Genomic DNA, 57,461 nt, shown 5'->3' with positions numbered 1-57,461 from the left:
CGACGAGCGCGATCAGGTCGAGGCGGTGACGGGAGGCGCTGCTCGTACGCCCCCGGGTCATCGCGTAGGGGCGGACCACCGGTCCCGCCTCCGCGTCGTACCACCGAGAGGCCTGGGGGTCGACGGACGCGTCCGGGGATCCGGGGCCGGTGCCCCGGGGGGAGTCGGCGCTCATGCCCGCCACACTCACCCTCCGGCGGGCAGACCGGTCGTCCGTGGGGCGTTGGCCAGGTGGGCCCCCACGCGCTTGACCATCAGGGTCATCTCGTACGCGACCTGGCCCACGTCGGAGTCGGCCTCCGCCAGCACGGCGAGGCAGCTTCCGTCGCCGGCGGCGGTGACGAAGAGGAACGCCTCGTCCAGTTCGACGACCGTCTGGCGCACCCGGCCCGCGTCGAAGTGGTGGCCCACGCCCTTGGCGAGGCTGTGGAACCCGGAGGCCACGGCGGCGAGATGCTCGCTGTCCTCGCGGGTCAGGTCCCCCGAGGCCCCGGTGGCGAGTCCGTCGCTGGAGAGCACCAGCGCCTTGCGGATGCTGGCGACGCGCTGGACGAGTTCGTCGAGCAGCCAGTTCAGTTCGCCCGAGCCGTGGCGTGCGGGGTTGTGTGCTGCGGCGTTCGGTGCGGTCATCGACCGTCCCCTCCCGGAGTGGTTCCTGGTGCTGTGCCACCGGGGCCGCCGGTGTCCTCGGTGTTGTCCGTGATCCCGGCGTTGTCCGTGATCCCGGTGGTCTCGGTGGGTTCGGTGATCCCGGTGGTCTCGGTGGGTTCGGTGGGTTCGGCGTTCTGCCGACGGCCGCGCTGCCAGCCGCGCTGGAGCGAGGCCATACGGTCGCGTACCTCGTCCGCGTCGCGCTCGGCGTCGTCGAGCATGTCCACGGGCGACGCACGGTGCGCGGTCCGGTCCGCGGACTCCTCCCGGAGCTGGCGGGCGAGGCTGGCCTGCCGGACCCGGCGCGGCAGGCCGCCCACGGTGTCGGGCGCCGGTGGGGCGGCCGGCGCCGGGGTCTCCGGCTCCGTGGCGCGGGGTGGTTCCGTGGCGCGGGCTGCCTCCGTCGTGCGCTGTGCTGCGGCTCGCGTGGTCCAGGGCGCATCAGCGGTGCGGGGCCTGTCGGCCGGGTCGGAGGCCCGGTCGGCGGTGTGCGGGACCGGGCCGGTGGCCCTCGCGGGAGTCACGACCGGGTCGTCGCCCGCGCCGTCGACCCGGCGGCCCCGGTCGGTGACCAGCGTCGGCGGGGTACGGCGCGGCAGCGGCGCGGGGCCGGCGGGGCGCATCGGGCGGACCTCCGCCGTGGGCTCGTCGCCGTGGTCGCGGGCCTGCTGGTGCTGGTCCCGGTCGGTGTCGCGGCGCGGGCCGCCGGGCTCGTCGCGGCGGGGCTCGCGGTCGCCCTCGCGGCGCAGGTCCCGGGCGCGGAAGATGCCGCCGCGCTCGCTCTCGGTGTCCTCCAGGTCGGAGACGCCGTCCAGGACGGGTCCGAGGGCCGGGTCCAGGGCCGGATCCGGCGAACCGTCCAGCGGGTCGGCGGCGAAGTCCAGCGGGCCGACCGGGGCCTCCAGCTCGACCGGCCCGTCCAGGACGCCCGGTCCGGTGAGTCCGGTGGGCACCGGCGACAGGACCGCGGACCTGCCGTTGACGCGGCGCTCCCCGCCCGGGGTCGTCTTCTGCGCGCCCTGCGCCGCGTCGGAGCTCCGCCCGCTGCCGATCGCCCGCTCGGCCCGGCGGTCGAGGCGGAACCCGGTGCCGTGGGTGTCGGGGGCCTCGGTGAGCAGGGCCGCGGGGATGAACACGACCGCGGTGGTGCCTCCGTACGGCGATTTCTGCAGGGAGACCCGGACGTTCTGGCGCTGGGCGAGCCGGCTGACGACGAACAGGCCGAGCCGGTCGGTGTCGGAGAGCTCGAAGTCGGGGGTCTCGGCGAGCCGCAGGTTGGCGTCGAGGAGGGCTTCGGGGGGCATCCCGAGACCGCGGTCGTGGATTTCGAGCGTGAAGCCGTTGGAGACGCGTTCGCCGTGCACCTGGACCGCGGTGTGCGGGGGTGAGAAGACGGTGGCGTTCTCCAGGAGTTCGGCGATCAGGTGGGTGAGGTCGGCGACGGCGGGCCCGCCCACGCCGATCCGGGCGAGGCGCCGGACCTCGATGCGTTCGTAGTCCTCGACCTCGGCGACGGCGGCCCGCACCACGTCCATCAGCTGGATGGGCTTGCGCCACTGGCGGGAGGGCGCGGCGCCGGAGAGGATCACGAGCCCCTCGGCGTGCCGCCGCATGCGGGTGGTGAGGTGGTCGAGGCGGAACAGGTCGGCCAGTTCGTCGCTGTTCTCGGTACGGCGCTCCATCGCGTCCAGCAGCGTGAGCTGGCGGTGCAGGAGGACCTGGTTGCGGCGGGCGAGGTTGACGAAGACCTCGGAGACGCCGCGCCGCATGTCCGCCTGCTTGACGGCGGCCTCGACGGCGGCCCGCTGGAGGGTGTTGAGCGCCTGTCCGACCTGGCCGATCTCGTCGGGCTCGTAACTGAGGTGCGGGGCCTCGGTCTCGACGTCCACCTGCTCGCCCGCGGCCAGTCGGCGCATGACGCTCGGCAGCCGGACGCCGGAGACCTCGTGGGCGTCCTTGCGCAGCCGGGAGAGGTCGCGGACGAGTTCACGGCCGATGCGTACGGAGACGAAGACCGAGACGATCAGGGCCAGGAAGCCGAGGACTCCGGCGATCCCGGCCTGGGCGAGGACCCGGTAGGCGGCCGGTTCGGCGCGGTCCTGGAAACGGTTGCCCATTTCCGTGGAGTCACCCGCCAGCCGGTCGAGGACGGGCACGGCCGCCTCCTCCCAGCGGTCGGCGTCGACGGCGCCGGGGCGCTTCGTCGCTCCGGCGGCGATCAGGGTGTCCTCGGCGCTGCGAAGCGGTTCGGTGTCGGGGCTGCCCCAGAACTGCTCGACACGTCGGCGCTCGGCGGCGGGGAGGTTCTCCAGGCTGACTTCGTAGAGCAGCTCGCGCTGGGCCACGAGGCCGGATATCTGGCGCAGTTCGGAGGTGGTGAAGCGGCCGGCGACGAGGCCGGAGGCGATGAGCGCGTCCTCGCGCGAGAGCATTTCCCGGGCCCGGGCGACCCCGACCAGCGCCCGCATCTGCTTGTCCATCGACACGTTCTCCAGGGTGTGGAGTCCGTTGAGGAAGCGGTAGGAGGGGTCTACGAGGCCGTTGTAGAAGTCGAGCGCCTTCGCCCGGCTGATGGTGCGCTTCTCGACGGAGCCGCGCAGGGCGTCCAGACCGTCGACGGCGCTGAGGATCGCGTCCAGGCGGCTGCTGTCGGCGGCGCTCAGCGCTTCCCGGACGTCCTGCGCCCGGGCGTTCTCCCTGACCTCGCCCACGATGCGGTCGGTGGTGGCGCGCTGGCCCATGAGGACGGGAAGCGCGTCGGAGGCCCGCGGGTCGGCGAGGAAGACCAGGGTCTGCCGTCGCTCGGCCTGTACGGCACGAACGGCGTCGTCCAGTGGGTGGGCGACCTTCTCCACGATGGATCCGGCGCTCATCAGCTCGCCGGCCTCACGGCCGGTGATGTAGGTGGCGAAGACCCAGAGGCCCGTGAGGGAGACGAGCGGCACCAGCAGCAACGCCACGATCTTCCTGCGGATGGACTTCCCGCGAAAGCGCATGGCCTCCCCCAGATCGGCCCCGCACCGCGGGGGTGGTCTTCTCCCGGTCGTCCCTCGGCCCCGCACCTCTACGCACCGTGCGTACACCGGCGCGCATCGGGCGGACGCGGGCGAGGTCCGTCCTGCGTCAATAAACGGCGCGAGCCTACTACTGACACAGAGACAACTCGAAGACACGTCCGGATGATTTTCAGCCGTCCCGGTTGGGCTTGATCATGAGTTGTCCCGGTATCCCCGGAGATGAAATTCGCGAAAGCGACAGAGGGTGCCGGCCCGACCTGTCGCTACCGGCACGTTTCAGTTGGCTGGAATTCTTCGCTCCGTGACCTTCTGCGCCCTGCGGGCGCTTTTCAGGGGAATCTTCGGGACGCGTGGTTCGTCCATATGTACGGGGTAGACGCACGGTGGGGTCGTGCGCGGCAGGACGGACGGGTTCCGCCCGCGTAGAACCGGCGCAAGCCGGGCAGCCACCCTGAAGTCGGACAGTGGTGGGGAGTTGAAGGACCTTGAGCACGCAGGAACGCGGGAGCGCCAGAGTACCGGCGGCCGCGAGTACGCAAGCCGCGGACGGGGCACGGATCCCGCGGCAGTTGTGGGTGGAGGAGCCGGCCTCGAAGCGGCGTATGCCCGATGCGGTGCGGACGGCCGCCGTGCGCGCCGTTCTCATCATGTCGCTGACGATCATCCAGGCGATGGTCGCCTTCCTGAGCACCTTGACCGGGTCCTGGCTGGCCTTCCCGATGGTGCTCAGCAGTGTGGCCAGCACGGTGGTCGCCACCTGGTCGGTGCTCGACGTCTGGGTGACCCGGCAGGTGTGGAACCAGCGCAACGGCGTGGTGTCCCTGCCGAGCAGCTCGGCACGGCAGATACGTCGCGAGCGGCGCCGGTCCCGCCGGGCCGAGCGGGCGGCCGAGCGGGACGACACCGGAGGGGCCATAGCCGGCCGCCGGAACACCGGCGACCTCTCCCGGGCCTGACCCGCCGGCCGGTCCTGCTGAAGGGCCGGCCTACGCCTCGGGCTGCGTGGCCGGAACCACGGTGGCGGTCTGCTGCTCGCTCCGTCTGAACATGCGGGTCGCCGTGATCTCGCCGTGGACCGTCTCTCCGTCCGGGTCCTGCTGCGGCAGGCCGGGGCGCAGATGCTCCTCCACGCTGATGTACTTCAGCCCGGCCCTCAGGTCGGCGTCGTTGCGCAGTCGGATGACGAGGGGGAATTCGGCGAGTGCGGTCGTGTCGAACAGGCCGGTCGTGTAAAGCAGTTGTACGCCCAGCGCGTCCGACACCGCCCGCTGGAGCTCCAGCAGATACGTGGCGTTGGCGCGGCCGATCGGGTTGTCGAGGAACAGGGTGCCCGCGTGCCGGTGGCGGTCGCGGCCCCGGTCGTTGCTGCGCAGGGCCGCCATCGTGCAGTAGAGGGCGATGGCCGCGGTGAGCAGCTGGCCGCCCGAGAAGACATCGCCCATCTGTCCGACCGGGACGCGCTCGGCGCGCAGCACGGCGTCCGGCTTCAGGATCTCCACCGCGATGCCCTTGGGCTCCAGCGCCGCCTCGACGCCCCTCAGCAGCAGGGACATGCCGTCCCGGCGGAGGTCGGAGTTCTTCTTGAGGGCGGCGTGGGTGGCCTCGTCGATGACCTCGCCGAGGCGTTCGGTGAGGGTGGCCTGGTCGGGTTCCTCGAAGCGGATCCGGAGGAATTCCTGACCCGACCACTCCCCCAGGCCCTCGGGAAGCTGGGAGAGCCGCTGGGCGGAGCGCAGGGTGGTGAGCGCGGAGTCGACCAGGCCGCGCAGCCGGTCGACGATGGAGTCGCGGTTGCGCTCCAGCTGGATGAGCTCGTCGGTGAGGACGCGCAGCCGGGGGGCGAAGGCGTCGGCCCACTTCTGGGCGTGCTCGGGCAGGGCGGAGGCGGGCAGCTCGCGGATCTGCTGGCGGGCGGGGGTGCGGACCTGTTCGTACCGGGTGGAGTTGGCGTGCCGGACGAGGATGTCGCTCGCTTCGCGGACGGCGCTCTCGGCCGCCGAGAGGTCGGCGTTGCAGCCGCGCAGGGAGCGGCGGGACTCGGCGGCGGACTGCCGGGCCTCCTCCAGGGTGCCGGGGTACGGGCCGGGGTCCTCGGCTCCGTCCTCCGTGCCGTGGTCGCGCAGGAGGTCCCGGAGCAGGGCAGCGGTCTCGTCGAAGCCGCCGGCGGAGTCCTCGGCGGTGCGGTGGGCGTGCAGCAGCTCGCTGTGGGCGGCGCGGGCGGTGTCCAGGGCCCCGGTGGCGGCGGCCAGCTCGGCGGTGGCCGTACGCAGGAGGGCCTGGGCGCCTTCGGCGTCGGCCGGGACCAGGTCGTCCGGCAGGTCGGTGTGGTGCTGCCGCTCGTCGTCGGGGGCGAGCCGCTCGGCCTCGCCGCGCAGCCGTCCCAGATGCTCGCTGGCGGTGGAGGCGCGGGTCTCCAGGAGCTGGACGTGCGCTTCGGCGCGGGAGGCGGCGGCCTGGCGGGAGGGGCCGTCGGCTCCGTCGGTGCCCTCCAGGAGCTGGGCGGCGCGGGTGCGGACCTTGTTGGTGAGGCGGTCCAGCTCGGCGAGGGCCGCACTCTCGTCGCTCTCGGCTCGCGCCTGCTCGGCGCGCAGGTCGGCGCCGACGCCGACCTTCTCGTACAGCTGGGAGGCGGCCCGGTAGGCCTCGCGCAGGGTGGGCAGGGCGGTGCGGGCCCGGTTCTCGTCGGGCTCGGGGAGGACTTCGGGGACGCCGGCGATCTCGGAGCGCTCGGCCCGCAGCGCGCGGGCGGTGCGCCGGGCGTCGTCCCCGGCGCGCTGGGCGGCCCTGCGGTCCTCGTCGGCGGCGCGGGCGAGGTCGAGGCAGACGGCGGCGCGGGCCTCGGACTCGGCGGCCTCGTCGACCAGTTCTCGCAGCCGGGCCTGCCAGCCGGCCCGCTCCCGCAGCCGGTGGGCGAGGCCGGCCAGCGCGTCGGCGGCGCGGCGGGCCCGCTGGGCGGCTTCCTGGCGCTCGTCGCGGACCCGGGCGGTGTCGGCGGCGGCCTCGTCCGCTTCGGCGCGAGCGGTGCGGGCCTCGGCGAGGACGGCTTCGGCACTCTCGGCGGCCGTACGGGCGGCGGCGGCGGCCTCGGCCAGTTCGGCGAGCATGCCGGGCGGGCAGTCGTCGCGCCAGGAACCGATGCGGGCGGCGAGGGCGCGGTCCCCGGAGAGGCGGGCGGCGAGGGTCCTGATGTCCTCGTCGCGGGCGGCGGCGCGGCTGCGCAGTGCGTGGCGTTCCTCGTCGGCGGCGTGTTCGTCGTGCATGGCCGGGTTCGGCGGGACGAGGAAGACGCCGTTGTTCTGCTCGTCGGAGCCGGTGCCGGGGGCCGGGACGGGGGCGAGGAGGGCGGCGGCGGTGCCGACGGCCACGGTCGAGCGGGGTAGCAGGGCCGCGCCGCCGAGGACCTCGCGGGCGCGGCTGTGGGCGTCGGGGTCGGTGATGACGACGCCGTCGACGAGCTCGGGGCGGGCGGCGAGTACGGCGGCGTGGTCGGCCGGGTCGACGGCCTGGGCGAGGTAGCGCCAGCCGGGCAGGGCGGGGATGCCGTGCTCGCCGAGGTACTCGACGGTGGCGAGGACGTCGGGTCCTGGCGGCAGCAGCCCGCCCTCGCCGAGCGCGCCGAGGATGCGGGCGTCGTCGGCGGCGGCGGTGCGCAGGTCGAAGAGGCGGCGCTCGGCGGCGGCGACGGACTGGTCGAGGAGGTCGCGCAGCTCGTCGGCGCTGCGGTCGAACTCCTCGGCGGTCAAGGGCTGCTGGGTGGCGGCGGGCTGAGCGGCGAGGGCCACGGCGCGGTCGGCGGCCGGTTCGGGGGTGGTGGCCGTGCCGTCGTCGTTGCTTCCCGGGCCGGTGCGCGCGGTGGCGCTCTGCGCGGGCGGCGACACCTCGTCGGCGGCTTCCCGGCGGGGGTGCGGGACGCCGGTGCCGGAGGGCAGGCCCAGCAGGTCACCGAGGCGGGGGTCGGCGGCGATGGAGGCGGCGGCGCGGAGCTCGTCCTCGTGACTCTGCTCGGCCGCCCTGGCCCCGTCGGCGGCGCGGGCGGCGGCCAGGTCTGCGCGGTTCTCGGCGGCGGCGGCCTCGCGGGCGGTGTCGGCGGCACTGCGGGCGGCTTCGCGGGCGGTGTCCCAGGCGGCGACGGCGGACTGTTCGGCGTCGCTGGCGGCGAGGGCGGCGCGGGCGGGGTCGGCGTCGGGCGCGGTGTCGTCGAGCCAGCCGGCCCGGACGGCTTCGGCGGTCTCCTGGCCGACCTCGGCGAGGCGCTGGCGCAGGTGTCCGGCCTCGCTGCGGGCGCGCTGCGCCTCGGTGGCGGCGACCGTCGCATCGCGGTGGGCGCGCTCGCCGGTGGCCTGGAGGGTGTCGGAGCGCTCCTCCTGCTCGTTGGCGACGCGCTCGCCTTCCTCGGCGGCCTTGTGCAGGGCGCGGACGAGGTCGGTGGCGGCGGCGCTGCGGGCGGCGAGGGCCGGGGCGGCGTCGCGTTCGGCCTCACGGATGGCGACGGCGACCCTGGCGGAGCGGTCGGCGGCGGCGCGGTGGCGCAGGACGGCTTCGGCGGCCTGCCAGGCGGCGTGCAGGGTGCGGGCCTCGACCAGCTCCTTGCGTCCGGCGGCGGCGCTCTTCTCGGCGGCGGTCAGGGCCAGCGAGGCGTGCCGGTAGGCGAGTTCGGCGGCGATCAGGGCGCGGCGGCCCCGGGTGGCTTCGGCTTCGGTGACGGTGTGGGCGGCGGCGGTGACCCGCTCGGCCAGCTCGGTGGTGCGGCCGCGTTCCTCGGCGGCGCGGGCGGTCAGGCGGCGGACCAGGGTGCGGGTGCGGCGTTCGGCGCCGGCGTGGATGTCGCGGGCGCGGGCGCGGGTGTCGGTGGCCTCGACGATCCGGCCGAGGAGGTCCACGGATCCCGCGGTGAAGTCGCGTTCGGCGGTGAGCTCGGCGCGGCGGCCCAGCTTGTTGCCGAAGCCGCTGACCAGGTCGGCGAGTCCGTCGGTGTCGCGGGTGTCGGTGACGGCGCGGAGCAGCAGGTCGGTGAAGTCGGAGTCCTTCTTGACCGCGAAGAGTCCGGCGGCCTCGCCCTCGTCGGAGTTCATCTCGCGCTGGTAGCGGAAGAGTTCGGGGTCGAGGCCGAGGTCGCCGAGGTGTTCGTTCCAGCGGTCGTGGATCTCTTCCCAGTGCACGTCGAGGTGCTGGTAGAACTTGCCCGCGTCCATCAGCGCGTCGCGGAAGCCCTTCATGGTGCGCCGCCTGCCGCGTGCCCCGGAGACGCCTTCGGCCGGGCGGCCCACGGCGGAGGACTCGGCGACGGGCAGGCTGTCCAGGCTGAGCCCGGGGCCGGGGCGGAACGAATACCAGGCCTCGGCGAACTTGCGGGGGTCGCCCGAGACCTGGCGGCCGCGCCACTCGCTGACCTTGCCGACGACGACGCATTCACCGGTGAGGGTGTGCTGCCACTCCAGGGCGACGTGCCCGCAGTCGTCGGCGAGGAGGAACTTGCGCAGCACACCGGAGCTGGCGCCGCCGAGGGTGTTGCGGTGACCGGGGAGCATCACCGAGAAGATCAGCTTGAGCAGGACGGACTTGCCGCCGCCGTTCTCCAGGAAGAGGACGCCCGCAGGAGCGGGGCGGCGGGGCGGGCCTACCGGCTCCTCCTCGAAGAACTCCGCCTGGGCGGGGGCGGGGCTGGGAACGGGGGCGCCGACGCCGCGCAGGTCGAGGACGGTGTCGGCGTAGCGCGCACCGGCAGGCCCGATGGAGTAGAGGCGGACCCGGGACAACTCGTACATGGCGGCGGACTCTCGTCGTTCGGTGAGCGGGGGCGGAGCGGCAGGTGCGGGGCGGTCTGTCGGTGACGGCCGGCCGGGTCAGGAGTGGAAGGGCAGACCCGCGTCGGCGGCCAGCTCCATGCTGTCGGGGTCGGGCGGCGGCAGCAGGGTGGCGGAACCGTCGGTGACGGGGACGACGCCGAGCTCCAGCAGTTCGGTCATGGCGGCGCTGCCCGCCATGTCACGGACCTGGAGCTGGTAGCGGGCGGTGGTGCGGTAGGCGCCGCCCGCGTCGTCGCCGGTGCGCTGGAGGAAGCCGGAGTCGGTGAGGAAGGCGACGGCCTTGCCGATGATGCCGGTGGTGGATCCGGCGAGCCGGCGGGCGTCCTTGGTCGCGCCGGTGGCGCTGCGGCGGGCGTAGATCCGCCAGCCGGCTTCGAGTCCGGGGGCGTCGCTGGCCGGGTCGGTGTTGTCGCCCTGTTCCTCGGCGCGCTCCTCCAGCCGCCGGCAGGCCTGGCGTACGAAGGCGTCGACGCCGTTGACCGTGATGCGGCCGATGTACGCGTCGTCGGCGAGATCCTCGGGGCGAGGGAAGGCCAGGGCGGCGACGGCGAGGTGGGCGAGGCCGTGCAGGAAGCGGTCGGCAGCGTCGGAGGAGGCGCGGCGGGCGTAGTCGCCCATGCGGACGGCGAAGACGGAGTCCTCGCCCGCCGTCACGGCCATCCCGGCGCGCGGGGAGACCTCCAGGACGATGAGGCCGAGGCCGGTGGCGACGGCGTCGGCGAGCCGGGCGAAGGCGCTCTCCTCGCGGTAGCGCCGCAGGAGGTCGGCGTATTCGGCGTCGCGGGCGGGCAGCAGCTTGGGCTGGAGTCCGAAGGAGACCAGGCGTGCCGCGTCGGCGGCGTCGGCCGGGGTGACGGGCGCCTGTACGGCGGGCTCGGCGGAGCCCGGGTGCGTGGAGTCGCCCGCGTACGGGGTGGCGGGCCCGGCGTACGCGGAGGGCTCGGTCCACGCGTCGGGGCGCTCGGCGTCGTGGTCGCTCACGGCTGGGACTCCTCGGTACGGAAGACGTGCGGGTGCGGAGGGAGAACGGGGCCGGCCGTGGCAGGAGGCGCGGGACCGTCCATGACGGAGGCGGCGGGGCCTGTCGCGGAGGATGACACGGGGCCGGTCATGAGATCTCCTTGCGGTCGGCGGCCATACCGACGGCGTCCAGCAGGGCGGTACCCACGATCAGGTCGGCGCCGCCGAACTCCGGGTCGTCCAGCTCGGCCCCGTCGTCCACGGCGAACAGCAGGCGTCGCTCGCCCTGGCGGTAGGCGGTGCCGACGGGCGGGCTGGCGGCGTGGACGGCGAGCAGGGCGACCAGGTACGGCAGGTCGGTGTCGCCGGTGCGGCGGGCCTCGGCGAGCAGTCCGGAGAGCCGGCGCGGGGCGTCGTGCTCCAGGTCGAGCAGGGTCATGGCGCGGGCGAGCTGCTCGTCGCTGAACCGGCTGTCGTCCGGAGTGGCGATGAGGTCGGGCTCGGGCATCTCCGCGCCCAGGTGCTCGCGCTCCAGCGGCGGGGTGAGCAGCATGTCGACCAGGTCCCCGACGCGTACGGAGGTGGGGGTGCGCAGTCCGGTGCCGTGGGCGAAGAAGGCGTCGGTGGCCCGGGTGGACTGTTCGACGGGGAGGGGGAGGAGCGGGGCGAGGAGCTGCCCGTACAGATCGAGGCCCGCGTGGGCGGTGGGCGGGGCGAACGCCTGCCGGTCCTGCTCCGCACGGAAGAGGGGGCCCGCCTCCAGGAGCCGGGACTGGAGCTGGGTGTGCCGGCGGATGCAGTCCTTGACGATGTCGACGAGCTCGGCGGCCCGGCGCTTGTGCTCGGGGTCCTCGGCCTCGTCGCGCGCCTTGCGGATGTTGGTGAGGATCGCGTTCTCGTGGCGGTAGCGGTCGGCCACGTGGTCCAGGGCCTCGGCGATCATGTCCGGGACGGTGTGGAGCCAGTCGACGGCGCGGACGTTGCGCCGGGTGGCCTCCAGGGTGCGGCGAAGGGTCTCGGCGTACTGCACGGTGCGGTAGCGGGCCTGTTCGGCGGCGAGTTGGGCGTCCGCGAGGCGGCCCCGGCTGATGAGGACCTCCAGCTTGACCTCGGCGGCGATCTGGGCGCTGGTGACGTCGGTGTCCAGCGCGCCGACCAGGACGTTGACCGCTTCGTCGGTGGCGCGGAGGTAGACCGTGCCGCCGTAGCCCGGGACCTCTTCGATGAGCTTGAAGTCGTAGTCCCGGCGGACGTAGACCCCGTCGGGGTTGAACGTGCCGTAGACCGCGCGGAAGCCGCGGTCGACGCTGCCGACGTTGATCAGGTTCTCCAGGACCCAGCGGGCGACCCGTTCGTGCTCGGCGACGGGGCGGCCGGGCGCCTGGGCGCCGACCCGGGGCAGCAGTCTGGCCACTATCTGGTCGTGGTCGGCCCCGGTGTCGAAGTCCATGTTGAGCGTGACGAGGTCGATCGCGGCGAGGGCGACCTCCGCCATGGCGTACACGGTGTACTCGCCGGCCAGATTCGCCTTGCGGACGTCGAGGTCGTGCAGCGGCGCCGTGCACGCGAGCGCGCGCAGCCGCCGCGAGAGTCCCTCGTCGGCGGCGGGGCCGGGGGCAGGCCGCGGCCCCGCGCTGAGCTGCGGCGAGGCGTTGTCCGGGTAGGCAGGCGAAGTCACGTGGGACAGATTAGGTCCTCGCACTGACAAGGGTCGAAACGGCGCTAATGCGACCGGTCCCGCGCGGCGGTCCGGTGAGCCGCGGGCCCGTATCCTCCGCCGCCCGGCGTGCGCACCACCAGGACGTCACCGGCGGCCAGTTCGGCGGTGTCGCAGCCCTCCAGCGGGACCGTTCCGCCGTCCGCCCGCTCGATGTGCTGCTCGCCGAGTGCCCCCGGCTCCCCGCCCTCCGCTCCGTACGGCGGGACGCGGCGGTGACCGGAGAGCAGTGCGAGGGTGACCGGTTCCAGGAAGCGGATGCGGCGCTCGACGCCGTCACCTCCGTGCCACCGCCCCGCTCCCCCGCTGTCGTCCCGGACCGCGAAACTCTCCAGCCGGACGGGCAGCCGCCACTCCAGGATCTCGGGGTCGGTGAGCCGGGAGTTGGTCATATGGGTCTGTACGGCGTCGGCGCCGTCGAAGCCGTCCCCTGCTCCGGATCCGCTGGCGATCGTCTCGTAGTACTGGACGTTCTCGTTGCCGAAGGTGAGGTTGTTCATGGTGCCGGAGCCCTCGGCCTGGCCGCCGATCGCTCCGTACAGCGCTCCGGTGACCGCCTGGGAGGTCTCCACGTTGCCCGCGACGGTCGCCGCCGGGTGGACGGGGTCGAGCATGGACCCGGGCGGAATGGTCACCTCCAAGGGCTTGAGGCAGCCGCTGTTGAGCGGGATGTCCTCGCCGACGAGGGTGCGGAAGACGTAGAGGACGGCGGCCATGACGACGGACCGGGGGGCGTTGGCGTTGCCGGGCTGCTGGGGTGAGGTTCCGGTGAAGTCGAGGTGGGCGCCGCGGGCGTCCCGGTCCACGGTCAGCCGGACCTGGATCACGGCCCCGCTGTCGGTCTCGTAGCGGCAGTGGCCGTCGTGCAGTCCGGCGACGATGCGGCGTACGGACTCCTCGGCGTTGTCCTGGACGTGGCCCATGTAGGCGTCCACGACGTCGGTCCCGAACTGGTCTGTCATGCGCCGCAGTTCGGCGATGCCCTTCTCGTTGGCGGCGATCTGGGCGCGGAGGTCGGCGAGGTTGGTGTCCGGGTTGCGGGAGGGGTAGGGGGCGGAGGTGAGCAGGTCGCGGGTCTCGTCCTCGCGCAGCCGGCCGTCGCGGACGAGCAGCCAGTTGTCGAAGAGCACGCCCTCCTCGTGGATCGTCCGGCTGAAGGCGGGCATGGAGCCGGGGGTGATGCCGCCGAGCTCGGCGTGGTGGCCGCGCGAGGCGACCAGGAAGCGCAGCCGGCCCTGTTCGTGTCCTTCTCCCTCGTCGAACACGGGGGTCACGACGGTGACATCGGGCAGGTGCGTGCCGCCGTGGTACGGGTCGTTGACGGCGTAGACGTCGCCGGGGCGCAGGTCCCCCTGGTTGCGCCGCAGGACCTCCTTGATCGACTCGCCCATCGAGCCGAGGTGCACCGGGATGTGCGGGGCGTTGGCGATCAGGTTGCCCTCGGCGTCGAACAGGGCGCAGGAGAAGTCGAGGCGCTCCTTGATGTTGACCGAGTGGGCGGTGTTCTCCAGGCGGACGCCCATCTGCTCGGCGATGGACATGAAGAGGTTGTTGAAGACCTCCAGCATCACCGGGTCCACCCGGGTGCCGACGGCGGTGCGTTCGGGCCGGGGGCGGCTGCGGGTGAGGACGAGGTGTCCGGCCGGAACTGCTTCTGCCGTCCAGCCGGGGTCGACGACGGTGGTGGCGTCGTCCTCGGCGACGACGGCGGGCCCGGTGACGGTGTCGGCGGGGTGCAGGTCCGCCCGGCGGTGGAGCGGGGCCCGCTGCCACTGGCCCTCGGCGTACAGGTCAACGGTGTCGGCCGGGCGCGGCGGGGTGTCGTGGGGGCCGTCTGCGGGCGCGGCGGCGTCGGCCCCACCCGTGGCCCCGGTCGCCCCGGTGGCTTCCACCGAGACCGTCTCGACGACCACGGGCTTGTCCATCGTGAAGCCGAACCGGGCCCGGTGGGCGGCGGCGAACGCCTCGGCCATGGCGGTCTCCGTGTCCAGGTCCACCGGCAGCGCCGCGTCCGTCCCGGCGTACCGCAACAGGACGCGGGCCTGTGTGGTGATCGCGGAGTCCGGCGTTCCGTCGGCGCGCAGGGCTTCGCGGGTACGGTCGGCCAACTCCGCGCAGAGCCTCTCCACACGCTCCCGGGCGGCCTCGTCGAGTTCCTCCTCCACCGACTGCTCGCGCATCGCGGTGGCGTCGGCCAGGCCGATGCCGTACGCGGAGAGCACTCCGGCGAACGGGGGGACGAGGACGGTGTCGATGCCGAGGGCGTCGGCGACCGCGCAGACGTGCTGGCCGCCCGCACCGCCGAAGCCGGTGAGGGCGTAGCGGGTGATGTCGTGGCCGCGCTGCACGGAGATCTTCTTGACGGCGTTGGCCATGTTGAGCACGGCGATCTCCAGGAAGCCCGCCGCCACCTCCGCCTCGTCCGGCCGTCGCCCGGTGGCGCGCCCCACCTCGTCGGCGAGCGCCGCGAACCGCTCGCGCACCAGGGCGGCGTCGAGCGGAAGGTCTCCGTCCGGCCCGAAGACCGCCGGGAAGTGGCCGGGCTGGACCCGGCCGAGCATCACGTTGGCGTCGGTGACGGTGAGGGGGCCGCCCCGGCGGTAGCAGGCGGGTCCGGGGTGGGCGCCGGCCGAGTCGGGGCCGACGCGGTAGCGGCTGCCGTCGAAGTGCAGGACGGAGCCGCCGCCTGCCGCGACGGTGTGGATGCTCATCATCGGGGCGCGCATCCGGACCCCGGCGACCTCGGTGCCCAGTTCCCGTTCGAACGCGCCTGCGTAGTGGGAGACGTCGGTGGACGTGCCGCCCATGTCGAAGCCGATGACGCGGTCGTATCCGGCCTGCCGGGATGTGCGGACCATACCGACGACGCCTCCGGCCGGGCCGGAGAGGACGGCGTCCTTGCCGCGGAACCTGGCGGCTTCGCGCAGACCGCCGTTGGACTGGAGGAACATCAGCCGGATCCCGTCGAGGCGGGCGGCGACCTCGTCGACGTACCGGCGCAGGACGGGTGAGAGGTAGGCGTCGACGACCGTCGTGTCGCCGCGGGGGACGAGCCTGATCAGCGGGCTGACCTCGTGGGAGCTGCTGACCTGGGTGAAGCCCGCCTCCCGGGCCGCCTCGGCGACGGCCCGCTCGTGGGCGGGGTGGCGGTAGCCGTGCATCAGGACGACGGCGGCACTGCGCAGCCCGTCGGCGCGGGCGGCGCTCAGCTGTTCGCGTACGGGTGCGATTTCCAGGGGTCGTACGGTGCGGCCGTGGGCGTCGACGCGTTCGGGGACCTCGATCACACGCTCGTGGACGGACTCGGGGAGGACGATGTGCCGGTCGAAGAGGCGGGGCCGGTTCTGGTACGCGATCCGCAGGGCGTCCCGGAAGCCCTCGGTGATCAGCAGGACGGTCGGCTCGCCCCGTCTCTCCAGCAGGGCGTTGGTTGCGACGGTGGTGCCCATCCGGACGGCGGCGACGCGGTCGGCGGGCACCGGTTCGCCGGGGTCCAGGCCGAGGAGCAGCCGGACCCCGGCGACGGCGGCGTCGTCGTAGCGGTCGGGGTCGTGGGAGAGGAGCTTGCGGGTGATCAGGCGGCCGTCGGGGTGGCGGCCCACCACATCGGTGAAGGTGCCGCCCCGGTCGATCCAGAACTCCCAGCGTCCGGTCATGGCGCCATTCTGTGCCCGCCCTCCCGGCCCCGCAGGGGCAGCGCGCGGGCAGGAGCTCAGTCCGAGAAGAGCGCAGCCAGCCGGGGCAGATGCCGACGGGTCGCGTCGGCGTCCGCGGCGTCCCAGGTCTCGCCCGCCGGGCCCGCCGGGAATATGCGGTCGCGGAGAGCCGCTTCCACGGCGGCGTCGAGGGAGGCGGTCTCGCCCCGGAGGCGTCGGTAGGCCTCGGCGACCGGGGCGTCCAGGGACTCGTATCCGATCCAGCCGCTCTCCCCGCGGCTCATCCGGATCACCACCGGCAGTCCGGCCAGGGAGTCGGGGTCGGCCACCGCCCGGGTGAAGGTCTCCCGTCCGAGCAGGGCGAGCCCGTCGCGGAAGTCCATGAAGCCGTCGTCGCCGCAGCCTCCCTCGATGAGGTAGGCCGCGTTCCACAGGGGCCATCGGCAGGCGGAGCGGGTCACCTCCACCGCGGTGACGGCGAAGGAGGCGATCCGCTCCGGCTTCAGGTCCGCGAGCACATCGGTCAGGGCGCCGGGCAAGGGGTCGCCGGGCGGGTCCCGGTCGTCCGCCCGGCCCCCGACCCTGTCGCGCGCCCGCTCGACGAGCCCCCACCACTCGTTGATGTCCATGGTGAGAAGCCTGGGAGGAGGGTCTGACAACGCCCCCTCCTCCCACGGACCGTGCGCACCCCACGGACCGTGCGGTCAGACCGCGGGGGCGTCCGGTCCGATCCGGCTCCGTACCGCCGTCTGGACCTCGGCCTCCTCGGCCGGGTCGGCGGCGAGGCGGCGCAGGCGTTCGGCGACCCGTATGTCTCCGGTCTCGGCGTGCAGGGCGGCCACCTCCCGGGTGGTCTCCTCGCAGTCCCAGAGGCACTCCACCGCGAACCCGGTCGCGAAGGACGGGTCGGTGGCGGCCAGGGCGCGGGCGGCCCTGCCCCGCAGTTGCGAGGAGGACGTCTCGCGGTAGACGTGGCGCAGCACGGGGGCGGCGCAGGCGATGCCGAGGCGTCCTGCTCCGTCGACCAGGGTCCACAGCAGGGGGGCGTCGGGTCCGTCGCCGCGTACGGCCTCCCGCAGCGCGCCGAGGACTTGGGGAGCGTCCTGGGCGGTGCCTCGGCAGGCGAGAACTCCGGCGGCCGAGGCACCGAGGGCGTCGGGGCGGTGGACCCAGCGCCTGGCCCGTTCCACGGCGTCGTCGCAGGTCATCCGTTCGAAGGCGGCGATGGCCGTGTCGGCGACGGTGCGGGCGGGGCTGATGGCGGCGGCTTCGATGAGGTCGAGGACGGCGGGGCCGCCCGCCTCCGCGAGGTAGTGCAGGGCGGCGCAGCGGGCGCCTTCGGGGCCGCTGCGGGCGGCCTCGACGATCAGGTGCAGGTCGTCGGGTCCGGCGACGGCGGAGAGGCAGCGGGCGGCGGGGACGTGCAGTTCGCTGCCGCGTTCCAGGGCTTGCTGGGCCCAGTCGAAGACGGCCTGGACGCTCCAGCCGGGGCGGGGACCCCCGGGGCGCATCTGGCGCTGCCATCGGTCGAACGAGCCCTGTTCACCGGCGGCCCTGACCCGGGCGCCGACCGCTTCGCGCGGGTCGTCGGCCCACAGCCGCCAGGGGCGCGGTTCGAAGGAGTCCCGTACGGCGGCGGCGAGGTCGGCCGCGCCCTGGTCGGTGTCCGGGAAGCGGGCGAGGACGGGCAGCGCGAGGGAGCGCAGGCCGGCGTCGTCGTCGCGCAGGGCGAGTTCGTCCAGGGCCCATGCCCAGTTGGCGCCGGTCGCCGCGTAGCGGCGGAGCAGGGCCAGGGCGTCGTCGCGTCCGTAGGAGGCGAGGTGGCCGAGGACGGAGAGCGCCAGACCGGTGCGCGAGTCGTCGGTATCGATGTGGTCGTCGGGATCGGCGAGGTGTCGCTCGATCTCCTCGATACCGCCGTCGAGGTCGAGGTAGAGGCGCGCGTAGTAGAGGGAGCGGTTCTCCACCTGCCAGTCGTGACGGGGGTCGCTCACGACGCAGTGGTTGAGAGCCGCGAGGGCCTCGGGGCGTGGTGCGGCGAGCGCGTGGAGCGTGCCGTCGCCGCGGCCCCTCTGCAACAGGCCGAGCAGGGTGCCGCTCGGCGCTATGAACGGATCGAACATGGGAGAAAGCCTCACATCAAGCTGTCGACGCAACCGGGACTGTGCAGGGCCCCGTGCCTCTCGGCACGCGGGGGTGTCCGGGGGACACCGCTACGCCGCGCAGTGACATGATCGGCCGACCGCCGTCTTCCGCCTGGTGTAGAGCATCTTCCTCTGCCTCTCGTCGGTGGCCCTGAGCGGGCCCGCGACGTCATGATGACCCAGCCATTTCGCCACCGCGACCACATTTACGACGGACCGGTCAGCGGAGCCCACGGCGGACGCGTCGACAAGCGCGTCCGCCGGCGTCTCACCGCGCACCGAAGCGTTCCAGCAGGTCGGACTTGCCGAACATCCGGGCCGTGTCCAGCGCGGACGGCGTTCCGGCGGCCGGGTCGGCGCCGGCGGCGAGCAGGGCGTCGACGACGGCGTCCTCCCCCTTGAAGACGGCTCCGGCCAGCGGGGTCTGGCCCCTGTCGTTGGCGCGGTCGGGGTCGGCCTCGCGGGCGACGAGGGCGGCGACGGTGCCGGCGTGCCCGTGGTAGGCGGCGAGCATCAGCAGGGTGTCGCCCCGGTCGTTGGTGAGGTTGGCGGGGACTCCGGCCTCGACGTACGCGGTGAGCGCCTCGGTGTCGCCGGTGCGGGCCAGGTCGAAGACCTTGGTCGCCAGCTCGACCACCTCGGGATCGGGGGTTTCGCTCATCGGACGGACCGCCTTCCTTGACTGCTGCCGCGGCTGTCACCGCCGCGGTTGACCTGGTGGGGAGTACGGCACGGGGGGCCGTACGAGTGAATCGACAGGGTACTGCTCCCGGGCCGACATGACCCGGCTCGGATACGGCAAGGGATCACCGCGGCTGATCCTGCCCGGCACGGACGAGGTGATGCCGCTCCCTGGAGGCCGACTTCCGTGGGCCAGTCAAGTGAAAGCGCGAGATATTCACTCGATTGCACCTTTTGTCGTATAGATACTTCCCGTGATCCTGGAAGGACTCATGGTGACTGTCCCCTTCAACCAGGAGAGAACCGCTCATGATCCTTTCCATCTCGGGCGTGGTACTGCTCGCCATCATCGTCTTCCTGTTCTTCAAGAAGGACGGGCTCAAGGCCTCCCACGCCATCGTCTGTGCCCTGTTCGGCTTCTACCTGGCCGGCACCGCCATCGCACCGAGCATCACGGCGGGCGGGGCGAGCCTCGCCGGCCTGCTGGGCGGGATCAAGTTCTGACGCTCCGCAACCGCTCCCACCCTTCCAGGAGACCGATGTGGCCCGGCGACCACTCCCCCGCATTCTGAGCAGCGGCAGCGCTTCTATCACTCGCAGCAGAGAGATCGCGCGCACGGCCGCCGACAGTGCCACCGATGTCCTCCATCCGCTGATCACGGTGGTCCGCGGACTGCGGCTGCTGGCCGTGTCCGGCCGGCGGAAGTGGGTCGCGACCCCCAAGGAACGGCGAGGTCCCAAGCTGTTCCTCGGCGCGGCCTGCGTGCTGGTGGTGGCACTCGTCCCCTACGGGCCGATCCTGGCCCTCATCACGGTGATGGGCGCCGCCGCGTGGAAGGGGCGGGAGCGGACCCCGGTGCGGACCGGGCCCGACGACGCGGAGACCGCACGCCTGCGGTCGCTGTACGAAGCGCTCGTGCCGTACTTCTCGACGGCCGACGACCCCGATCCGCTGTTCGCGCACGGCGGTGACTGGACGAAGGCCTTCGACGGGTACGTCTTCGACGACGACGGACGGCTCACCCGCCTCCAGATCTCCTACCCCGCGTACTTCACGGACGGCGAGGCCGCCGCCCGCTCCCGGATCGAGCAGCTGCTCCACACCAAGTCGGGCCGGGGCCGCGAGTACCACTTCGGCTGGGACGAGGAGGCCAACCGCCTCGTCATGACCGTGCTGGACGCGCTCCCCACGACGATCGCCGCACAGCGCTTCGTCACCGCCCCCGGCGAGAGCGTCCTCGGCTTCACCGACCCGGACGCCGTCTCGCGCACCGTCCCCGTGCGCGACGGCGACACGACGGTGGACGCCTCGCCCGTGGTCTGGCGGACCGGCGGCCGCTCCACCGAACCGCACCTGCTGGCCGTCGGACACCCCGGTGGCGGCACCACGACGCTGGTCCGCTCGATCGCCCTCCAGGCTCTCCAGAACGGCGACGTCATCGTCGTCGACGGCAGCGGGACCGGTGAGTACGCCGCCCTCTCCGGGCGTCCCGGCGTCCTCGCCGTGGAGTCCGGGCTCGGCGGGGCGCTGGCCACGCTGGAGTGGGCCGCGCACGAGACGGAGCGGCGCCTGATCACCGCCAACCTGGCCCGCCAGACCGGCCGCCCGGCGCCGGACGACATCCGGCGTCCGCTGTGGATCCTGCTGGACCGCCCCGGTGTGCTGGGCCATCTCGCGGCGGCCGACGGCAGGCCCGACCCGCAGGACCTGCTCCGGATCCCGCTGCGGCACGGCCGGGCGGCCCAGGTCACGGTCGTGCTGGCCGAGCAGTTCGACGCGCTGGACACGCTCACCGAGACCGTGCGGACCCACACCCGCGCCCGCGCCGTCCTCGGACCGGCCTCGCGCGAACAGGTCGAAGCCGTACTCGGCGCCGAACCGCACACCACGCCACCGCCCGAGGTGCCCCCGGGCCGTGGCTACGTCCGCCTCGGCGCGGGCCCGGTCCTGCGGCTCCAGGTGCCCGCCACCCCGGACCCGTACGACGACGCCACGAGCGACGCGCACCGGCGGGCGGTGCTCGACCTGCTGCCCGACCGGGGCGCCCCGATGGCGGCGACGCCCCCGCGGGAGCCCGCCGACGAGGGCCCGGCGACGGAGCAGGTCCCCGTGGCGGTGGAAGCCGCGACCCGACCGGTCGAGGCGGTTCCGGTGGAGACGATGGCCGCCGAGGCCAGGCCGTCCGAGCCGCTCGCGAAGGCGCAGCCGGCGGGCGCCGAGAGCTGAGCCCGGCACGCTGACGCGGCACTGCGGGCGGGGAGCGGACCGTCAACGGTCCGCTCCCCGCCCGCGGTAGTTCCGGCGAAGGAGCTGCTCAGGCCACGAAGCTGCGCGGGGTGTCGGCCCCCACACCCGCCCCGGAGCGCACCAGGTCCACCGCGGCGGCCAGGCGTACGGCCGCCTCGTCGGCGACCGGCCCGCTCACCGTGAACGGCAGCCGTACGTATCCCTCGAAGGCCCCGTCGACCCCGAACCGAGGGCCCGACGGCACCCGGACCCCGACGCGTTCGCCCGCCACGGCCAGCCGCGATCCGGAGAGGCCGCCGGTGCGCACCCACAGCGTCAGACCGCCGCGCGGCACGGCGAACTCCCAGTCCGGCAGCTCCCGGCGCACCGCCGCGACCAGGGCGTCCCGGTTCTCGCGAGCCTGGCTCCGCCGGACCTCGACGGCCTGTTCCCAGCCGCCGGTGCCCAGGAGCCAGTTGATGGCGAGCTGCTCCAGGACGGGGGTGCCCATGTCGGCGTAGGCGCGGGCCGCGACCAGGCTGCGGATGACGTCGGGGGCCGCGCGGACCCAGCCGATGCGCATCCCGGCCCAGAAGGCCTTGCTGGCCGAGCCTACGGTCAGGACCGTGCTGCCGGCCGGGTCGAAGGCGCAGACCCGGCGCGGCATGTCGATGTCGGCGTCCAGGCGGAGTTCGTTCATCGTCTCGTCGACGACCAGGACCGTTCCGGCGGAGCGGGCCGCCTCCACCAGGTCCCGGCGCTGCTGCTCGTCGGCGAGCGCGCCGGTGGGGTTGTGGAAGTCGGCCACCACATAGGCGAGCCGGGGTGCGGCGTCCCGCAGCACCTGCCGCCAGCGGTTCATGTCCCAGCCGCCGATCCCCTCCTCCATCGCGACGGGGACGAGACGGGCGCCCGTCTCGCGCATCAGCTGGAGGATGTTGGCGTAACTGGGGGACTCGACCGCGATGCGTTCGCCGCGGCCCGCGAAGAGGTGGCAGATCGCGTCGATGGCGCCCATCGCGCCGGTGGTGACCATGATCTGCTCGGGCATGGTCGGGATGCCGAGCGCGGTGTACCGGTCGGCGAGCATCTGGCGCAGGGCGGGCAGCCCGGCCGGGTAGTCGCCGTGCGTGTGGGCGTACGGCGGCAGCTCCTCGAGCGCCCCCTGGACGGCGCGGGTCAGCCAGGGCTCGGGCGCTGGCAGGGCGGCGCAGCCCAGGTCGATCATCGAGCCGAGCGACTCCGGCGGCAGCGGTTCCAGGCCGCGGGCGGGCAGCGGATTGCCGGCCGGGACGGCGGTCCAGCTTCCCGCGCCGCGCCGCGACTCCAGGAAGCCTTCGGCGCGCAGCGCCTCGTAGGCGGCCGCGACGGTCGTCCGACTGACGGAAAGGGCGAGGGCCAGTTCGCGTTCGGCGGGGAGCCGGGCGGCGACCGGAACCCGGCCCTCCAGGACGAGCAGCCGTACGCCGTCGGCGAGCGCGCGGTAGGCGGGCGGCTTGCGGCAGCCCGGTCCGGTGGGCCGGGCCTGTTGCGACCGGAGCTGCCGGGCGAGCTGGGCCGCCCCCACTGTCGATGTCCACTGTGTCACCGAGATCAGTCCACCTTCCTCGAATTGGCCATAGTTGATGACCGATCCCCTGCCACAGAGTGGCACGAAGCAGTCCACTACCACTACATCAGGGGGCATGACGTGGCCAGGACCACCGGCCGGAGCACCACCCATCTCACCCGGCGGCTGGTCCAGCTGTACGTCGGCCTGACGCTGTACGGGGCGAGCTCCGCGCTCCTGGTGCGGGCGGAGCTCGGCCTCGAGCCGTGGGGCGTGCTGCACCAGGGCCTCGCGGAGCTGACCGGGATCTCGATCGGCGTCGTGTCGATCATCATCGGCGCGGTGGTGCTGCTGCTGTGGATCCCGCTGCGCCAGCGGCCGGGGCTCGGCACGGTCTCGAACGTCTTCGTGGTCGGGCTGGCGATGGACGGGACGCTCGCCGTGGTCGGCGACCTGGAGGGCCTCGGGCTCCGCATCCCGGTGATGGTCCTGGGCATCGTGCTCAACGGGGTGGCGACCGGGCTGTACATCGCGGCCCGGTTCGGCCCCGGCCCGCGCGACGGGCTGATGACCGGGCTGAACCACATCACCGGCCGCTCGATCCGGCTGGTCCGCACCGCGATCGAGGTGGCCGTCGTGGCGACGGGCTTCGTGCTGGGCGGCTCGCTGGGGGCCGGAACGGTGCTGTACGCCCTCGCCATCGGCCCGCTGGCACAGCTCTTCCTGCGGATGTTCGCGCTGCCCGTGCCCGCCGGCGCCGAGGCCACCACGGCTTCCGAGGAACCGTCCACCACCGCGCCGCCCGCCCGTTCCGGCCCCGTCGCCGCCCCGGCATCCGGGCAGGCCATACTGCCGCAGTGAACCCGAGCCACCCCTATCTGGACCACCCCGCCCCGATCGCCTTCGCCCATCGTGGCGGGGCGGCGGACGGCGTGGAGAACACCGCGACCGCCTTCCGCCGGGCGTCCGAGGCGGGCTACCGCTACTTCGAGACCGATGTGCACACCACGGCGGACGGCCGGCTGGTCGCCTTCCACGACGCGACGCTGGACCGGGTCACCGACGCCCGGGGCCGGATCTCCGAACTGCCCTGGCGCGAGGTACGCCGGGCCCGGGTCGGGGGCAGCGAACCGCTCCCGCTTCTCGAGGAGCTGCTGGAGGAGTTCCCGGAGGCCCGCTGGAACGTGGATCTCAAGGCCGAATCCGCGCTGGAGCCACTGCTCGGCCTGATCCGCCGCACCGACGCCTGGGACCGGGTCTGCGTCGGCTCGTTCTCGGAGGCCCGGGTGGCGCGCGCCCACCGCCTGGCGGGACCCCGGCTGGCCACGTCGTACGGGGTGCGCGGCGTCCTGGGACTGCGCCTGCGTTCGTACGGGATCTCGGCGGCGCTGCGCGCGGGCGCTGTCTGCGCCCAGGTGCCCGAGCGGCAGGGCGGCATCCCGGTGGTGGACGCCCGCTTCGTCAGCACGGCGCACGCGCTGGGGCTCCAGGTGCACGTCTGGACGGTGAACGAACCGGAGCGGATGGCGGCGCTCCTCGACCTCGGCGTGGATGGCATCATGACCGATCACATCGAGACGCTGCGAACGGTGCTGAGCGAGCGGGGGGCATGGTCCTGACGCCCGGTCCGTCCGCGTCCACAGGGGACGACCGAGGGGGCGCGGGATGAGCACCGGGATCACAGGGAAGGCCGATCCGTCCGGGCAGCCGCCGGGCGACGGGACGACGGCCGCCCGCAGACGGGAGCAGCACGGCTGGTATTTCTACGACTTCGCCTGCTCCGTCTACTCCACCAGCGTGCTGACCGTCTTCCTCGGTCCGTATCTGACGTCGATCGCCAAGGCGGCGGCCGGTCCCGACGGGTTCGTGCACCCGCTGGGCATACCCGTGCGCGCGGGCTCGCTGTTCGCGTACTCCGTCTCGGCCTCCATCGTGGTGGCCGTGATCCTGATGCCGATCGTGGGCGCGGCGGCGGACCGTACGGGGCGCAAGAAGCCGCTGCTGGCGGCGGCCGCCTACACGGGGGCCGCGGCGACGGCCGGGATGTTCTTCCTGGACGGCCACCGTTATCTGCTGGGGGCGTTCCTGCTGATCGTGGCCAACGCCTCGATCTCCGTGTCGATGGTCCTGTACAACGCCTACCTGCCGCAGATCGCCGGGCCGGAGGAGCGCGACGCGGTCTCCTCGCGCGGCTGGGCCTTCGGCTACACCTCGGGCGCCCTCGTCCTGGTCCTCAACCTGATCCTGTACACCGGCCACGAGTCCTTCGGGCTCGCGGAGTCCGACGCGGTACGGATCTGTCTCGCATCGGCCGGTGTGTGGTGGGGCGCGTTCACCCTCGTACCGCTGCGCCGGCTGCGCGACCGCCGGGTTCCGCCGGGCGGTGAGGGGGCGGTCGGATCCGGGTGGAAGCAACTGCGGGCGACCCTGCGCGACATGCGGCGCCACCCGCTGACGCTCTCCTTCCTGCTCGCCTACCTCGTCTACAACGACGGGATCCAGACGGTGATCTCGCAGGCCTCGCTGTACGGCTCCGAGGAGCTGGGCCTGGATCAGACGACGCTGATCATCGCCGTGCTGCTGGTGCAGATCCTGGCGGTGGCGGGGGCGCTCGGCATGGGGCGGCTCGCCCGGACGCACGGCGCCAAGCGCACCATTCTGGGGTCGCTGGTCATCTGGACCCTGATCCTGGTCTCCGCCTACCTGCTGCCCGCCGACGCGCCGGTGTTCTTCTTCGTTCTGGCGGCGGCGATCGGCCTGGTGCTGGGCGGCAGCCAGGCCCTGTCGCGGTCGCTGTTCTCGCATCTGGTGCCGCGTGGGAAGGAGGCGGAGTACTTCTCCGCGTACGAGATGAGCGACCGCGGACTGAGCTGGCTGGGGCCCCTGGTGTTCGGTCTGGCGTACCAGCTGACCGGCAGCTACCGGGAGGCGATCATCTCGCTGATCGTGTTCTTCGTCCTCGGCGCCGTACTGCTCGCGCGGGTCCCGGTGAGGCGGGCGATCCAGGCCGCGGGCAACCCGGTACCGGAAAGGATTTAGACGTTGAAGTCAAAGGGCGGTAGTATACGTCTTTGGCCTGCCCGGAGGACCGCTACTGCGAGTGGAAGCGGTTCAACCGATGGGTGACAACACCCAACAGAGGTGACAAACCGGGCATGGGCGGGTATTCAACCCAGACAAAGCAGCGGCACGACGGGCGACGCATGACCGGCAACGGGAATCTTTACCGCCGACCGGACGTTGACCGGATGACGACGACAGCGACATTTTGTCCTGTGGGCGACAAGCCCGGGAGGCACGATTCATGAGTGAGCGAGCTCTCCGCGGCACGCGACTTGTGGTTACCAGCTACGAGACGGACCGCGGCATCGATCTGGCCCCGCGCCAGGCGGTGGAGTACGCATGCCAGAACGGACATCGATTCGAGATGCCGTTCTCGGTAGAGGCGGAAATTCCGCCGGAGTGGGAGTGCAAGGCGTGCGGCGCCCAGGCACTCCTGGTGGACGGGGATGGCCCCGAAGAGAAGAAGGGCAAGCCTGCGCGTACGCACTGGGACATGCTCATGGAGCGGCGCACCCGCGAGGAGCTGGAGGAGGTGCTGGCCGAGAGGCTGGCGGTTCTGCGCTCCGGAGCCATGAACATCGCCGTGCACCCGCGGGACAGCAGGAAGTCTGCCTGACCGCGTACCACCGCACAGCAGCACAGAGCACCGCACGACAGCACAGTGCCAAGAGCCGCGGGCCGTGACACAGAACAGGTGTCACGGCCCGCGGCTCTCGTATGCCCTCCCCGGTCAGGACGTGAGGGGCGGGCGAGGGCCCCGGGGATCGTCGTCGGACCCGGAGGGCGCCTGGGAGCCGCCCTCGCGGATGACCTCGCCGGGGACGACCTTTCCGTCCGGCCGGTACATCCTGGCCTGCTGGAACGCGTCCGAGAGGCTGCCCGGTGACGCGGCCCGCATCCGGCGTTCCAGCGAGCGCTCCGCGTAACGGCTGATCACGGTGCGGACCGGCGGCACCAGCAGGATCAGCCCGGCCGCGTCCGAGATCAGGCCGGGGATCAGGAGCAGCAGCCCGCCCAGCATCAGCAGCCCGTTGCCCCGGGAGCCCTTGCCGCCCGCGGGGGCGCCCGGCGGGGTGGCGGGAGCGCCGGGCTGTCCAGGCATCTGCTGGAGGGTCTCGGTCAGGTTCTTGAAGGCGCGCCGGCCGGCGCTCTTGATGACCACGGCGCCGAGCGCGGCTCCGGCCACCAGGATCAGCAGGACGGCGAGGCCGCCCGCGGCCGAGGCGACCAGGGTCAGGAGCCAGATCTCCAGGACCAGCCAGGCGGCCAGGGCAAGCGGCAGGAATCTACGGGCGCGCGAGCGCCGGGGACGGGTCGGGGGCGGAGTGCCGGTCGTCATGTCCCCAGTGTGCCCGTACCGGCGTGCAAGCGGCGTAAGGGGGTGATCATGAAGCGGTCCGGTCAGCCCCGATCGCAGCGGCCGGGGCGGGGCCGTCAGAGGGTCTTGCGGCCCAGGACCTTGTTCGCGCGGGAGGTGATGCCCCAGCCGGTGACCCGCCACAGCGCCTCGACGAGGATGTCCCGGCTCATCTTCGAGTCGCCGATCTCCCGGTCGACGAAGGTGATGGGGACCTCGACCACGTGATAGCCCGCCTCGACCGCGCGGCGGGCGAGATCCACCTGGAAGCAGTAGCCCTGTGAGGCGACCTCCCCCAGTCCGAGGCCGCCCAGCGTCTGGGTGCGGAAGGCGCGGTAGCCGCCGGTGACGTCCCGGACGGAGAGCCCGAGGGCGAGCCGGGAGTAGAGGCTGCCGCCGCGCGAGATCACCTCACGGCTCTTGGGCCAGTTGACCACCCGGCCGCCCGGCACCCAGCGTGATCCGAGGACCAGGTCGGCACCCTTGAGCGCGGTGAGCAGCCGGGGAAGCTCCTCGGGCTGGTGGGAGCCGTCGGCGTCCATCTCGACGAGCACGCCGTAGCCGTGCTCGGAGCCCCAGGCGAAGCCCGCGAGGTAGGCGGCGCCGAGACCTTCCTTGCCCTTACGGTGCAGGACGTGCACCCGGTCGTCGGCCGCTGCGATCTCGTCGGCCGCCTTGCCGGTGCCGTCGGGGCTGTTGTCGTCGGCCACCAGGATGTCGGCATCCGGGACGGCGGTGCGCACCCGGTCGACGATCGGCCCGATGTTCTCGACCTCGTTGTAGGTCGGAATGATCACCAGGACCTTGCCGAGCGGGCCGAACCGCCTCTGACCGCCGTCGTTCACTACTGCCCCTTAGAGTCCGTACACAGGGGGACACCATATCCAGCACACCGGCCGACAGAACGCGCCCCCACGGCGGAACTGCGGATCGGGGCCCGGCGCCCTTCGGGCCGACCTGGGACCCGCTGGCTGCGGGTCGACCGAAAGCCGTTGTCTACTGAACGTCCGGGCCCCACCCGGGTCCCACCCTCCGGCCGGCCGCAACCTTCCCTCGCCCCCGAGGCGCGGGCGCTGAACCTGGCTGTCAGCGGTGGTGGCCGGTGCGGCACACCACCTCATGACCCAGCGGCGTTCGACGACTGCGTGGAGGTTTGACCGGTCGGACGTCCTGTGGTGGACCCGGCCGAACCTACCGGCCCGTGGGCGCGTTCTGTCAACAGCCGTGCGACCTGCGACTTCTTCCGAAATCGCCTGGTCAGTGCCGAGGGGACCCAGGTCGCGGACCAGCCGTCGGGCCATCGATCGGCGGTACGAAATGTCCCGACGTCACTCCTTCGGTCGCACGTAGACAGTTTGTCCGAAGACCACGGTCCGCAGGCAGACGGGAAGGTCGGCCCCGGGCGTCAGATCCGGCAGGCCCGGCGTCCCGGACCGGGGGTCGGTGGACCATCGGGCCACCCGGTCGTCGGGGGCCTGGACCAGGAGTTCGGCGGTGCGCCAGACGGCGTAGTCGGCCGGGGCGCCGGGCACCAGGAGGCCCGCGTCGTCGCGGCCGACGGCCCGCCAGCCGCCCCGGGTGTGGGCGGTGAACCCGGCGCGGACAGAGATGCGGTGCTCCGGGGTGCGGTGGTGGGCGGCGGCCCGCACGGCGCCCCAGGGGTCGAGCGGGGTGACCGGGCTGTCGGAGCCGAAGGCGAGGGGCACTCCGGCGCGCAGCAGCGCAGCGTACGGGTTGAGGCCGGCGGCCCGCTCAGCGCCGAGGCGCTCGGTGTACATGCCCTCCGGCCCGCCCCAGGCGGCGTCGAAGGCGGGCTGGACGGAGGCGGTGAGGCCCAGTTCGGCGAAGGCGGCGATGGTCTCGGGGGTGAGCATCTCGGCGTGTTCGACGCGGTGGCGGGCGGCCCGGATCCGGTCGAGGCCGAGCGTCCCGGCGGCGGCCCTGATCCCGTCCACCACGGCGGTGACCGCGGCGTCACCGATGGCGTGGAAGCCCGCCTGGAGGCCCGCCTCGGTGCAGGCGGTGACATGGGCGGCGATCCGGGCGGCGTCCAGGTGGGCGGTGCCGGTGTGCGGGGCGTCCGCGTAGGGCTGGTGCAGGCAGGCGGTGTGCGAGCCGAGGGAGCCGTCGACGAACAGGTCGCCGGCGGCGCCGATCGCGCCGAGTTCACGGACGCGCCGGGCGTCCTTCTCGTCCGCGATCTCCTCGGCCCAGAGGCCGAAGACGCGCGGCCCGGGCCGCTCGGCGGCGAGGGTGAGGAGGCCGGTGAAGTCCTCCTCGTCGGAGATCTCGGGCCCGCCGCACTCGTGCACGCTGCCGATGCCGAGGGAGGCGGCGTGGTCGAGGGCGGCGCGCTGGGCTGCGGCCCGCTGGGCGGACGACAGCGCGCCGTGGGCGGCGGCCCGTACCGCGTGGTGGGCGTCGCCGGTCAGCGGCGCGTCGGGGTGGTACCCGGTCATCCCGGTGACGCCGGGGACGAGGTCCAGCAGGGCCGTCGTGACGACCGCGGAGTGCACGTCGATCCGCGGCAGATACAGGGCCCGGCCGCCGGCCGCCTCGTCGAGCTCGGCGCGCGAGGGATGGCGCCGCTCGGGCCAGCGGGCGGCGTCCCAGCCGTGTCCGAGCAGGACGTCCCCGGCGGCGCGGCCGCGTCCGAACGCACGGACGAGGTCGAGGGCTTCGGCGAGCGTACGGGCGCCGGAGAGGTCGAGCCCCGTCAGGGCCAGGCCGGTGGCGGTGGTGTGCACATGGGCGTCGGTGAACGCCGGGGTGACCAGGGCGCCTTCGAGGTCGACCACCTCGTCCACGCCGCTCGCGAAGGCGTCGGCGGCCCCCTCGGACCCCACCCAGGCGACGTGCCCGCGTTCGACGACCATCGCGGTGGCGAACGGGTCGGCCGGGCTGTGGACGTCGCCGCCGCGCAACAGCACGGTGCGGTGTTCGGGGGCGCTCTGGGGGGCGGTGCTCTGGCTCATGGGACCAGTCTCGCGCCTGCCGGCCGCCGCCCGGTCCCCGGCCCCCTCCGCAGCGGGCGGGACATCCCCCGGGCCCGCCGCTCAGATACGCGGGGGCCGGGCCTCGTACGGGGTGGACAGGACGACGGTGGTCCGGGTGGACACGCCGGCGAGGGTACGGATCCGGGTGAGCAGGTGCTCCAGCTCCAGCGGGGTCGCCACGCGCACCTTGAGGATGTAGTTCTCGTCCCCGGCGACGCTGTGGCAGGCCTCCAGTTCGGGTACCCCGGCGAGCCGCTCGGCGATGTCGTCGGGTGCGCTCGGGTCGAACGGCTTCACCGAGATGAACGCGGTGAGGGGCAGCCCGACGGCCTCGGGGTCGACGACCGCGGCATAGCCGCGGATCACCCCGCGCTGCTCCAGTCGGCGGACGCGCTGATGAACCGCCGAGGTGGACAGGCCCGTGGACTTGCCCAGGTCGGTGTAGCTCATCCGCCCGTCCTTGACGAGCAACTCAACGATCTGACGGTCCAACTCCTCCATGCGGATCAACCTATGGCCCAGGGCGTCCCTCGGCACAGTCGCGCGGGTCACGGAACGGCACCTGCGGGCGGCATGTGACGAATGCCACAGGCTTGTGGGGCGGTAGCGGGCCGCCTCGTGGTTATCGGCCGTGCGCGACGGGAAGTGCTTGCTGTGGTCGAGGCCGTGGCGCCTTGCCGGCCCACCCGAGGGGGGAATTCCCATGCAGAGCCTGAAGCTCACCGGACGTACCGAACCGGAGCCTGTCGATCCGGACGACGACGGTACCGCCGACGCGTACGACATGTTCGAGATGGTCCGGGTGATCTGCCCGGACTGCGCCCAGCCCATCGCGCTGCTGGCCGACGAGGACGTCCTGCCGGAGCACGCCCGGTGCCCCACGCCGTGGAACCCCTTCGTCCTCACCGTCTGCGCCGGAACCGGCCGCGGCGTGAGCGACGCCCGGCCCGCGGACGAGACGCTGGAGCTCCAGGAGCAGGAGGCCGGGCTGCTGCTGACGCTCCCCCAGGGCCTCGACTGGCGGATGCAGCCGTTCTCGCACGCCTCAGGGCCCGGCTCCCGTCCGGTGCGCGTGCCGCGGATGCGGCGCGAGGCCGCCTGACCCGTACGCCGTACGCCCCGCCCGGCACCACGGCGGCCCGGCCGTCGTGGTGCCCGTGGTTTCGCCACCCCCCGCGCCGACGCGGGGTACCGGCCCCCACCGAACGAGCGCTCGAATCGGTGTGCCAGTGCCCCCGGCCGGTCCTGCCGCGTTGGCCCTGTATGACCCGCTGCACGCACCAGTCGGTTCGGGTCGCCGCCGGCTCGCCGCACCCGCCCCCGAAGAATCGGTTCCGCAGCCGGGTGCGCCCCTACAGCCACTGCCCCGTTCCGCGGGGGCGTCGCCCATGGGCTCCCCCGTGGGCCCGCCGATCTACAGCGCGCTGCTCGGACAGCGGGAGAGCGCCGGCCGCACGCTGCCGGACCGCCGCGACGCGGAGTGGAACCAGGCCGCGGCGCTGCCCTCCTGGTCCGAGGCGTTCGCTGCGGTTCAGCGCGTCTCGGGACCCGCGAGATGGCGCGCGATGACCATGCGCTGAATCTGATTGGTGCCTTCCACGATCTGGAGCACCTTCGCCTCGCGCATCAGCCGTTCGACCGGGAAGTCGAGCGTGTAGCCGTATCCGCCGAGCACCTGGACCGCGTCGGTGGTCACCCGCATGGCCGCGTCCGTACAGAACAGCTTCGCCATGGCGGCCTGCCGGGAGAAGGGCTCCCCCGCGTCGCGCAGCCGCGCCGCCTCCAGATACAGCGCCCGGCCGGCCTCGATCTGGGTGGCCATGTCGGCGAGCATGAACCGCAGTCCCTGGAAGTCCGCGATGGGGCGGCCGAACTGGCGCCGGTCGGTGGCGTACCGGACGGCTTCGTCCAGGGCCGCCTGTGCGACCCCGATGGCACAGGCGGCGATGCCGAGGCGCCCGGAGTCGAGTGCGGACAGGGCGATGGCGAAGCCCTGGCCCTCCTCGCCGATGCGCCGGTCGTCGCCGACCCGTACGCCGTCGAAGTGGAGCTGCGCCGTGGGCGAGCCCTTCATCCCCATCTTCTTCTCGGGGAGGGCGGCGTTCAGCCCTTCGGCGTCGCCGGGGACGAGGAAGGCCGTGATACCGCGGGGGCCCTCGACGCCGGTACGGGCGAGCACGGTGTAGAAGTCGGCGACGCCGCCGTGAGTGATCCACGCCTTGGTCCCGGTGATGACCCACTCGTCCCCGTCCCGTACGGCCTTGGTCCGCAGCGAGGCGGCGTCGGAGCCGGAGGCGGGCTCCGAGAGGCAGTAGGCGCCCAGCAGGCCGCCGGTGAGCATGTCCGGGAGGTGCGCGGCGCGCTGATCGTCGGTGCCGTAGCCGGCGAGGGCGTGGCAGGCGAGGGAGTGGACGCTGACGCCGAGTCCGACGGTGAGCCGGGCGGCGGCCAGTTCTTCCAGGACCTGGAGGTAGACCTCGTAGGGCTGGTCACCGCCGCCGTGGGCGGAGTCGTACGGGAGTCCCAGGAGTCCGGCCTCGGACAGGAGGGTGAAGACCTCGCGCGGAAAGACGCCCGTTTCCTCCTCCTCGGCCGCCCGGGGAGCGATCTCCTTCGACACGATGTCGCGGACGAGCGCGACGAGCTGCCGGGACTCCTCGGTGGGCAGACGGCGTTCCACCGGCTGCGGGGCACGGTCGGACATGACGGCGCTCTCCTCCCTGTCGGGCTTTGCGGCGGTCGCGCGCTCGGGGTCGGAGAGGCGCCGCCGGGTGATCTCCCGGAGTGCCCCGGGAAAAACAGACTGCCCCGCCGATCCTGCCCTCCCGGGTCACGGGTAGCGCGGTCATCGGCCGTGGCGGGTTGAGTATGCCCGATCGGATGCCTCCCGTCACGGGGCAACGGGCAGGTCGGACGGCCTGGAGGGCCGGCGGACGACCGCCGAATTGGTCCGAACCATTGACCCAACTGGTCTAGTCCTTCTACGGTTCCACTGAATGCCCTACCGCGTTCATGTCAAATCGGGCGCGGCTGCCCGGCGTTCGGCCCACACCCCCCACGCACCAGCCCTCCCCCACGAGGAGCCACGATGCTCAAGCTGCACCGTCCCCGTCCCCGCGCCCGGCTCCGGGCCCTCGCCGCGGCCGCCTGTACGGCGGCCCTCGGCGCCACCCTGCTCGGCGTCGCGGGGATGTCCCCGGCCGGCGCGGCCCCCGCCGCACAGCCGGCCGCGGCCCCCGCCGCCGCCGAGGCCGCCCCCACGGCGGCGGGCGACAAGGTGATCGGATACTTCACCAACTGGGGTACGTACGACCGCGATTACCACGTCAAGAACATCGAGACGTCGGGTTCCGCGGACAGGCTCACCCACATCAACTACGCCTTCGGCAACGTGACCGGCGGCAAGTGCACGGTCGGCGACTCCTATGCCGACCACGAGAAGGCCTACACCGCCGACCAGTCGGTCGACGGGGTCGCCGACACCTGGGACCAGGAACTGCGCGGCAGCTTCAACCAGTTGCGCAAGCTGAAGAAGCTCCACCCCGACCTCAAGATCCTCTGGTCCTTCGGCGGCTGGACCTGGTCCGGCGGCTTCGGCCAGGCGGCCCAGAACCCGGCCGAGTTCGCGAAGTCCTGCTACGACCTGGTGGAGGACCCCCGTTGGGCCGATGTCTTCGACGGCATCGACATCGACTGGGAGTACCCCAACGCCTGCGGTCTCACCTGTGACACCAGCGGTCGCGACGCGTACGGCAACCTGCTGGGCGAGCTGCGCAAGACCTTCGGCAACGACAACCTGATCACCTCGGCGATCACGGCGGACGGTTCCGACGGCGGCAAGATCGACGCGGTGGACTACGCGGGGGCTGCGAAGCACCTCGACTGGTACCTGCCGATGACGTACGACTTCTTCGGCTCCTGGGAGGCCAAGGGCCCGACGGCACCGCACTCCCCGCTGACCTCCTACCCGGGCATCCCGGCGGAGGGCTTCGACTCCGACGCCGCGATCTCCAAGCTGAAGTCCCTCGGCATCCCCTCGGAGAAGCTGCTGCTGGGCATCGGCTTCTACGGCCGCGGCTGGACCGGCGTCACCCGGTCCGAGCCGGGCGGCAGCGCGACCGGCGCGGCGGCGGGTACGTACGAAGCGGGCATCGAGGACTACCGGGTCCTCAAGAGCAGCTGCCCCGCCACGGGCAAGGTGGCCGGCACGGCGTACGCCCACTGCGGGAACAACTGGTGGAGCTACGACACCCCGGAGACCATCGGCACCAAGATGACCTACAAGAACGAGCAGGGTCTGGGAGGCACGTTCTTCTGGGAGCTGAGCGGTGACACCGGGAACGGCGAGCTGATCAAGGCGATCAACTAGCTCTCACGGGGCAGACGGACGGAACGGGCGGGGTGCCGGGCGGGCGCCCCGTCCTTTCGCGTGCCCGCGCCCCGCCTTTCACGCCCTGCCCCTGGAGATCACGTCAGGCCGTCACAGCAGGCCGAGCTGGGTGACGAGCATCGCGAACACCACCACGAACGCCCAGCCCGCGATGTGCTCCATCAGCTTCGAGCCGTCCTCGGGGCCGCCCGTGCGCGCGCGGCGGGCGTGGTGGGCGTTTCCTGCGGCGGTGGTCGCGGTCATGGCGTCTCGCTCTTCGTACGGCTGCGGCTGGGGTCCCCCGTGACCCGACCAGAGTGCCAGGGCCCCGTGCCGTACAGAACGAGATCCCGGTCACGGCCGGACGCGGCCCGAGCGTCCGTGGGCGCCCCGCTCCCCCCGCAACGGCACGGAAACCGTCGCCGGGGCGGACGGTGCGGATGAGGCGCGCTGTGGGCGACACCACACCGGGTCCGGGCCGGCTCCCGAATCAGGACACGGGATTGTTTCGGCCACCCGGCCGACTGCTGCCCCCTGGGAAGAGAACGCGGCACCGAGCCTGCCGCCGAGCCCGCAGAGGCGGCCGGCCATCTGGCTGCCCTGTGCCCATGCGTGCACCGGGCGGCCTCCCGAGGCGAGCGGCCAGGGGCCTGCTCCGCCGGCCCACCCGGGGCGACCGGCCGGCGCCGGTCGACAGGGCCCCGGAGCACGGGGCGTGACGGCGGCTGCCGCTGCCGCCACGCCCCGTGCGTCCCGGCCGTGGCCGCCCTGGGCTGGGCGCTGCCGGTCCTGGGGTGCCGCTGGCCGGGTTCCTCGTGGTCGACGCGGTGGTGGGAGCGGTACGCCGACGACGTGCCGCCGGCCGCCGGGTGAAGGGCGGGCCACCCGGCCCTGTCCTCACTTGCGGCCGACGCCGGCGTACATCGCGACGTCCGGCGCCGGCGTCCCGGCCCGCCATGCGGAGCACGACACCACCCCGGGCTCCAGCAGCTCCAGGCCCTCGAAGTAGCGCGCGACGGCGGCCGGGGTCCGCTGCGTGAGCTTCGGGGTGCCGTGCTCGTTCCAGAACTCCACCGCCTCGTCCACGTCCGGCATGTCGGGGTGGGTGACGGTGTGGGACAGGACGAGGTGGCTGCCGGGGGCGAGCGCGTCCATGAGCCGGCGGACGATCGCGTACGACTCCTCGTCGTCCTCGATGAAGATGACGACCCCGAGCAGCATCAGCGCCACCGGCTGGGAGAAGTCGAGCGTCTTCGCCGCCGCGGCCAGGATGCCGTCGACATCCCGCAGGTCGGCGTCCAGGTAGTCGGTGCGGCCCTCGGGCGTCCCGACCAGCAGTGCCTGGGCGTGCACCAGCACGAGCGGGCGTTGTCCACGTACACGACACGGGCGTCGGGGGCCACCCGCTGGGCGACCTCGTGGGTGTTGTCCGCGCTGGGCAGCCCCGTTCCGATGTCCAGGAACTGTGTGATGCCCTCCTGTTCGGCCAGGTGCCGCACCGCCCGTCCCAGGAACAAGCGGTCCGCCTTGGCGTATTCACCGATCCCGGGGTGCATGTCCCGGATCCGGTCCCCGGCCTCCCGATCGACCGGGTAGTTGTCCTTGCCGCCGGTCCAGTAGTTCCATATCCGGGCGGTGTGCGGCCGGGACGTGTCGATGCGCGATGCGATGTCGGTCACGCGTTCAACATAGCGCGCCCCGCCGCCAACTCTTTTACGCCTGTGGCACTTTGACCACCGGCTCAGACCAGTCCGAGCGACCGCAGGACCCGCTGCTGGGAGGGCGTCGGCCAGGTCGGCCAGTAGACGTAACACACCCCGCCCGTGCCGCTTCGGTCCGACCACGGGAACGTCCGCAGCCGCACCGCCACGCGCCGGCCGTCCCGGTGCCGCAGCGCCGCCGTCACGCTCCGGCCGCCGAGGACCGCGCGGACCGCCCCGCCGGTGTCCCGGTCCGTGCCGAGCAGCCGGGCCGCGGGGCGCCCGATCGCCGCCCGGGACGGATAGCCGAGCAGGCGCTCCGCACCCTCGCTCCACCCCGTCACCACGCCCCGGGCGTCGACGACGGCCGTGGCCGACATCGTCGGATCCGGGAGGTCGCCGGCGTCGCCGTCGAGCGGGATGGCGTCGCGCATGTCGATCATCGCCCGTTCTGTCCTCGGAGCCGGCCCGGCCGACGGGTGAAGCCGTCGGGGCCACGCGTCGGCCGACGTGACGATCCGGTCGCGCCGGTCCCCGAAGCCGGGTCTGTCGCCCCCTGCGTCTCTTCTACTTCTACCGTCCTACGAGCCGGGTCGCGTGTCCTGGCGGAGGGCGCCGGGACGACACGGTCGCGTGCCCTGGCCGGACGGAGGCTGCCGGCGGGCGCCGCGCCCCGTGCGGTCCCCGCCGCCGAGCACGTGCGGGGGCTGCGCCCAGCGCGCGCGGGGACTGCCGGCGTGCGCGTGCGGGTCCTGCCGGCCTGCGCGTGCGGGGCTCCGCCGCGAACGTACGGGTGCCGCCCCTGAGCCCGTGCCGCTGTGCGCGTAAGGCCCTGCCGCCGAGCGCGTGCGGGTCCTGCGCCTTGCGCGTGCGGGTCCTGCCGGCCTGCGCGTGCGGGGGTCCGCCGCGAGCGTACGGGTGCCGCCCCTGAGCACGTGCCGCTGTGCGCGTAGGCTTCCGGCCGCTGTGCGGCACCCCGCATCGCGCCGGGCGCGGACCGTCCGCAGTACGTAAGCTGATGGAGGCGGGCGGGGGTGTCATCCGGCAAGGACAGAATGCGGTGACGAGCAACCAGCAGGTGCCCGGTCTGCCCCGCGCCCAGCGGGCCGACGGCCTGCCGTTCCAGCCGCACGCACTGGCCGCCACTCGGGCGGCGGCCGGTGCGGCGGCGCTGATCGCCGCTGGGGTGGGCGTGCTGAGCCTGACCGGCTGGATCTTCGACATCGTCGCGCTGAAGCGCGTCCTGCCCGGCGTCACGCCGGCCATGAAGGCCAACACCGCGGTGGCCGTCATCGCCCTCGGCCTGTCCCTCTACGTCGTCGGCCGCGGGCCCGTCCGCTCGCGGACCGCCGCCGCGGCCCGTGCGGCGGCGGCCCTGACGACGGTGATCGGCGCCCTCGTCCTCGTCGAGTACGTGACCGGGGCGGACCTCCACGTCGACGAGCTGCTCTTCAACGACAACACCGCCGACCCGGGCGCCCCCGGCCGGATGGCCCCGAACACGGCCGCGGCACTGACCCTCGGCGGCGCGGCGGCCCTCTGCGCGAGCGCACGCCGCGTCCCCGCCTGGATCAGCCAGATCGCGGGCCTGGCCGTCCTCGCCCTCGGCACCCTGCGGCTGTACGGGGCCGCCTACCGGGTGTCCGAGCTGGAGCGCTTCGTCCCCTACACGGGCATGGCCCTGCACACCGCGCTGGCCCTTGTGCTGCTCGGCGGGGCCCTCTTCCTGATCCGGCCGGACGAAGGGCCAACGGGCCTGCTGACGAACGCGGGAACGACGGGAACGCTGGGGCGCCGGCTGTTCGTCACCGCCCTGATCGTGCCGCCGCTGCTGGGCTGGGGCATCCTCGTGGGCGAGGACGCGGAGCTGTTCGGGAACCGGCTCGGCACCGCGCTGCTGGTGTGCGGCCACACGGTCGCGTTCACCGCGCTGATCTTCGCGGCGCTGAACGTGGGCCGCCGCGTCGAGGTGGCGCACGCCCGTCTCGAATGGCAGGTGCGCCAGAACCAGCTGCTCCAGGCGTTCATGGACAACACGCCCGCGGTGGTGTTCGTCAAGGACGTGGAAGGCCGCTACCTGGCGGTCAACACCACGTTCGAGAAGAGCCTGAACCTTTCCCGGGAGCAGGTGCTGGGCCGCCGTGACAAGGACGTCATGCCGTCGCCCCTCGCGGAGGAGGTGCGGGCCTCCGACCTGGCCGTGCTGCAGGCGGGCAAACCCCTGCAACGGGAGGAGCTGCTCACCCTGCCGGACGGCCCGCGGGAGTTTTTCTCCACGCTCTTCCCGCTCCACGACGCCTCCGGCACCCCATACGCCGTGTGCGGCGTGGTCACCGACGTCACCGAACGGGCCGCCGCCCAGCGCGAGCTGGAACGCGCCCACCGGCGGTTCCGCGCCCTGCTGGAGTCCGCGCCCGACGCCACCCTGATCGCGGACGGCAAGGGCACCATCGTCATGGCCAACGCGCAGGTGGAGCCCCTGTTCGGCCGGACACCGGACGACCTCGTCGGCACCCAGGTCGTCGACCTGGTGCCCGAGTCGTGGCGTCGGCGGCACGGCGCGCTCCTCTGCGCCTACCTCGGCCTGCGCGACCCGCAGCCGACCGTCGTCGACCGGGACCTGTACGGGCTGCACCGCGATGGCACGCACTTCCCCGTCGAGGTGAGCATCAGCAGCCTCCAGGCCGAACTGCAGGCCGAACGGGAGACGCTGGTGGTCCTGTCCGCCCGGGACATCACCGAGCGCAGACGGGCCGAGGCCGAGCGCGCCGAGCGCTACGAACAGCACCGGCGCATCGCCTACACGCTGCAGCACAGCCTCATGGGGGAGCCGCCCAGCCTCCCGTACCTGCCCAGCGCGTACCGGTACCTGGCCTCCCTCCAGGACCCCGGGGTGGGCGGCGACTGGTTCGACGTCATCCCCCTCGACGGCCGCCGCACCGGCGTCGTCATCGGCGACGTGATGGGCCGGGGACTGGGCGCGGCGGCCGTCATGGGGCAGCTGCGGGCCGCCTCCCATGCGCTCGCCCGCACAGGGTCCACGCCCAGCGGGCTGATGACCGCGCTGGACAGCTTCGTGGGCGACCTGGCGGGCCAGCTCGTCACCTGCGTCTACCTGATTCTGGACCGGGACACCGGCGACGTGACCCTCTGCTCGGCGGGCCACCCGCCCGTCCTCGTCCGGCCCCCCGACGGGCCCACCCGCCGGCTGCCGGCACCGATCGGTGTGCCCCTGGGAGTCAACGACGCGAGCGGCGGCGGGGTGCCGTTCGAGGAGGCCACGCACGCGGTGCCGCCGGGCAGCCTCCTCGTGCTCTACACCGACGGACTGGTCGAACGCCCCGGCACTGACATCGAGGCCCGGATCGACGTCCTCGCCCGCACCGTGGACCGCGCGCCGAAGGACGCTCCCGCGGACCCCGAGCTCCTCGACCAGGAGGCGGACCGGGTGGTCGGCACCCTCATCCCGGACATGTCCGCGCACGACGACGACGTGACGCTGCTGCTGATCGGCGTACCCGGGGCGGACGGGGGGCGGGGGCGGGGCTGAGGGGGACTTCCCCCAGGTGCAGCACGGTGGACTGTCTCGCTTCCGGGCCCCGGCACGCCTGCCTGAATCGGCACTCAGCGGTATTACGGTGCGATGTGATGACCGGACGGTCCGTGACGACCGCCGAGGAGCGGTGCCGACATGAGGGAGAGGCAGCACACGTGACGCCCATCGCCGGTTCGGCAGGAGAAAACAGTCCCGGCGGTCCCCCCCGTGGCGCACGCCCCACCCGCCCCGCGCGCCCGACGCGGTGGGGCGCCCTTCCTCGCTTTGGCCCGAAGTTCGTCGCGATCACACTGCTGCTGGAGGACGCCGGCCAGAGCGAGGAGGACCTGCTGCAGCGGTCCGCCGCAGGGTTGGAGCAGGCCGAGGCAGCCCTCGGGCTCCGCTTGCCAGTGGCGCCGGGCGAGGGCTACTCACTTCTCGGTGCGGCACGGCACGACCTCACGGGCAACCAGGATCTGCTGCTGCCACCCTCCGAGCTCTTCGTGCACGACGAGTTGGAGGAGTCCTTGTCTTCCGTAGCGAGAACCAAGGATGTGCCTTCTGGGGCGTTCGTCTTCGGGACCTCGATCAGGACGATCCGCCGGTGTTCGTGCAGTCGCGAGACGGCTGGATCCTCTTCGTGGAGCGGGTCTCCCTCGCCTGGGTCGAACTTGTCCTCAGCGAGACGCTGTTCGGCGACGGGCGGCTCTACAAGGCAGGTGAACTGCCCGCGGAGCTGATCCGTGAGCTACCGCGGCTGTTCACGCACGCACATGCTCACACCAGGCCGAGCGACCGCAGCGCGCGGTGCTGACTTGGTGCTGACTCAGCGGGCCAGAAAATGTAGCAGACACCGCCCGTACCGCTTCTGACCTTGCCGTTCGCGTCGTACCGTTTTGTCCTCAACCAAATGTTCTCCCACTCGCGCCGCCGGTAGACCCGGCGTACCGCGTCGTTGTCGGGTGACGCGGGGTCGTTGGCGATGACGTCGCCCCCGGGGGTGAAGCCGATGACCGTCATCAGGTGGCCGGACGTCCCGTATCCGGCGCCGGTCAGTTCCTCCTTCAGGAAGGACTGGGAGGTGATGACGGGGATGCCGGCGCGGATCAGCCGCTCCAGGTCGGTGAGCGAGCCGAGCCGGGTGACGACGGCGTTCATGTCGCGGTACGTGGCGGCGTAGGCGGCGTTGAACGGCCAGTTGCCGCAACCCTCGTACTGGTAGTCGTAGGTGTGACGGGCGGCGTGGCAGACCTGGGGGTCGGGCAGGCCTGGCTTGACCCAGGCGAGGTCCTCCTCGGTGGGACGGCGGCCCCAGTGCTCGATGATCATCTGCGAGGAAGTGGGGCTGCACCAGGCCTCGCCGCCGTTGTCGTACTCGGGGTACCGCCCGATGTGGATGTTCTGCGAGTAGCGGGGAACGGGCAGTTCGCGGGCGAGCGCGGGGGTGCTCGCGGGCACGGTGAAGCGGTCGGGCACCTCTGAGGCCATCGCGCCGACCCGCCAGACGGTCGGGGTGAGGCGGCTGCCCGGGGCGCGGTAGAGGGTGAGCCGCAGCCGGTAGGAGACCAGGCGCACGCCGCTCGCGGGGTCGTCCACCGCGAGGGTGTCCGTCCACACGGAGCTGTGCGGGTCGCCCTGGCCGTCGACGGAGGTACGGCGGATGTCGCCGTCGCCCGCCGCCCAGCGGCCCATCACGAACCAGGGGGTGGCGGTGCCGTCCGCGTAGACGCCGCTCAGCTCGACCTGGATCCAGGTGCCTGCCGGGGTGCGGGCGTTCCAGGAGGCGATCACCTCGGTGGCGGGGACGGCGGAGCGGTGGACGGCGGAGGTCCAGGTGGCGTGGTCCCAGGCTGCCGTCACGCCGGTGTGCGGGTCGGTGTAGTCGGTGCGGCCGGCCGGGGTGGCGATCACCAGGCCGGGGCGGGCGCCGGGCAGTACCCGGGTGCCGTCGCCGGTGCCGCAGCGCCAGTCGGTGTAGGTGTGCCAGAAGCGGTTGTCCACGAGGACCTCCGGGGTGGCGGAGGAGCCGGCCGACGAGGACGGGACCGCGGGCGGGGCGGCAGACGCGGACGCGGCGGAGGCCACTGTGCCGGCGCCCGCCGCCGCGGCGAGCGCGGCGGTCAGAACGGTTCTGCGCGAAGTCGGACTGGTCATGGTCGTGACCCCCGGTCGGATGCGGAAGATGGTCTGCGGGTGCCGTGCGGTGCGCCAACTATCCCGTTTCCGGGCCGGATCGGGCCAGCGGTTCGGCAGCCGCCGCCGGACCAATATGGGTCTGGACCACTGGCGTGACCTGCGGCGGTTCCCGGACGCTTTCGTGCCGGAACGTACCCTGGAGCCATGGACGACCTGGCCCGCCACGCCGATGACCTCTGCTCACTGCCCCCTTCCTGCGGGCCGGTCCGGCTCGTCGCGGTCGACGGACACGCCGGTTCGGGCAAGAGCACCTTCGCCGCCCGGCTCGCGGCGGCGCTGGGCGGAGCGCCGGTCCTCCATCTGGACGATCTCGCCACGCACGAAGAACTGTTCGGCTGGACGCGCCGGCTGACGGAACAGGTGATCCTGCCGCTCTCGCGCGGCGAGGCCGCCCGCTACACCCCGTACGACTGGACGGAGCGCCGCGTCGGCCCGGCCCGGATCCTGGAGCCGGCCCCGGTCGTCCTGGTGGAGGGGGTCGGCGCGGGACGCCGGGAGGTGCGCCCGTGGCTGGCGGCGCTGTGCTGGATGGAGCTGGACCGGGAGACGTCCTGGGAGCGGGGCCGACGCCGGGACGGGGCCGGGCTCACCGGGTTCTGGGACGGGTGGACGCTCGCCGAGGGGCGGCACTTCGCCGAAGATCCCTCACGGCCGTACGCCGACGCGCTGGTAAGCCAGTTGCCCGAGGGGTACGCGTGGCTCCCGGGGCCTCACGCGACAGCGGGAGCGAACCGCACTGTCACGCACGGTAGCCAGGATCTCCCGCCATACTGAGCAGTCGGAAATCGGCCCGGAAGTGCCCCGACTCTGCTTGACCGGGGGGCCTTACTGGTCTTACGTTCTCATTGTGCGGCTTTTCGGAGCCCCCGCAGACGCGAAGCCCCCGGTTGTTCCCCCGTGATCGGGGGCTTCGCTCTGTGCTCCCACCGCCGCCCCGGCGACCACGCAGAGCCATTCACTCACCCTCAGTCACCGTCCCCGAAGGTCCGCCGACGAGCGGCCGCCTCCCCCGTGCGCGGGTACGATGCAGCTCGGTGTGGTCAATTCCCTTCCTCCGCGCCGTGATTCAGCACGCTCCGGTGGGCATGCTGTGCGGGCGGGACATCCTGGGGGCACGGTTTGTGGGGGACCTGATGGACATCGGCACACAGGGCGCTGGCGCCCCTGCCGACCTCGCCTGGCTGCGCGGCATGGACGCCTACACGATGGGCGCCTACCCGCAGGCCGAGGAGGAGTTCAGAGCCGCGGTGCGGTTCGATCCCGGCATGGCGGACGGCTGGCTCGGCCTCCACGCGCTGCGCATCGACACCACCACGGCCCTGTTACGCATGTACCGGCACCGCGACCGCTTCGGCGAACAGCGCGCACGCCACCGACGCACGCTCAACTCCTGGTACTGGCTGGGCTGGTGGGTGCAGCCGGTGCTGGAGAGTCAGCGCGATCTGCTGCTGGCGCACGCCTCGCACTGGCTGGACGGCCGACATGTGCCCGAGCTGGACCGGGCGTTGGCCGGGCTGCCCCCGGTGGACGCGGATCCGCAGGTGCGGTTCCTGCACGCCTGCCGCTCCTATCTGGTCAAGGACTGGGAGCAGTTGGTGCGCTGCACCGAGCAGCTCGTCGACGATCCGATGCTCGGCATCGAGGCCGGTCTGTTCGGCGGGATGGCCCGGGTGCGGCTGGAGATGTTCGGGCAGGCGGAGCCGCTGCTGTCGGCCGCGCTGATGCGCTGCCGCAGCGAGCAGCCTCAGCGCAAGGAGCTGCGCTACTGGCTGGCGCGGGCCCACGAGGGCACCGGGCGCAGCGCGGCCGCCCTGCCCCTGTACCGGGCGGTGCACCGGGTCGACCCAGCCTTCATGGACACCTCCGCCCGGCTCGCCGCGCTCGTAGAGGGCGACGGGTACGACGAGTCGGCGGACGTGGCCGCCGTGACCCTGACCGGTTTCGGCTCGGAGGGCGCGGGGGCGGAGCCGCAGCCGGAGGGCGACGCGCTGCTGGGCACCGAACTGGTGGACGGGCGCGAGTCCTGGCCGCTGGGCGACGCGGGGCTGCTCGGCGACGACCCGGTCCCCGCTCCGCCCGCCCCCGTCGAGAGCGTACGCCGCACCAAGACCCGGAAGCCGCCGCCCTTCCCGGCCGGGCCCAGCGATCCAGCCCTGCTGGCCGAGGCGCTGGCGCAGCTGGAGCGCATGGTCGGCCTCGAACCGGTCAAGCGGCAGGTCAAGGCGCTCTCGGCGCAGTTGAACATGGCCCGGCTGCGGGCGGCGCAGGGTCTTCCCGTTCAGCCGCCGAAGCGCCACTTCGTCTTCTCCGGCCCCTCCGGCACCGGCAAGACCACCGTGGCACGCATCCTCGGCCGGGTCTTCTACGCCCTCGGGCTACTCGGCGGCGACCACCTGATCGAGGCCCAACGGTCCGATCTGGTGGGTGAGTTCCTGGGGCAGACGGCGGTCAAGGCAAATGAGCTGATCGACTCGGCGCTGGGCGGGGTGCTGTTCGTCGACGAGGCGTACAGCCTGGCCAACTCCGGTTACAGCAAGGGCGACGCGTACGGCGACGAGGCGCTTCAGGTCCTCCTCAAGCGAGCCGAGGACAACCGGGACCATCTCGTCGTCATCCTCGCGGGCTACCCGGAGGGCATGGACCGGCTGCTCGCCACCAACCCGGGGCTCTCCTCCCGCTTCACCAGCCGGGTCGACTTCCCCAGCTACCGGCCGCTCGAACTCACCGCGATCGGGAGTGTCCTGGCCGCCGAGAACGACGACGTGTGGGACGAGGAGGCGGTGGACGAGCTGCGCTCCATCAGCGGCCATGTGGTGGAGCAGGGCTGGATCGACGAGCTGGGCAACGGCCGCTTCCTGCGGACGCTGTACGAGAAGAGCTGCGCCTACCGTGACCTGCGGCTCTCCGGCTATCCGGGCGAGCTGACCCGGGAGGACCTGTCGACGCTGCGGCTCCCGGACCTGATGCAGGCCTACGGCGAGGTGCTGTCGGGGCGCGGTCCGGTGGGCCGGGGCAAGCAGGAGCCGGGCGTGGGGTGAGGCGGCGCCCGGGGGCGTTCGCTCCCGGGCGCCGCCCCGGCCGTTCGCTCCCGGCGCGGCCACGGCGTCAGGTCAGTGCACGAGGGCCCCGGGCGCCGGCAGCTCCGGGGGCATCGGCACGTCCACCGTGCGGCGGGCACCGACACCGTCCGGTGGGCCGGGTCGCGCACGGTCGCCATCGGGCGCCAGATCTGCTGCGGGACCGCGCGGAGGCCGCTGCCCACCAGAGCAGACAAGAAGGCCCCGCGCCGGCCGGGGCTCAGCCGTTGCCGGGGGTGTCGTCGTCTCCGGCGGTGTGCGACTCGGTGAGGTCGCGCAGGGCGCGGGCGTCGCGGATGGCCTGCTGCTTGGCCAGGCCGGGCTGGATGCCGAGGGCGGGCAGGCTGGTGCCGTCGCTGAGGTCGAGGAAGACCCAGGGGTCGCCGGAGCGCAGGTTGACGCGGAGGATCTCCTCCCACGCCAGCCTGCGGGTCCGGGTGAGGTTGACGACGGTGACCCCGGTGTCGTCGGCGGTCACCCTGGGCCTGCTGAGCAGGGCCAGGACGCCGAAGAAGAGCGCCGCGACGAAGACGAAGCTGGCCCGCTCCCCCGGGTTGAGCCGCTCCAGCATCAGCGCGATGACCGTGATGACGAGGAACATCGCCAGGCCCACGCTCAGCAGGACCACCCGGGTGAGGGTGGGCCGGAAGGTGACCGGCAGGGTGGGGAGTTCGGGCCTGGGCGCGGACATCGGGGTCTTCTCTCGGGGGGTGCGGACGGCCGGGGCCGTCAGAGGCGGCAGGCGTGGATGGCCGTGGTGAGGATGGCGCGGGCGCCGAGCTCGTACAGGTCGTCCATGATCCGCTGGGCCTCCTTGGCGGCGACCATGGAGCGGACGGCGACCCAGCCCTCGTGGTGCAGCGGGGAGATGGTCGGCGACTCCAGGCCCGGGGTGAGGGCGACGGCGCGCTCCAGGTGCTCGACGCGGCAGTCGTAGTCCATCATCACGTAGGACCGGGCGACCAGGACGCCCTGGAGGCGGCGGAGGAACTGCTGCACCTTGGGGTCGTCGGCGGGGGCGCCGTGGCGGCGGATGACGACGGCCTCGGAGGTCATGATCGGCTCGCCGATCACCTCCAGTCCGGCGTTGCGCAGGCTGGTGCCGGTCTCGACCACGTCGGCGATGATCTGGGCGACGCCCAGCTCGATGGCGGTCTCGACCGCGCCGTCGAGGTGGACGACGGACGCCTTGACGCCCGCCTTGTCGAGGTGGTTGGCGACGATGCCCTCGTAGGAGGTGGCGATCGTCATGCCGTCGAAGTCCTGCGGGCCCGCCGCGGTGCCGGGCTTGGTGGCGTAGCGGAACGTGGAGCGGGCGAAGCCGAGCTGGAGGATCTCCTCGGAGTCGGCCCCGGAGTCCAGCAGCAGGTCGCGGCCGGTGATGCCGATGTCGAGCTTGCCGGAGCTCACGTAGATCGCGATGTCGCGGGGGCGGAGGTAGAAGAACTCGACCTCGTTCGAAGGGTCGACCAGGACCAGTTCCTTGGACTCCTTGCGCTGCTGGTAGCCGGCCTCATGGAGCATCGCCATCGCAGGCCCGGAGAGTGAACCCTTGTTGGGGACGGCGATGCGCAGCATGAGGTCAGCTTCCTTTGTGCGGTGGAGTACGGAGGAACGTGCAGGCGGTTTCGGGGAGGGCTCGGGCCGGCTCAGAGATGGGCGTAGACGTCGTCGAGCGAGATCCCGCGGGCGACCATCATCACCTGGACGTGGTACAGCAGCTGGGAGATCTCCTCGGCGGCGGCTTCCTTGCCCTCGTACTCGGCGGCCATCCAGACCTCGGCGGCCTCCTCGACGACCTTCTTGCCGATGGCATGGACGCCCTTGCCCACCAGTTCGGCGGTGCGCGAGGTGGAGGGGTCGCCTTCGGCGGCCTTGAGCTGGAGCTCGGTGAAGAGCTCTTCGAAGGTTTTGTTGGCCATGATGGTCCTCAGAATACGGGGTCGCCCAGGGGCACTCAGCGCCAGGGTTCGCTGACGGTCCGCAGCGTGGCGGCGGTGGCCACGGCGGCGGTGACCGCTTCGTGCCCCTTGTCCTCGTTGGACCCTTCGAGGCCGGCCCGGTCGAGCGCCTGCTCCTCGGTGTCGCAGGTCAGTACGCCGAAGCCGACGGGAACGCCGGTGTCGACGGTGACCTGGGTGAGGCCGAGGGTGACGCCCTGGGACACGTACTCGAAGTGGGGGGTGCCGCCCCGGATGACCACGCCGAGGGCGACGATCGCGTCGTAGCCGCGTCCGGCGAGCACCTTGGCGACGACCGGCAGCTCGAAGGAGCCGGGGACGCGGAGCAGCGTCGGCTCGTCGATGCCCAGCTCGCGCAGGGCGCGCAGGGCGCCGTCGACGAGGCCGTCCATGACCTTCTCGTGCCACTGGGCCGCGATCACGGCCACGCGCAGGTCGCCGCAGTTGCGTACGGACAGTTCGGGTGCACCCTTGCCGCTCATGTCTCTCCTGTTGTTCGTGTCACTCGTCGTGGTGTTCGGTGGTTCGCTTCACTGGTTGGCGCAGGTCGACGCGTGGGCGTCGAGCCAGGGCAGGTCGTGGCCCATACGGTCGCGCTTGGTGCGCAGGTAGCGCAGGTTGTGCTCGCCGGCCTGGACGGGCATGGGTTCCCGGCCGGTGACGGCGAGGCCGTGGCGGACGACGGCCGCGGTCTTCTCGGGGTTGTTGGTCATCAGCCGCAGGCTGGTGACGCCGAGGTCCGTGAGGATCTGGGCGCCCGCCGCGTAGTCGCGGGCGTCGGCGGGCAGGCCGAGCTCCAGGTTGGCGTCGAGGGTGTCGACGCCGCGCTCCTGGAGTTCGTACGCGCGCAGCTTGGAGAGCAGGCCGATGCCGCGTCCCTCGTGGCCGCGCAGATAGACGACGACGCCCCGGCCCGCTTCGGTGATGCGCTGCATGGAGGTGTGCAGCTGGGGGCCGCAGTCGCAGCGCTGGGACTGGAAGATGTCGCCGGTCAGGCACTCGGAGTGGATCCGGACGAGGACGTCCTCGCCGTCGCCGATGTCTCCGTGGACCAGGGCGACGTGCTCGACGCCGTCGACGCTGGAGCGGTAGCCGTACGCGGTGAAGTCGCCGAACGCGGTGGGCAGCCGGGTCTCCGCCTCGCGGCGGACGGTCGGCTCGCTGCTGCGGCGGTAGGCGATCAGGTCCTCGATGGAGATGATGGTGAGGCCGTGCTTGCGGGCGAAGGGCACCAGCTCGGGCAGCCGCAGCATGACGCCGTCCTCGCCGGCGATCTCGACGATGGCCCCGGCGGGGCGGAGTCCGGCGAGCCGGGCGAGGTCGACGGCGGCCTCGGTGTGGCCGTTGCGGACGAGGACGCCGCCGGAGCGGGCGCGCAGCGGGAAGACGTGGCCGGGGCGGACGAAGTCGCCGGGTCCTGCGACGCCGCCCGCGAGCATCCGCAGGGTGGTGGCGCGGTCGGCGGCGGAGATGCCGGTGGTGACGCCGTGGGCGGCGGAGGCGTCGACGGAGACGGTGAAGGCGGTCTGCATCGACTCGGTGTTGTCGGCGACCATCTGCGGGAGGTCGAGGCGTTCCAGCTCGTCGCTCTCCATGGGCGCGCAGATCAGGCCGCGGCACTCGCTCATCATGAAGGCGACGATCTCGGGGGTCGCCATCTCGGCGGCGATGACGAGGTCGCCCTCGTTCTCGCGGTCCTCGTCATCCACGACGACGACGGGCCGGCCGGCGGCGATGTCACGGATGGCCTGCTCGACCGGGTCCAGGGAGAGGTCCTCGGCGAGCGGGTCGTGGCCGGGGTGCAGCCAGGTGGGCTGAGCAGTCATGCCGTGGCTCCTTCCAGAGCGGGTGTCCGCGTACGCAGCCACCAGTCGCGCATCCCCCACAGGACGAGGGCGCCGTAGATGATGTAGACGAAGCCGGAGAAGGCGAAGCCGTTGGCGAAGTTCAGCGGGACGCCGACCAGGTCGACCAGCAGCCAGGCGAACCAGAACTCGACCATGCCGCGGGCCTGGGCGTACATCGCGACGACGGTGCCGACGAAGATGTACGCGTCCGGCCAGGGGTCCCAGGACAGCGACGGGAAGGCGGTGAACAGGCCGCCGACGGCGAGGGTGCCCAGCACGGCGGCGCCGATCAGCACCCCGCGCTCGCGCCAGGTGGCGAAGCGGACGGCGATGGAGCCGTCCTGGGCCTGCCGCCTGCCCCGGTTCCAGGACCACCAGCCCCACAGGGCGACGACGATGACGACCAGCTGCTTGCCGGCGCTGCCGGAGAGGTGCGCGGAGGCGAAGGCGACGAGCAGGATCACGCCGGAGAGGAGCTGGGCGGGCCAGGTCCAGATGGAGCGCCGCCAGCCGAGGGCCAGGGCGATCAGGCCGACGAGGTTGCCGATCATGTCCGACCACTTGATGTGCTGGCCGAAGACGGTGAACGCCTCGGAGTTGAGCCAGTTCGCGGTGTTCATCGCGGGTCCTGTCCCGCCCGGTCGCCGAGCAGCCGCTCGACGTACTTGGCGAGGACGTCCACCTCCAGGTTGACCGGGTCGCCGGGCTGCTTGCGGCCGAGCGTGGTCAGGGCGAGGGTGGTGGGGATGAGGCTGATGGTGAAGTAGTCGGGTCCGGCGTCGACGACGGTGAGGCTCACGCCGTCGACGGTGATGGAGCCCTTCTCCACGACGTACCGGGTCAGCTCGGGCGGCAGGGAGACCTTGACGATCTCCCAGTGCTCCGACGGGGTGCGCTCGACGATGGTGCCCGTGCCGTCCACGTGGCCCTGGACGAGGTGTCCACCGAGCCGGCCGCCGAGCGCCATCGGGCGCTCCAGGTTGACCCGGGAGCCGGTGGTGAGCGCGCCGAGGCTGGAGCGCAGGAGCGTCTCGGCCATCACGTCGGCGGTGAATTCGCCGTCGCCGGTGTCCACGACGGTGAGGCAGACGCCGTTCACCGCGATGGAGTCGCCGTGCTTGGCGCCCTCGGTGACGACGGGGCCGCGCAGCCGGAAGCGGGAGGCGTCCGTCAGCTGCTCGACGGCGGTGACCTCACCCAGTTCTTCGACAATTCCGGTGAACACTCAGTTTCCCTTCCGAGCAGGGGCGGGGACGGCGGTGACGCGCAGATCGGGGCCGACCGGCACGGTCTCGGTCACATCGAGGCGCAACGCGCGGGAGATGGTGGAGATTCCGGCGTCGCCGAGGGCGGCGGGGCCCGCGCCGAGCAGCACCGGGGCGAGATAGCCGACGACCTTGTCGACCGCCCCGGCGGCGACGAAGGCGCCGGCGAGGGTGGGCCCGCCTTCGAGGAGTACGGAGCGGACGCCGCGCTCGTGCAGGGCGGCGAGGAGGGCCTCGATGTCCAGGCCGGGTCCGGCGGCGGCGCGGGGCAGCCGCAGCACGGCGGCCTCGGGGAGGTGACCGGCCGGGACGCCGTCGGCGACGGCGACCAGGGTGGGTGCGGTGTCGTCCAGGACCCGGGCGCCGGGCTTCACGGCGGTGGCGTTCGTGTCGACGACGACCCGCAGCGGCTGGGTGGCGCCGTCGATGCCGCGTACGCCCAGCTGGGGGTCGTCGGCGCGGGCGGTACCGGAGCCGACGACCACGGCGTCGGCCTCGGCGCGCAGCCGGTGGACGTCGGCGCGGGCCTCGGGCGAGGTGATCCACCGGCTGGTGGCGTCGGCGGCGGCGATCCGGCCGTCGAGGGTGGCGGCGTACTTCCACAGGACGTACGGCCGCCCCTGGCGCACCGAGGTCAGCCAGGCGGCGTTGCCCGCCTCGGCCTCCTCGGCGAGGAGGCCCTGCTCGGCCCGGACCCCGGCCTGGCGCAGGGTGTCGCCACCGCCGGTGGCCTGCGGGTTCGGGTCGCCGACCGCATACACGACACGGCTGACCCCGGCGGCCAGGAGGGCCTGGGCGCAGGGGCCGGTGCGGCCGGTGTGGTCACAGGGTTCGAGGGTGACGTAGGCGGTGCCGCCGCGGGCCCGGTCGCCGGCCGCGCGCAGGGCGTGGACCTCGGCGTGCGGCCCTCCGGCACGCTGGTGGAAGCCTTCGCCGGCCAGGGCCCCGGAGGCGTCGGTGATGACACAGCCGACGACCGGATTGGGGCTGGTGGAGCCGAGACCGCGCGCCGCGAGTGTGATCGCTCGGCGCATGGCGGTGATGTCGGCTGCGGTGTCCACCGGGTCCTCCTGCCTCTTCGGGCACGGACTCCGGGGCCTGTCGATGACGACAGATGGAGCGGCTCATCAGGGGAAACGCCGGAACCCGAGAACGGGAACGCCAGGAACGCACGGAGTGCCGGGAGGTTCCCGGCCATGCGTCCGCCGACGGCGGCGTACCGATGACAACCCGCCGCGCACTGCCTCCCATCCGGACTTTCACCGTCGGTCCAGGAATTTCACCTGGTCAACCGGCCGCTGGCTGCGGACGGGTCGCGGACTATAACCGCCGGTTCGGAATTGCACCGACCCCGGAGTGCGCTGCTACTGGTACGGAACCAGTCTGCCACGGACGTCTCGCGGCCATGCGGGTGAGCACTGTGGGCTGGGTCACAGCCGAGTGGCGCATTCCCGTCGGCGAGAAGTCGACAACGTAGTCATCGACACACCATCCGGAAAGTTGCCCGTCAAAAGTCCAGACCTATTGACGCACTGGTCTAGTCCTCTTAATCTCTGCGTCACCTCCGAGGTCCGGTCCGGCGGTGTGCGCACACCGGGACCCCGATACGACCCACCCCCTTTTGCCAGTTGTGTTCTGCCGACCTCCCCAGGAGGAACGACCACATGCTGTCCCCCACCCGAGCGAGAGCCACCCTGCTCGCCGCCGGCGCCGCCGTCGCCGGACTGCTGCTGAGCTCACTCGCCGCAGGTCCTTCGGCCGCCGCCGACCAGCACTCCTGTCGCCCCGACGGGCTGTACCGGACCCCCGGCGTCGACGTCCCCTACTGCTCCGTCTACGACGCCGACGGCCGCGAGAAGATGGGCGCCGACCACAAGCGCCGCGTCATCGGCTACTTCACCAACTGGCGTACCGGCAAGGACGGCAAGGACGCCTACCTCGTCCCGGACATCCCGTGGGACAAGGTCACGCACCTCAACTACGCCTTCGCGCACGTCGACGGCTCCAACAAGCTCTCGGTCGGACCCGACAGCGCCGACAACGCCTCCACGGGCATGACCTGGCCCGGTGTCGCCGGCGCGGAGATGGACCCGGCGCTCCCCTACAAGGGGCACTTCAACCTGCTGACGAAGTACAAGAAGCAGCACCCGGACGTGAAGACCCTGGTCTCCGTGGGCGGCTGGGCCGAGACGGGGGGCTACTTCGGCCCCGACGGGAAGCGCGTCGACTCGGGCGGCTTCTACTCGATGGCGACCAACGCCGACGGGTCGGTCAACCAGACGGGCATCAACACCTTCGCCGACTCGGCCGTCGACTTCATCAAGAAGTACGGCTTCAACGGCGTCGACATCGACTACGAGTACGCGACCACGATGAAGGACGCAGGCAACCCGCTGGACCACACGCTGTCCAACGGCCGCCGCGCCGGGCTGGTCAAGGGCTACGACGCCCTGATGAAGACGCTGCGCGAGAAGCTCGACCGCGCGGGCGCCGCCGACGGCAAGCACTACCTGCTGACCGTCGCCGCCCCCTCCTCCGGCTACCTGCTGCGGGGCATGGAGACGTACCAGATGCAGAAGTACCTGGACTACGTCAACATCATGTCCTACGACCTGCACGGCGCCTGGAACGAGTACGTCGGCCCGAACGCCTCCCTGTTCGACGACGGCAAGGACGCCGAACTGGCGCAGGCGGGCGTGTACTCCACCTCGCAGTACGGCGGCACCGGCTACCTCAACACCGACTGGTCCTACCACTACTTCCGCGGCTCGATGCCGGCCGGCCGGATCAACATCGGTCTGCCGTACTACACCCGCGGCTTCAAGAACGTGCAGGGCGGCACCGACGGCCTGTGGGGCAAGGCGGCCACGACCGACTGCCCGGCGGGCGCCGGTCTGGCCAAGTGCGGTGACGGCGCGGTCGGCATCGACAACCTCTGGCACGACAAGGACGCCAACGGCGAGGAATCGCCTGCCGGTTCCAACCCGATGTGGCACGCGAAGAACCTGGAGAAGGGCATCGTCGGGGACTACGTCACCGACTACGGCTTCCCCGCGGACACCCGGCTGACCGGCACGTACGCCCGTAAGTACGACTCCACGCTGGTCGCCCCGTGGCTGTGGAACGCCCAGAAGAAGGTGTTCCTCTCCACCGAGGACGAGCAGTCGGTGAAGGCCAAGGCCGACTACGTCGTGGACCGGGGCATCGGCGGCACGATGATCTGGGAGCTGGCGGGCGACTACCGGTGGAACGCGGCCAAGGGCCAGTACGAGACCGGATCGACGCTGACCACAGCGATGTACGACGCGTTCAGGTCGGCGGCCCCGTACGGCGCGAAGCGCTCCACGATCGATCTGCCCACCCAGGCGCTGGACATCGACGTCTCCTTCGGGCAGTTCCCGCTGGGCGACTCCAACTACCCGATCAGCCCCAAGCTGAAGATCACCAACCGGACCGAGGCCACACTGCCCGGCGGTACGGAGTTCCAGTTCGACTACTCCACCTCCGCCCCGGCCAACGCCAAGGACCAGTCCGGCTTCGGTACGACGATCATCCGCAGCGACCACACGGCGGCCGACAACATCGGCGGCCTCAAGGGCGACTACAACCGCGTCTCGCTGAAGCTCCCGGCCTGGCAGACGCTCGCTCCCGGCGCCTCGGTGGAGCTGGACTTCGTCTACTACCTGCCCACCTCCACCCCGTCGAACTGGACCGTGACCTTCGGCGGGAAGTCCTACTCCCTCGCCGGTGACCTGGCCCGCGGCACCACCGTGGTCGAACCCGGCACCGGGACCGACCCCACCCCGACGCCGGACCCGACCGGCCCGACGCCGGATCCGACCCCGACGCAGCCGGGCGGCAGTTGCTCGGCCGCGGCCTGGAACGCGACCTCCGAGTACGGCGGCGGCTCCACCGTCAGCCACGGCGGCCACGAGTGGAAGGCCTCGTGGTGGACGAAGGGTGAGACGCCCGGATCCACCGGCGAATGGGGCGTCTGGAAGGACCTCGGCGCCTGCTGACCCCTCCTTCGACCGTCCGGTGAACGTCCGGCGGTGAGCGGATCGCCCCCGCTCACCGCCGGACCCCCGCCCCATCGGCCCCCGGGCCCCGGCGTCCACCGCCGGGCTTCCCGGGGGTCTGTCCGTGGACAGGCCCCGGAGGCCCTCCGGCGGGCCGCACCCCGTTCTGGCAGGCTGACACCATGACGACGATTCTGGTCACCGGCGCCACCGGGACCCTCGGCCGGCAGGTCGCGGAGCGGCTGCGCAGCGAGGGGGCCGACGTCCGCGGTCTCAGCCGCCGCTCCCCCTCGTACGCCGTCGATCTGCGCGACGGCAAGGGTCTGGACGCGGCGGTCGAGGGGGCGGACGTGATCGTCCACTGCGCCACCACCCCGCGCGGCGGCGACGACCGGGCGGCGGGGTTCCTCATCGACGCGGCGGAGCGGGCCGGGACGCCGCATGTTCTCTACATCTCGATCGTCGGCGTGGACCGGCTGCCGCTGGGCTACTACACGGTCAAGCGCCGGGTCGAGCGGATGATCGAGGACTCCGGGCTCGGCTCGACGATCCTGCGGACCACGCAGTTCCACGACCTGGCCCTGCGCATCCTGTCCGTCGCGGCGAAGCTGCCCGTGCTGCCGGTGCCCGCGGGCGTGTCGCTCCAGCCGGTCGACAGCGGCGAGGTCGCCGACCGGCTGACGGCCCTGGCGCTGGGCGGACCGGCGGGCCGGGTACCCGACCTGGGCGGACCCGAGGTCCGTGAGCTGACCGACCTGGCCGGCGCGTTCCTGCGAGCCACCGGGCGCAAGCGGCGGGTGGTGCCGGTCCGGCTGGCGGGCGAGGCGTACGCGGGCTACCGGCGCGGCGACCATCTCGCGCCCGGACACGCCGTGGGAACCGTGACGTTCGAGGAGTTCCTCGACCGCCGCCACCGCCATCCGGCCTGAGCCCGTGCGAACCGGCCCGGGCCCGCTTGCCCCGGCATGAGCCCGCATGATCCGGCCACCTGCGGCCAGCGGGACTGCGCGCCAGCAGGTCAGCAGGTCAGCAGGTCAGCAGGTCAGCAGAATTCTCGCGGCGGCCCGGTCAGCCCTCCGGTGCGAACAGCGCGTCCTGTGCCGCGTCCCGCGCGGTGATCAGCGCACCGCGCAGCACGGCCCCGTCGCCCAGCGAACCGGCGCGGACCTCGGTGCGCAGCGGGGACATCGTGGCCAGACGCTCCTCGACCCGGGCGGCGAGCGCGGCCCCGCCCACATGGCCGACGGCCCCCGCGAGCAGGACACAACCCGGATCGAGCACGGAGACGACGGCGGCGGCGCCGAGTGCGAGGCGGTCCGCCAGCTCCTTCAGGAAGGGCTCGCCCGCCTCCCCCGCCTCCAGGGCCGTCCGCACCGCGTCCACGGCCGCCGCCTCCTCCCGGCCCTCGGCCACTCCGCCGAGGTCCACGAGCCCGTGCCCGGCGGCGAGTTCGCACAGTGCGACCGATCCGGCCAGCGAGTGGAAGCCGCCCTCGCAGTTGACCGCCGAGGGCAGCCCGCTCACCCCTGGAACGGGGAGGAAGCCGATCTCCCCCGCGCCGCCGGACGCCCCCTGGCGCAGCTTGCCGTCCAGCATCACGGCGGCCCCGATCCCCTGGCCGAGCCAGAGCAGGACGAAGGTCTCCCGGTCGTGGGCGGCACCCTCGCGGTGTTCCGCGACGGCCGCGAGGTTGGTCTCGTTCTCCACCAGGACGGTGGCGGGCAGTCGCCGCTGGAGCTCCCGTACCAGGCCCCGGTGCCAGGCGGGCAGGCCGGAGCTGTCGCGCAGTTCGCCGGTGACGGGGTCGATCAGCCCGGGCGCACCGACGCCGACGCTGTGCAGCGGTACCGATCCGGCCGCGCGGGCGGTGCGTTCCAGCAGGGCGGCTGCCTGCTCGACGGCCGGTCCGGTTCCGGTGTCGCCCCCGATGGGCAGGGAGCCCTCGGCGAGGGTGGCCCCCAGCAGGTCGGCGACGACCACGCCGACGCTTCCGAGGCGTACGTCGAGCGCCGCGAGATGGGCCCGGTCGGCGACGATCCCGTACAGCTTGGCGTTGGGGCCGCGGCGGACGGCCCCGGACTCTCCCACGACCTGGATCAGCCCGGCCCCCCGGAGCCGCTCGACGAGGTCGGCGACGGTGGGGCGGGAGAGTCCGGTCAGCGTCTTGAGCTGGGTGGCCGTCAGCGGGCCGTCCTGCTGGAGCAGCCGCAGGGCGAGCCGGTCGTTGATGGCCCGAGCCGTGCTCGGTGATGCGGGCATACCGGGATCCTTCCAGATCGTCGCCCCGCCGTTTTCCGGGCCGCGAGGCGACGACTATTTATCAGGCAGGGTTCCTGATAGTTTACGGCCCGCATCGTCGCACGGGAGCGCCGGGACCGCCGGCATCCGAGAAATCCCAGGGGAGGGACACGACGGCATGACGAACGACTCGACCGTCACGGTCTACAGCACGGAACAGGTGAGGCGGGCGCGGATCGCCGTCGCCGCGGTCTTCACCGTGCACGGGGCGGTGACCGGAAGCTTCGCGACGCGGGTGCCGTGGATCCAGGATCACGCCGGGGTGAGCGCGGGTCAGCTCGGCCTGGCGCTGGCCTTCCCCGCGATCGGCGCGTCGATCGCGATGCCGTTGGCCGGCCGGATCAGCCATCGGTTCGGGGCGCGTACCGCCCTGCGGGGACTGCTGGCGCTGTGGACGCTGGCACTGATCCTGCCCGCCCTCGCGCCGAGCCTGGTCACGTTGTGCGCGGCGCTGTTCGTCTACGGGGCGACGGCGGGGATGTCCGATGTCGCGATGAACGCACTGGGCGTCGAGGTGGAGAACCGTCTCGACAAGTCGATCATGTCGGGTCTGCACGGCATGTGGAGTGTGGGCGCGCTGCTCGGTTCGGCGGCGGGCACGGTAGCCGCCCACACCGGGACCGACGCCCGTCTGCACCACGTCATCGCGGCTCTGGTGCTCACGGCGCTGGGGCTGATCGCGTGCCAGGGCGTCCTCGACCTCCAGAGCGGTCCGGAGGAGGAGCCGCCGCCGCGTTTCACGCTGCCGCCGAAGTCGGCCCTGGCCATCGGGGCGATCGGATTCTGCGCGGTGTTCGCCGAGGGGGCGAGCCTGGACTGGTCGGCGGTCTACCTGCGGGACGTCCTGGACAGCTCGGACGGCCTCGCGGCGGCGTCCACCACGGCGTTCGCCCTGACGATGGCGGTGGCCCGGATCGCCGGGGACCGGATCGTCGACCGGTTCGGCGCGGTCCGCACGGTGCGGACCGGTGGGCTGCTGGCCACGGCGGGCGGGCTGCTGGTCGTGTTCTCACCCTCCCCGTCGGTCGCGATGTGCGGCTTCGGGCTGCTGGGTCTCGGCGTGGCGGTCGTGGTCCCGCTGGCCTTCGCCGCGGCGGGGCGCAGCGGGCCGAACCCGAGCCAGGCCATCGCGGGAGTCGCCACCATCACGTACACCTCCGGTCTGATCGCCCCGTCCGCGATCGGTTCGCTGGCCGAGGCGACCTCGCTGGTGGTGTCGTTCGGCGTGGTGACGGTGCTGGCCTTCGGCCTGGTGCTGGGCGCCGGGGTGCTGCGGTCGGCCGACCGCACGGTCACCGGCTCGGCGGTCGGCGGCGGTACGACGACGAAGAGCGCCGCCGGAAGCTGACCGGACGGCTCCCGGGCGGCG

45 protein-coding genes, 1 pseudogene and 1 riboswitch (1 of these 47 only partly in view) are annotated in these 57,461 nt (G+C 72.9%); of the genes and pseudogenes, 17 read left to right on the top strand and 29 right to left on the bottom strand.

The window, feature by feature from the left end; all coding sequences use genetic code 11:
- The 3 genes in view from IG90_RS0116550 to IG90_RS0116540 are tightly spaced (at most 11 nt apart) and all read right to left on the bottom strand, a layout consistent with a single transcriptional unit that may run on beyond the window.
- Positions 1-175 carry the 5' end (the start) of a DUF742 domain-containing protein gene (locus tag IG90_RS0116550; protein WP_030584300.1) on the bottom strand. It extends 263 nt beyond the left edge of the window, so only the first 175 of its 438 coding nucleotides appear in the window; it begins with the start codon at positions 173-175; the stop codon falls past the left edge of the window.
- Between the two features lie 11 nt (positions 176-186).
- Complete coding sequence (locus IG90_RS0116545; RefSeq protein ID WP_030584297.1) at positions 187-630, bottom strand: roadblock/LC7 domain-containing protein; 444 nt, start codon at positions 628-630, stop codon at positions 187-189.
- Positions 627-3,647 (bottom strand): sensor histidine kinase, encoded by a 3,021-nt coding sequence (locus IG90_RS0116540; RefSeq protein WP_030584295.1) that lies wholly within the window; start codon positions 3,645-3,647, stop codon positions 627-629. The genes IG90_RS0116545 and IG90_RS0116540 overlap by 4 nt, the downstream gene beginning before the upstream one ends.
- Positions 3,648-4,270: 623 nt before the next feature.
- Between IG90_RS0116540 and IG90_RS0116535 the strand changes: the two genes are divergently transcribed.
- Positions 4,271-4,624, top strand: coding sequence for a hypothetical protein (locus IG90_RS0116535; RefSeq protein WP_030584292.1), 354 nt, complete (start codon positions 4,271-4,273; stop codon positions 4,622-4,624).
- Positions 4,625-4,654: 30 nt separating this feature from the next.
- On the opposite strand, the gene IG90_RS0116530 is transcribed toward IG90_RS0116535, so the two are convergent.
- The 7 genes from IG90_RS0116530 to IG90_RS0116495 all read right to left on the bottom strand — a co-directional run bounded on the left by IG90_RS0116530 (position 4,655) and on the right by IG90_RS0116495 (position 18,613).
- On the bottom strand, positions 4,655-9,433 hold the full coding sequence (locus IG90_RS0116530) for a hypothetical protein (protein ID WP_030584289.1): 4,779 nt from the start codon (positions 9,431-9,433) through the stop codon (positions 4,655-4,657).
- A gap of 78 nt (positions 9,434-9,511) precedes the next feature.
- The gene (locus IG90_RS0116525; protein ID WP_030584286.1) at positions 9,512-10,456 is read right to left on the bottom strand and encodes a membrane protein; all 945 of its coding nucleotides are present in this window, start codon (positions 10,454-10,456) and stop codon (positions 9,512-9,514) included.
- Positions 10,457-10,583: 127 nt separating this feature from the next.
- Entirely contained in the window at positions 10,584-12,113 is a 1,530-nt protein-coding gene (locus IG90_RS0116520; RefSeq protein WP_030584283.1) for a hypothetical protein, read from the bottom strand.
- A 44-nt stretch (positions 12,114-12,157) separates the two neighbouring features.
- Positions 12,158-15,808 (bottom strand): hydantoinase B/oxoprolinase family protein, encoded by a 3,651-nt coding sequence (locus IG90_RS0116515; protein ID WP_030584280.1) that lies wholly within the window; start codon positions 15,806-15,808, stop codon positions 12,158-12,160.
- Between the two features lie 56 nt (positions 15,809-15,864).
- A complete protein-coding gene (locus tag IG90_RS0116510) occupies positions 15,865-16,437 on the bottom strand; it encodes a DUF4240 domain-containing protein (protein WP_030584277.1) in 573 nt (190 codons plus the stop codon).
- 75 nt (positions 16,438-16,512) lie between these two features.
- Entirely contained in the window at positions 16,513-17,931 is a 1,419-nt protein-coding gene (locus tag IG90_RS0116505; RefSeq protein WP_030584273.1) for a hypothetical protein, read from the bottom strand.
- Positions 17,932-18,220: 289 nt separating this feature from the next.
- On the bottom strand, positions 18,221-18,613 hold the full coding sequence (locus IG90_RS0116495) for an ankyrin repeat domain-containing protein (RefSeq protein WP_030584267.1): 393 nt from the start codon (positions 18,611-18,613) through the stop codon (positions 18,221-18,223).
- 329 nt (positions 18,614-18,942) lie between these two features.
- Here IG90_RS0116495 and IG90_RS0116490 point away from each other — a divergent pair, with 329 nt between their 5' ends.
- Positions 18,943-19,137, top strand: coding sequence for a hypothetical protein (locus IG90_RS0116490; protein WP_006123109.1), 195 nt, complete (start codon positions 18,943-18,945; stop codon positions 19,135-19,137).
- 37 nt (positions 19,138-19,174) lie between these two features.
- A complete protein-coding gene (locus tag IG90_RS0116485; protein ID WP_030584262.1) occupies positions 19,175-20,860 on the top strand; it encodes a membrane protein in 1,686 nt (561 codons plus the stop codon).
- A gap of 88 nt (positions 20,861-20,948) precedes the next feature.
- On the opposite strand, the gene IG90_RS0116480 is transcribed toward IG90_RS0116485, so the two are convergent.
- Positions 20,949-22,448: an SCO1417 family PLP biosynthesis transcription factor gene (locus IG90_RS0116480; RefSeq protein ID WP_030584258.1), complete on the bottom strand. Its 1,500-nt coding sequence runs from the start codon at positions 22,446-22,448 to the stop codon at positions 20,949-20,951.
- A 102-nt stretch (positions 22,449-22,550) separates the two neighbouring features.
- Between IG90_RS0116480 and yczE the strand changes: the two genes are divergently transcribed.
- From yczE to IG90_RS0116460, 4 genes are all read left to right on the top strand, one after another.
- The gene (gene yczE / locus IG90_RS0116475; RefSeq protein ID WP_030584254.1) at positions 22,551-23,270 is read left to right on the top strand and encodes a membrane protein YczE; all 720 of its coding nucleotides are present in this window, start codon (positions 22,551-22,553) and stop codon (positions 23,268-23,270) included.
- The gene (locus IG90_RS0116470; RefSeq protein ID WP_030584251.1) at positions 23,267-24,028 is read left to right on the top strand and encodes a glycerophosphodiester phosphodiesterase family protein; all 762 of its coding nucleotides are present in this window, start codon (positions 23,267-23,269) and stop codon (positions 24,026-24,028) included. Before yczE ends, IG90_RS0116470 begins: the two co-directional genes overlap by 4 nt.
- A gap of 46 nt (positions 24,029-24,074) precedes the next feature.
- Positions 24,075-25,448, top strand: a complete 1,374-nt coding sequence (locus tag IG90_RS0116465) for an MFS transporter (RefSeq protein ID WP_030584248.1) — start codon at positions 24,075-24,077, stop codon at positions 25,446-25,448.
- Positions 25,449-25,713: 265 nt separating this feature from the next.
- A complete protein-coding gene (locus tag IG90_RS0116460) occupies positions 25,714-26,088 on the top strand; it encodes an RNA polymerase-binding protein RbpA (protein WP_003959706.1) in 375 nt (124 codons plus the stop codon).
- 114 nt (positions 26,089-26,202) lie between these two features.
- Here the strand turns inward: IG90_RS0116460 and fxsA are convergent, their stop codons facing one another.
- The 4 genes from fxsA to IG90_RS0116440 form a co-directional block, all read right to left on the bottom strand.
- Complete coding sequence (gene fxsA / locus IG90_RS0116455) at positions 26,203-26,811, bottom strand: FxsA family membrane protein (RefSeq protein ID WP_030584245.1); 609 nt, start codon at positions 26,809-26,811, stop codon at positions 26,203-26,205.
- A 95-nt stretch (positions 26,812-26,906) separates the two neighbouring features.
- A complete protein-coding gene (locus tag IG90_RS0116450; protein ID WP_030584242.1) occupies positions 26,907-27,674 on the bottom strand; it encodes a polyprenol monophosphomannose synthase in 768 nt (255 codons plus the stop codon).
- A gap of 483 nt (positions 27,675-28,157) precedes the next feature.
- The gene (locus IG90_RS0116445) at positions 28,158-29,804 is read right to left on the bottom strand and encodes an amidohydrolase (RefSeq protein WP_030584240.1); all 1,647 of its coding nucleotides are present in this window, start codon (positions 29,802-29,804) and stop codon (positions 28,158-28,160) included.
- 81 nt (positions 29,805-29,885) lie between these two features.
- Positions 29,886-30,326 (bottom strand): Lrp/AsnC family transcriptional regulator, encoded by a 441-nt coding sequence (locus tag IG90_RS0116440; protein WP_030584237.1) that lies wholly within the window; start codon positions 30,324-30,326, stop codon positions 29,886-29,888.
- A 202-nt stretch (positions 30,327-30,528) separates the two neighbouring features.
- Here IG90_RS0116440 and IG90_RS0116435 point away from each other — a divergent pair, with 202 nt between their 5' ends.
- Both IG90_RS0116435 and IG90_RS44835 read left to right on the top strand, forming a co-directional pair.
- On the top strand, positions 30,529-30,927 hold the full coding sequence (locus tag IG90_RS0116435) for a hypothetical protein (protein WP_030584234.1): 399 nt from the start codon (positions 30,529-30,531) through the stop codon (positions 30,925-30,927).
- Positions 30,928-31,213: 286 nt separating this feature from the next.
- Positions 31,214-31,405 carry a hypothetical protein gene (locus IG90_RS44835; protein ID WP_233435986.1) on the top strand — a complete coding sequence of 64 codons (192 nt, stop codon included), beginning with the start codon at positions 31,214-31,216 and terminating at the stop codon, positions 31,403-31,405.
- Here the strand turns inward: IG90_RS44835 and IG90_RS0116430 are convergent.
- Entirely contained in the window at positions 31,357-32,529 is a 1,173-nt protein-coding gene (locus IG90_RS0116430) for an acyl-CoA dehydrogenase family protein (RefSeq protein ID WP_030584231.1), read from the bottom strand. The genes IG90_RS44835 and IG90_RS0116430 overlap by 49 nt on opposite strands.
- A gap of 384 nt (positions 32,530-32,913) precedes the next feature.
- Between IG90_RS0116430 and IG90_RS0116425 the strand changes: the two genes are divergently transcribed.
- The gene (locus tag IG90_RS0116425) at positions 32,914-34,194 is read left to right on the top strand and encodes a glycoside hydrolase family 18 protein (RefSeq protein WP_030584229.1); all 1,281 of its coding nucleotides are present in this window, start codon (positions 32,914-32,916) and stop codon (positions 34,192-34,194) included.
- Between the two features lie 111 nt (positions 34,195-34,305).
- Here IG90_RS0116425 and IG90_RS43535 read toward each other — a convergent pair whose 3' ends face one another.
- The 3 genes and pseudogenes from IG90_RS43535 to IG90_RS0116410 form a co-directional block, all read right to left on the bottom strand.
- A complete protein-coding gene (locus tag IG90_RS43535) occupies positions 34,306-34,458 on the bottom strand; it encodes an SCO1431 family membrane protein (protein WP_018960604.1) in 153 nt (50 codons plus the stop codon).
- Between the two features lie 633 nt (positions 34,459-35,091).
- Positions 35,092-35,873: pseudogene (locus tag IG90_RS39480) on the bottom strand (SAM-dependent methyltransferase).
- 62 nt (positions 35,874-35,935) lie between these two features.
- Positions 35,936-36,337 (bottom strand): PAS domain-containing protein, encoded by a 402-nt coding sequence (locus IG90_RS0116410; RefSeq protein ID WP_030584226.1) that lies wholly within the window; start codon positions 36,335-36,337, stop codon positions 35,936-35,938.
- A 617-nt stretch (positions 36,338-36,954) separates the two neighbouring features.
- On the opposite strand from IG90_RS0116410, the gene IG90_RS40720 reads away from it, so the two are divergent.
- Both IG90_RS40720 and IG90_RS45235 read left to right on the top strand, forming a co-directional pair.
- Positions 36,955-39,444, top strand: coding sequence for a SpoIIE family protein phosphatase (locus IG90_RS40720; RefSeq protein ID WP_051860101.1), 2,490 nt, complete (start codon positions 36,955-36,957; stop codon positions 39,442-39,444).
- A 589-nt stretch (positions 39,445-40,033) separates the two neighbouring features.
- Positions 40,034-40,243 carry a hypothetical protein gene (locus tag IG90_RS45235; RefSeq protein ID WP_051860100.1) on the top strand — a complete coding sequence of 70 codons (210 nt, stop codon included), beginning with the start codon at positions 40,034-40,036 and terminating at the stop codon, positions 40,241-40,243.
- On the opposite strand, the gene IG90_RS0116390 is transcribed toward IG90_RS45235, so the two are convergent.
- The gene (locus IG90_RS0116390) at positions 40,207-41,583 is read right to left on the bottom strand and encodes a peptidase C39 family protein (RefSeq protein ID WP_030584220.1); all 1,377 of its coding nucleotides are present in this window, start codon (positions 41,581-41,583) and stop codon (positions 40,207-40,209) included. The genes IG90_RS45235 and IG90_RS0116390 overlap by 37 nt on opposite strands.
- A gap of 186 nt (positions 41,584-41,769) precedes the next feature.
- Here IG90_RS0116390 and IG90_RS0116385 point away from each other — a divergent pair, with 186 nt between their 5' ends.
- Positions 41,770-42,399, top strand: coding sequence for a uridine kinase family protein (locus IG90_RS0116385; protein WP_030584216.1), 630 nt, complete (start codon positions 41,770-41,772; stop codon positions 42,397-42,399).
- Between the two features lie 359 nt (positions 42,400-42,758).
- Positions 42,759-44,663 (top strand): AAA family ATPase, encoded by a 1,905-nt coding sequence (locus IG90_RS0116380; protein ID WP_030584214.1) that lies wholly within the window; start codon positions 42,759-42,761, stop codon positions 44,661-44,663.
- A gap of 259 nt (positions 44,664-44,922) precedes the next feature.
- On the opposite strand, the gene IG90_RS0116375 is transcribed toward IG90_RS0116380, so the two are convergent.
- From IG90_RS0116375 to ribD, 8 genes are all read right to left on the bottom strand, one after another.
- Positions 44,923-45,393, bottom strand: coding sequence for a PH domain-containing protein (locus IG90_RS0116375; protein WP_030584210.1), 471 nt, complete (start codon positions 45,391-45,393; stop codon positions 44,923-44,925).
- Between the two features lie 38 nt (positions 45,394-45,431).
- Positions 45,432-46,280, bottom strand: coding sequence for an ATP phosphoribosyltransferase (hisG, locus tag IG90_RS0116370; protein WP_030584207.1), 849 nt, complete (start codon positions 46,278-46,280; stop codon positions 45,432-45,434).
- A 71-nt stretch (positions 46,281-46,351) separates the two neighbouring features.
- Positions 46,352-46,624 carry a phosphoribosyl-ATP diphosphatase gene (locus IG90_RS0116365; RefSeq protein WP_030584205.1) on the bottom strand — a complete coding sequence of 91 codons (273 nt, stop codon included), beginning with the start codon at positions 46,622-46,624 and terminating at the stop codon, positions 46,352-46,354.
- Between the two features lie 35 nt (positions 46,625-46,659).
- Complete coding sequence (ribH, locus tag IG90_RS0116360) at positions 46,660-47,145, bottom strand: 6,7-dimethyl-8-ribityllumazine synthase (protein WP_007453188.1); 486 nt, start codon at positions 47,143-47,145, stop codon at positions 46,660-46,662.
- Positions 47,146-47,193: 48 nt separating this feature from the next.
- On the bottom strand, positions 47,194-48,489 hold the full coding sequence (locus IG90_RS0116355) for a bifunctional 3,4-dihydroxy-2-butanone-4-phosphate synthase/GTP cyclohydrolase II (protein WP_030584202.1): 1,296 nt from the start codon (positions 48,487-48,489) through the stop codon (positions 47,194-47,196).
- Positions 48,486-49,130 carry a nicotinamide mononucleotide transporter family protein gene (locus tag IG90_RS0116350; RefSeq protein WP_030584198.1) on the bottom strand — a complete coding sequence of 215 codons (645 nt, stop codon included), beginning with the start codon at positions 49,128-49,130 and terminating at the stop codon, positions 48,486-48,488. The genes IG90_RS0116355 and IG90_RS0116350 overlap by 4 nt, the downstream gene beginning before the upstream one ends.
- On the bottom strand, positions 49,127-49,735 hold the full coding sequence (locus tag IG90_RS0116345; RefSeq protein WP_030584195.1) for a riboflavin synthase: 609 nt from the start codon (positions 49,733-49,735) through the stop codon (positions 49,127-49,129). Before IG90_RS0116345 ends, IG90_RS0116350 begins: the two co-directional genes overlap by 4 nt.
- Positions 49,736-50,836 (bottom strand): bifunctional diaminohydroxyphosphoribosylaminopyrimidine deaminase/5-amino-6-(5-phosphoribosylamino)uracil reductase RibD, encoded by a 1,101-nt coding sequence (ribD, locus tag IG90_RS0116340; protein WP_030584192.1) that lies wholly within the window; start codon positions 50,834-50,836, stop codon positions 49,736-49,738.
- A gap of 172 nt (positions 50,837-51,008) precedes the next feature.
- Positions 51,009-51,139: riboswitch (FMN riboswitch) on the bottom strand.
- A gap of 300 nt (positions 51,140-51,439) precedes the next feature.
- Between ribD and IG90_RS0116335 the strand changes: the two genes are divergently transcribed.
- Complete coding sequence (locus IG90_RS0116335) at positions 51,440-53,794, top strand: chitinase C-terminal domain-containing protein (protein WP_030584189.1); 2,355 nt, start codon at positions 51,440-51,442, stop codon at positions 53,792-53,794.
- Positions 53,795-53,976: 182 nt separating this feature from the next.
- Entirely contained in the window at positions 53,977-54,723 is a 747-nt protein-coding gene (locus IG90_RS0116330) for an SDR family oxidoreductase (protein WP_030584186.1), read from the top strand.
- A gap of 139 nt (positions 54,724-54,862) precedes the next feature.
- Here the strand turns inward: IG90_RS0116330 and IG90_RS0116325 are convergent, their stop codons facing one another.
- Positions 54,863-56,053: an ROK family transcriptional regulator gene (locus IG90_RS0116325; RefSeq protein WP_030584184.1), complete on the bottom strand. Its 1,191-nt coding sequence runs from the start codon at positions 56,051-56,053 to the stop codon at positions 54,863-54,865.
- 157 nt (positions 56,054-56,210) lie between these two features.
- Here IG90_RS0116325 and IG90_RS0116320 point away from each other — a divergent pair, with 157 nt between their 5' ends.
- Complete coding sequence (locus tag IG90_RS0116320) at positions 56,211-57,440, top strand: MFS transporter (RefSeq protein WP_030584182.1); 1,230 nt, start codon at positions 56,211-56,213, stop codon at positions 57,438-57,440.
- Positions 57,441-57,461: the final 21 nt, after the last annotated feature.

It is taken from the genome of Streptomyces anulatus (assembly GCF_000721175.1).
GTDB classification, from domain to species: Bacteria; Actinomycetota; Actinomycetes; order Streptomycetales; family Streptomycetaceae; genus Streptomyces; species Streptomyces anulatus_C.
Note: the sequence above shows the minus strand (reverse complement) of the source record. Positions and strands in the feature narration are given on the sequence as shown.

What these genes read in the sequence shown, in the direction of transcription:
- IG90_RS0116545 (WP_030584297.1), bottom strand. Translation starts at nt 630, where the DNA reads ATGACCGCACCGAACGCCGCAGCACACAACCCCGCACGCCACGGCTCG.
- IG90_RS0116540 (WP_030584295.1), bottom strand. Translation starts at nt 3,647, where the DNA reads ATGCGCTTTCGCGGGAAGTCCATCCGCAGGAAGATCGTGGCGTTGCTG.
- IG90_RS0116535 (WP_030584292.1), top strand. Translation starts at nt 4,271, where the DNA reads ATGCCCGATGCGGTGCGGACGGCCGCCGTGCGCGCCGTTCTCATCATG.
- IG90_RS0116530 (WP_030584289.1), bottom strand. Translation starts at nt 9,433, where the DNA reads ATGTACGAGTTGTCCCGGGTCCGCCTCTACTCCATCGGGCCTGCCGGT.
- IG90_RS0116515 (WP_030584280.1), bottom strand. Translation starts at nt 15,808, where the DNA reads ATGACCGGACGCTGGGAGTTCTGGATCGACCGGGGCGGCACCTTCACC.
- IG90_RS0116510 (WP_030584277.1), bottom strand. Translation starts at nt 16,437, where the DNA reads ATGGACATCAACGAGTGGTGGGGGCTCGTCGAGCGGGCGCGCGACAGG.
- IG90_RS0116505 (WP_030584273.1), bottom strand. Translation starts at nt 17,931, where the DNA reads ATGTTCGATCCGTTCATAGCGCCGAGCGGCACCCTGCTCGGCCTGTTG.
- IG90_RS0116495 (WP_030584267.1), bottom strand. Translation starts at nt 18,613, where the DNA reads ATGAGCGAAACCCCCGATCCCGAGGTGGTCGAGCTGGCGACCAAGGTC.
- IG90_RS0116490 (WP_006123109.1), top strand. Translation starts at nt 18,943, where the DNA reads ATGATCCTTTCCATCTCGGGCGTGGTACTGCTCGCCATCATCGTCTTC.
- IG90_RS0116465 (WP_030584248.1), top strand. Translation starts at nt 24,075, where the DNA reads ATGAGCACCGGGATCACAGGGAAGGCCGATCCGTCCGGGCAGCCGCCG.
- IG90_RS0116460 (WP_003959706.1), top strand. Translation starts at nt 25,714, where the DNA reads ATGAGTGAGCGAGCTCTCCGCGGCACGCGACTTGTGGTTACCAGCTAC.
- fxsA (WP_030584245.1), bottom strand. Translation starts at nt 26,811, where the DNA reads ATGACGACCGGCACTCCGCCCCCGACCCGTCCCCGGCGCTCGCGCGCC.
- IG90_RS0116445 (WP_030584240.1), bottom strand. Translation starts at nt 29,804, where the DNA reads ATGAGCCAGAGCACCGCCCCCCAGAGCGCCCCCGAACACCGCACCGTG.
- IG90_RS0116440 (WP_030584237.1), bottom strand. Translation starts at nt 30,326, where the DNA reads ATGGAGGAGTTGGACCGTCAGATCGTTGAGTTGCTCGTCAAGGACGGG.
- IG90_RS0116435 (WP_030584234.1), top strand. Translation starts at nt 30,529, where the DNA reads ATGCAGAGCCTGAAGCTCACCGGACGTACCGAACCGGAGCCTGTCGAT.
- IG90_RS44835 (WP_233435986.1), top strand. Translation starts at nt 31,214, where the DNA reads ATGGGCTCCCCCGTGGGCCCGCCGATCTACAGCGCGCTGCTCGGACAG.
- IG90_RS0116430 (WP_030584231.1), bottom strand. Translation starts at nt 32,529, where the DNA reads ATGTCCGACCGTGCCCCGCAGCCGGTGGAACGCCGTCTGCCCACCGAG.
- IG90_RS0116425 (WP_030584229.1), top strand. Translation starts at nt 32,914, where the DNA reads ATGCTCAAGCTGCACCGTCCCCGTCCCCGCGCCCGGCTCCGGGCCCTC.
- IG90_RS43535 (WP_018960604.1), bottom strand. Translation starts at nt 34,458, where the DNA reads ATGACCGCGACCACCGCCGCAGGAAACGCCCACCACGCCCGCCGCGCG.
- IG90_RS0116410 (WP_030584226.1), bottom strand. Translation starts at nt 36,337, where the DNA reads ATGATCGACATGCGCGACGCCATCCCGCTCGACGGCGACGCCGGCGAC.
- IG90_RS0116390 (WP_030584220.1), bottom strand. Translation starts at nt 41,583, where the DNA reads ATGACCAGTCCGACTTCGCGCAGAACCGTTCTGACCGCCGCGCTCGCC.
- IG90_RS0116385 (WP_030584216.1), top strand. Translation starts at nt 41,770, where the DNA reads ATGGACGACCTGGCCCGCCACGCCGATGACCTCTGCTCACTGCCCCCT.
- IG90_RS0116380 (WP_030584214.1), top strand. Translation starts at nt 42,759, where the DNA reads ATGGACATCGGCACACAGGGCGCTGGCGCCCCTGCCGACCTCGCCTGG.
- IG90_RS0116375 (WP_030584210.1), bottom strand. Translation starts at nt 45,393, where the DNA reads ATGTCCGCGCCCAGGCCCGAACTCCCCACCCTGCCGGTCACCTTCCGG.
- hisG (WP_030584207.1), bottom strand. Translation starts at nt 46,280, where the DNA reads ATGCTGCGCATCGCCGTCCCCAACAAGGGTTCACTCTCCGGGCCTGCG.
- IG90_RS0116365 (WP_030584205.1), bottom strand. Translation starts at nt 46,624, where the DNA reads ATGGCCAACAAAACCTTCGAAGAGCTCTTCACCGAGCTCCAGCTCAAG.
- ribH (WP_007453188.1), bottom strand. Translation starts at nt 47,145, where the DNA reads ATGAGCGGCAAGGGTGCACCCGAACTGTCCGTACGCAACTGCGGCGAC.
- IG90_RS0116355 (WP_030584202.1), bottom strand. Translation starts at nt 48,489, where the DNA reads ATGACTGCTCAGCCCACCTGGCTGCACCCCGGCCACGACCCGCTCGCC.
- IG90_RS0116350 (WP_030584198.1), bottom strand. Translation starts at nt 49,130, where the DNA reads ATGAACACCGCGAACTGGCTCAACTCCGAGGCGTTCACCGTCTTCGGC.
- IG90_RS0116335 (WP_030584189.1), top strand. Translation starts at nt 51,440, where the DNA reads ATGCTGTCCCCCACCCGAGCGAGAGCCACCCTGCTCGCCGCCGGCGCC.
- IG90_RS0116330 (WP_030584186.1), top strand. Translation starts at nt 53,977, where the DNA reads ATGACGACGATTCTGGTCACCGGCGCCACCGGGACCCTCGGCCGGCAG.
- IG90_RS0116325 (WP_030584184.1), bottom strand. Translation starts at nt 56,053, where the DNA reads ATGCCCGCATCACCGAGCACGGCTCGGGCCATCAACGACCGGCTCGCC.
- IG90_RS0116320 (WP_030584182.1), top strand. Translation starts at nt 56,211, where the DNA reads ATGACGAACGACTCGACCGTCACGGTCTACAGCACGGAACAGGTGAGG.